The sequence below is a fragment of the Streptomyces griseobrunneus genome (assembly GCF_046713465.1).
GTDB lineage: Bacteria > Actinomycetota > Actinomycetes > Streptomycetales > Streptomycetaceae > Streptomyces > Streptomyces microflavus.
Window position 1 is genome coordinate 4,887,271 of record NZ_CP177080.1, and the last position, 55,922, is coordinate 4,943,192.

The 55,922-nt window shown below is 71.3% G+C and carries 51 protein-coding genes, 1 tRNA gene, 2 pseudogenes and 1 riboswitch (1 of these 55 running past the window's edge); of the genes and pseudogenes, 33 read left to right on the forward strand and 21 right to left on the reverse strand.

What is annotated here, in order from left to right:
* Window positions 1-55 precede the first annotated feature (55 nt).
* From ACK8N7_RS22315 to ACK8N7_RS22360, 10 genes are all read left to right on the forward strand, one after another.
* Entirely contained in the window at window positions 56-1,069 is a 1,014-nt protein-coding gene (locus tag ACK8N7_RS22315; RefSeq protein WP_403212422.1) for a nucleoside triphosphate pyrophosphohydrolase, read from the forward strand.
* The gene (locus ACK8N7_RS22320) at window positions 1,066-2,373 is read left to right on the forward strand and encodes a cytochrome P450 family protein (RefSeq protein ID WP_403212420.1); all 1,308 of its coding nucleotides are present in this window, start codon (window positions 1,066-1,068) and stop codon (window positions 2,371-2,373) included. Before ACK8N7_RS22315 ends, ACK8N7_RS22320 begins: the two co-directional genes overlap by 4 nt.
* Before the next feature lie 194 nt (window positions 2,374-2,567).
* Window positions 2,568-3,599, forward strand: coding sequence for a transglycosylase family protein (locus ACK8N7_RS22325; RefSeq protein WP_403212418.1), 1,032 nt, complete (start codon window positions 2,568-2,570; stop codon window positions 3,597-3,599).
* Window positions 3,600-3,890: 291 nt separating this feature from the next.
* A riboswitch (cyclic di-AMP (ydaO/yuaA leader) is annotated at window positions 3,891-4,079 on the forward strand.
* A 5-nt stretch (window positions 4,080-4,084) separates the two neighbouring features.
* Window positions 4,085-4,798, forward strand: a complete 714-nt coding sequence (locus ACK8N7_RS22330; RefSeq protein ID WP_500443884.1) for a transglycosylase family protein — start codon at window positions 4,085-4,087, stop codon at window positions 4,796-4,798.
* A 314-nt stretch (window positions 4,799-5,112) separates the two neighbouring features.
* Window positions 5,113-6,393 (forward strand): phosphopyruvate hydratase, encoded by a 1,281-nt coding sequence (gene eno, locus ACK8N7_RS22335; RefSeq protein ID WP_015609004.1) that lies wholly within the window; start codon window positions 5,113-5,115, stop codon window positions 6,391-6,393.
* A gap of 93 nt (window positions 6,394-6,486) precedes the next feature.
* Complete coding sequence (locus tag ACK8N7_RS22340; protein WP_403212414.1) at window positions 6,487-6,957, forward strand: FtsB family cell division protein; 471 nt, start codon at window positions 6,487-6,489, stop codon at window positions 6,955-6,957.
* 62 nt (window positions 6,958-7,019) lie between these two features.
* Entirely contained in the window at window positions 7,020-7,634 is a 615-nt protein-coding gene (locus ACK8N7_RS22345) for a DUF501 domain-containing protein (protein WP_500443886.1), read from the forward strand.
* A complete protein-coding gene (locus ACK8N7_RS22350; RefSeq protein ID WP_500443888.1) occupies window positions 7,631-8,572 on the forward strand; it encodes a Ppx/GppA phosphatase family protein in 942 nt (313 codons plus the stop codon). The genes ACK8N7_RS22345 and ACK8N7_RS22350 overlap by 4 nt, the downstream gene beginning before the upstream one ends.
* Window positions 8,573-9,016: 444 nt before the next feature.
* A complete protein-coding gene (locus ACK8N7_RS22355; RefSeq protein WP_403212408.1) occupies window positions 9,017-10,405 on the forward strand; it encodes an NAD(P)/FAD-dependent oxidoreductase in 1,389 nt (462 codons plus the stop codon).
* A gap of 296 nt (window positions 10,406-10,701) precedes the next feature.
* Complete coding sequence (locus tag ACK8N7_RS22360) at window positions 10,702-12,006, forward strand: class I SAM-dependent methyltransferase (RefSeq protein ID WP_403212406.1); 1,305 nt, start codon at window positions 10,702-10,704, stop codon at window positions 12,004-12,006.
* Window positions 12,007-12,143: 137 nt separating this feature from the next.
* On the opposite strand, the gene ACK8N7_RS22365 is transcribed toward ACK8N7_RS22360, so the two are convergent.
* A complete protein-coding gene (locus ACK8N7_RS22365; protein ID WP_403212404.1) occupies window positions 12,144-14,678 on the reverse strand; it encodes an ABC transporter permease in 2,535 nt (844 codons plus the stop codon).
* Window positions 14,679-14,772: 94 nt separating this feature from the next.
* Window positions 14,773-15,543 carry an ABC transporter ATP-binding protein gene (locus tag ACK8N7_RS22370; protein ID WP_015608997.1) on the reverse strand — a complete coding sequence of 257 codons (771 nt, stop codon included), beginning with the start codon at window positions 15,541-15,543 and terminating at the stop codon, window positions 14,773-14,775.
* Between the two features lie 554 nt (window positions 15,544-16,097).
* Here ACK8N7_RS22370 and ACK8N7_RS22375 point away from each other — a divergent pair.
* Both ACK8N7_RS22375 and ACK8N7_RS22380 read left to right on the forward strand, forming a co-directional pair.
* Window positions 16,098-16,183: transfer RNA gene (locus tag ACK8N7_RS22375), tRNA-Leu, on the forward strand.
* 198 nt (window positions 16,184-16,381) lie between these two features.
* The gene (locus ACK8N7_RS22380; RefSeq protein WP_031124267.1) at window positions 16,382-17,266 is read left to right on the forward strand and encodes a Bax inhibitor-1/YccA family protein; all 885 of its coding nucleotides are present in this window, start codon (window positions 16,382-16,384) and stop codon (window positions 17,264-17,266) included.
* An 81-nt stretch (window positions 17,267-17,347) separates the two neighbouring features.
* On the opposite strand, the gene ACK8N7_RS22385 is transcribed toward ACK8N7_RS22380, so the two are convergent.
* Window positions 17,348-17,578, reverse strand: a complete 231-nt coding sequence (locus ACK8N7_RS22385) for a DUF4287 domain-containing protein (protein ID WP_403212402.1) — start codon at window positions 17,576-17,578, stop codon at window positions 17,348-17,350.
* A gap of 170 nt (window positions 17,579-17,748) precedes the next feature.
* On the opposite strand from ACK8N7_RS22385, the gene ACK8N7_RS22390 reads away from it, so the two are divergent.
* Window positions 17,749-18,066, forward strand: a complete 318-nt coding sequence (locus ACK8N7_RS22390) for a hypothetical protein (RefSeq protein WP_403212400.1) — start codon at window positions 17,749-17,751, stop codon at window positions 18,064-18,066.
* 38 nt (window positions 18,067-18,104) lie between these two features.
* Here ACK8N7_RS22390 and ACK8N7_RS22395 read toward each other — a convergent pair whose 3' ends face one another.
* The 3 genes from ACK8N7_RS22395 to ACK8N7_RS22405 all read right to left on the reverse strand — a co-directional run bounded on the left by ACK8N7_RS22395 (window position 18,105) and on the right by ACK8N7_RS22405 (window position 21,695).
* Entirely contained in the window at window positions 18,105-18,968 is an 864-nt protein-coding gene (locus ACK8N7_RS22395) for a hypothetical protein (protein WP_457810831.1), read from the reverse strand.
* 333 nt (window positions 18,969-19,301) lie between these two features.
* Window positions 19,302-20,522: an acetyl-CoA C-acetyltransferase gene (locus ACK8N7_RS22400; RefSeq protein ID WP_500443892.1), complete on the reverse strand. Its 1,221-nt coding sequence runs from the start codon at window positions 20,520-20,522 to the stop codon at window positions 19,302-19,304.
* A gap of 165 nt (window positions 20,523-20,687) precedes the next feature.
* Window positions 20,688-21,695, reverse strand: coding sequence for an SGNH/GDSL hydrolase family protein (locus ACK8N7_RS22405; RefSeq protein ID WP_403212878.1), 1,008 nt, complete (start codon window positions 21,693-21,695; stop codon window positions 20,688-20,690).
* A 232-nt stretch (window positions 21,696-21,927) separates the two neighbouring features.
* On the opposite strand from ACK8N7_RS22405, the gene ACK8N7_RS22410 reads away from it, so the two are divergent.
* Window positions 21,928-23,334: a cystathionine beta-synthase gene (locus tag ACK8N7_RS22410; RefSeq protein ID WP_403212396.1), complete on the forward strand. Its 1,407-nt coding sequence runs from the start codon at window positions 21,928-21,930 to the stop codon at window positions 23,332-23,334.
* A gap of 382 nt (window positions 23,335-23,716) precedes the next feature.
* On the opposite strand, the gene ACK8N7_RS22415 is transcribed toward ACK8N7_RS22410, so the two are convergent.
* On the reverse strand, window positions 23,717-24,154 hold the full coding sequence (locus tag ACK8N7_RS22415; protein ID WP_403212394.1) for a hypothetical protein: 438 nt from the start codon (window positions 24,152-24,154) through the stop codon (window positions 23,717-23,719).
* A 64-nt stretch (window positions 24,155-24,218) separates the two neighbouring features.
* Window positions 24,219-24,686, reverse strand: a complete 468-nt coding sequence (locus ACK8N7_RS22420) for a protein-tyrosine phosphatase family protein (protein ID WP_403212392.1) — start codon at window positions 24,684-24,686, stop codon at window positions 24,219-24,221.
* Between the two features lie 163 nt (window positions 24,687-24,849).
* On the opposite strand from ACK8N7_RS22420, the gene ACK8N7_RS22425 reads away from it, so the two are divergent.
* Together ACK8N7_RS22425 and ACK8N7_RS22430 are read left to right on the forward strand one after the other, a co-directional pair.
* A complete protein-coding gene (locus ACK8N7_RS22425; protein WP_403212390.1) occupies window positions 24,850-25,695 on the forward strand; it encodes a MurR/RpiR family transcriptional regulator in 846 nt (281 codons plus the stop codon).
* Window positions 25,696-25,862: 167 nt separating this feature from the next.
* Window positions 25,863-26,402, forward strand: a pseudogene (locus tag ACK8N7_RS22430) (hypothetical protein).
* Window positions 26,403-26,417: 15 nt separating this feature from the next.
* Here ACK8N7_RS22430 and ACK8N7_RS22435 read toward each other — a convergent pair.
* The 4 genes from ACK8N7_RS22435 to ACK8N7_RS22450 form a co-directional block, all read right to left on the reverse strand.
* A complete protein-coding gene (locus ACK8N7_RS22435) occupies window positions 26,418-26,792 on the reverse strand; it encodes a hypothetical protein (RefSeq protein ID WP_109978052.1) in 375 nt (124 codons plus the stop codon).
* 133 nt (window positions 26,793-26,925) lie between these two features.
* Window positions 26,926-27,393, reverse strand: coding sequence for a roadblock/LC7 domain-containing protein (locus ACK8N7_RS22440; RefSeq protein WP_500443895.1), 468 nt, complete (start codon window positions 27,391-27,393; stop codon window positions 26,926-26,928).
* A gap of 38 nt (window positions 27,394-27,431) precedes the next feature.
* Complete coding sequence (locus tag ACK8N7_RS22445; RefSeq protein ID WP_403212384.1) at window positions 27,432-28,244, reverse strand: transcriptional regulator; 813 nt, start codon at window positions 28,242-28,244, stop codon at window positions 27,432-27,434.
* Window positions 28,241-28,663 carry a hypothetical protein gene (locus tag ACK8N7_RS22450; RefSeq protein ID WP_500443897.1) on the reverse strand — a complete coding sequence of 141 codons (423 nt, stop codon included), beginning with the start codon at window positions 28,661-28,663 and terminating at the stop codon, window positions 28,241-28,243. Before ACK8N7_RS22450 ends, ACK8N7_RS22445 begins: the two co-directional genes overlap by 4 nt.
* A 383-nt stretch (window positions 28,664-29,046) precedes the next feature.
* On the opposite strand from ACK8N7_RS22450, the gene hutU reads away from it, so the two are divergent.
* Genes hutU through hutI form a run of 4 tightly spaced genes read left to right on the forward strand, consistent with a single transcriptional unit; the run spans window position 29,047 to window position 34,599 of the window.
* Window positions 29,047-30,705, forward strand: a complete 1,659-nt coding sequence (gene hutU / locus ACK8N7_RS22455) for a urocanate hydratase (RefSeq protein WP_403212380.1) — start codon at window positions 29,047-29,049, stop codon at window positions 30,703-30,705.
* Window positions 30,705-31,994, forward strand: coding sequence for an allantoate amidohydrolase (locus tag ACK8N7_RS22460; RefSeq protein ID WP_500443900.1), 1,290 nt, complete (start codon window positions 30,705-30,707; stop codon window positions 31,992-31,994). Before hutU ends, ACK8N7_RS22460 begins: the two co-directional genes overlap by 1 nt.
* The gene (locus ACK8N7_RS22465; protein ID WP_403212376.1) at window positions 31,985-33,370 is read left to right on the forward strand and encodes a formimidoylglutamate deiminase; all 1,386 of its coding nucleotides are present in this window, start codon (window positions 31,985-31,987) and stop codon (window positions 33,368-33,370) included. The genes ACK8N7_RS22460 and ACK8N7_RS22465 overlap by 10 nt, the downstream gene beginning before the upstream one ends.
* Window positions 33,371-33,426: 56 nt before the next feature.
* Entirely contained in the window at window positions 33,427-34,599 is a 1,173-nt protein-coding gene (hutI, locus tag ACK8N7_RS22470) for an imidazolonepropionase (protein WP_403212374.1), read from the forward strand.
* Between the two features lie 114 nt (window positions 34,600-34,713).
* On the opposite strand, the gene ACK8N7_RS22475 is transcribed toward hutI, so the two are convergent.
* Window positions 34,714-35,703, reverse strand: coding sequence for an RNA polymerase sigma factor SigF (locus ACK8N7_RS22475; RefSeq protein ID WP_403212372.1), 990 nt, complete (start codon window positions 35,701-35,703; stop codon window positions 34,714-34,716).
* Between the two features lie 285 nt (window positions 35,704-35,988).
* Between ACK8N7_RS22475 and ACK8N7_RS22480 the strand changes: the two genes are divergently transcribed.
* The 6 genes from ACK8N7_RS22480 (at window position 35,989) to ACK8N7_RS22505 (ending at window position 41,520) form a co-directional block, all read left to right on the forward strand.
* The gene (locus tag ACK8N7_RS22480) at window positions 35,989-36,357 is read left to right on the forward strand and encodes an STAS domain-containing protein (protein WP_403212370.1); all 369 of its coding nucleotides are present in this window, start codon (window positions 35,989-35,991) and stop codon (window positions 36,355-36,357) included.
* Window positions 36,358-36,555: 198 nt separating this feature from the next.
* Window positions 36,556-37,047, forward strand: a complete 492-nt coding sequence (locus tag ACK8N7_RS22485; RefSeq protein WP_403212368.1) for an ATP-binding protein — start codon at window positions 36,556-36,558, stop codon at window positions 37,045-37,047.
* A gap of 165 nt (window positions 37,048-37,212) precedes the next feature.
* Window positions 37,213-37,953 carry a peptidase gene (locus ACK8N7_RS22490; protein WP_500443903.1) on the forward strand — a complete coding sequence of 247 codons (741 nt, stop codon included), beginning with the start codon at window positions 37,213-37,215 and terminating at the stop codon, window positions 37,951-37,953.
* A gap of 44 nt (window positions 37,954-37,997) precedes the next feature.
* Window positions 37,998-38,999, forward strand: a complete 1,002-nt coding sequence (locus tag ACK8N7_RS22495) for a hypothetical protein (RefSeq protein WP_500443904.1) — start codon at window positions 37,998-38,000, stop codon at window positions 38,997-38,999.
* Entirely contained in the window at window positions 38,996-40,096 is a 1,101-nt protein-coding gene (locus tag ACK8N7_RS22500) for a hypothetical protein (protein WP_500443905.1), read from the forward strand. The genes ACK8N7_RS22495 and ACK8N7_RS22500 overlap by 4 nt, the downstream gene beginning before the upstream one ends.
* A 14-nt stretch (window positions 40,097-40,110) precedes the next feature.
* A complete protein-coding gene (locus tag ACK8N7_RS22505; RefSeq protein WP_500443907.1) occupies window positions 40,111-41,520 on the forward strand; it encodes a hypothetical protein in 1,410 nt (469 codons plus the stop codon).
* A gap of 90 nt (window positions 41,521-41,610) precedes the next feature.
* On the opposite strand, the gene ACK8N7_RS22510 is transcribed toward ACK8N7_RS22505, so the two are convergent.
* Window positions 41,611-43,095: an oligopeptide:H+ symporter gene (locus tag ACK8N7_RS22510; protein WP_403212358.1), complete on the reverse strand. Its 1,485-nt coding sequence runs from the start codon at window positions 43,093-43,095 to the stop codon at window positions 41,611-41,613.
* Window positions 43,096-43,586: 491 nt separating this feature from the next.
* Here ACK8N7_RS22510 and ACK8N7_RS22515 point away from each other — a divergent pair, with 491 nt between their 5' ends.
* Both ACK8N7_RS22515 and ACK8N7_RS22520 read left to right on the forward strand, forming a co-directional pair.
* Complete coding sequence (locus ACK8N7_RS22515; protein ID WP_327218625.1) at window positions 43,587-44,264, forward strand: response regulator transcription factor; 678 nt, start codon at window positions 43,587-43,589, stop codon at window positions 44,262-44,264.
* Between the two features lie 52 nt (window positions 44,265-44,316).
* On the forward strand, window positions 44,317-45,582 hold the full coding sequence (locus tag ACK8N7_RS22520; RefSeq protein WP_403212356.1) for a sensor histidine kinase: 1,266 nt from the start codon (window positions 44,317-44,319) through the stop codon (window positions 45,580-45,582).
* 84 nt (window positions 45,583-45,666) lie between these two features.
* Here ACK8N7_RS22520 and ACK8N7_RS22525 read toward each other — a convergent pair whose 3' ends face one another.
* Window positions 45,667-46,200: a GtrA family protein gene (locus ACK8N7_RS22525; RefSeq protein WP_500443908.1), complete on the reverse strand. Its 534-nt coding sequence runs from the start codon at window positions 46,198-46,200 to the stop codon at window positions 45,667-45,669.
* Window positions 46,201-46,288: 88 nt separating this feature from the next.
* Between ACK8N7_RS22525 and ACK8N7_RS22530 the strand changes: the two genes are divergently transcribed.
* From ACK8N7_RS22530 to ACK8N7_RS22540, 3 genes are read left to right on the forward strand one after another with little or no spacing between them, the layout of a single operon-like run.
* Window positions 46,289-47,503, forward strand: coding sequence for a 5-(carboxyamino)imidazole ribonucleotide synthase (locus tag ACK8N7_RS22530; protein WP_403212352.1), 1,215 nt, complete (start codon window positions 46,289-46,291; stop codon window positions 47,501-47,503).
* A complete protein-coding gene (gene purE, locus ACK8N7_RS22535; protein ID WP_403212350.1) occupies window positions 47,500-48,033 on the forward strand; it encodes a 5-(carboxyamino)imidazole ribonucleotide mutase in 534 nt (177 codons plus the stop codon). Before ACK8N7_RS22530 ends, purE begins: the two co-directional genes overlap by 4 nt.
* A 6-nt stretch (window positions 48,034-48,039) precedes the next feature.
* The gene (locus tag ACK8N7_RS22540) at window positions 48,040-49,236 is read left to right on the forward strand and encodes a dipeptidase (RefSeq protein ID WP_500443910.1); all 1,197 of its coding nucleotides are present in this window, start codon (window positions 48,040-48,042) and stop codon (window positions 49,234-49,236) included.
* On the opposite strand, the gene ACK8N7_RS22545 is transcribed toward ACK8N7_RS22540, so the two are convergent.
* From ACK8N7_RS22545 to ACK8N7_RS22555, 3 genes are all read right to left on the reverse strand, one after another.
* Window positions 49,233-50,438, reverse strand: a complete 1,206-nt coding sequence (locus tag ACK8N7_RS22545) for a GDSL-type esterase/lipase family protein (RefSeq protein ID WP_403212347.1) — start codon at window positions 50,436-50,438, stop codon at window positions 49,233-49,235. The two genes, ACK8N7_RS22540 and ACK8N7_RS22545, sit on opposite strands and share 4 nt — an antisense overlap.
* 53 nt (window positions 50,439-50,491) lie before the next feature.
* A complete protein-coding gene (locus ACK8N7_RS22550; RefSeq protein ID WP_403212345.1) occupies window positions 50,492-50,857 on the reverse strand; it encodes a VOC family protein in 366 nt (121 codons plus the stop codon).
* An 81-nt stretch (window positions 50,858-50,938) separates the two neighbouring features.
* Complete coding sequence (locus ACK8N7_RS22555) at window positions 50,939-52,282, reverse strand: UDP-glucose dehydrogenase family protein (protein ID WP_094213528.1); 1,344 nt, start codon at window positions 52,280-52,282, stop codon at window positions 50,939-50,941.
* Window positions 52,283-52,489: 207 nt separating this feature from the next.
* Here ACK8N7_RS22555 and ACK8N7_RS22560 point away from each other — a divergent pair, with 207 nt between their 5' ends.
* Complete coding sequence (locus ACK8N7_RS22560; protein ID WP_403212876.1) at window positions 52,490-53,647, forward strand: acyl-CoA dehydrogenase; 1,158 nt, start codon at window positions 52,490-52,492, stop codon at window positions 53,645-53,647.
* Between the two features lie 71 nt (window positions 53,648-53,718).
* Here ACK8N7_RS22560 and ACK8N7_RS22565 read toward each other — a convergent pair whose 3' ends face one another.
* The 3 genes and pseudogenes from ACK8N7_RS22565 to ACK8N7_RS22575 all read right to left on the reverse strand — a co-directional run bounded on the left by ACK8N7_RS22565 (window position 53,719) and on the right by ACK8N7_RS22575 (window position 55,430).
* Entirely contained in the window at window positions 53,719-54,195 is a 477-nt protein-coding gene (locus ACK8N7_RS22565; RefSeq protein ID WP_500443913.1) for a BBE domain-containing protein, read from the reverse strand.
* 113 nt (window positions 54,196-54,308) lie between these two features.
* A pseudogene (locus tag ACK8N7_RS22570) lies at window positions 54,309-54,623 on the reverse strand (FAD-binding oxidoreductase); the annotation flags it as partial.
* Window positions 54,624-54,848: 225 nt separating this feature from the next.
* Window positions 54,849-55,430: a dihydrofolate reductase family protein gene (locus ACK8N7_RS22575; protein WP_500443915.1), complete on the reverse strand. Its 582-nt coding sequence runs from the start codon at window positions 55,428-55,430 to the stop codon at window positions 54,849-54,851.
* 171 nt (window positions 55,431-55,601) lie between these two features.
* Here ACK8N7_RS22575 and ACK8N7_RS22580 point away from each other — a divergent pair, with 171 nt between their 5' ends.
* Window positions 55,602-55,922 carry the 5' portion of a hypothetical protein gene (locus ACK8N7_RS22580; protein ID WP_500443917.1) on the forward strand. 153 nt of this gene lie beyond the right edge of the window, so the window shows 321 of its 474 coding nt (coding positions 1-321); the start codon lies at window positions 55,602-55,604; its stop codon lies beyond the right edge, outside the window.

Genomic DNA, 55,922 nt, shown 5'->3' on the forward strand with positions numbered 1-55,922 from the left:
CCGCCCGGCACCTGCCGGGGGCCTGACCTGGAGGTGAGGCGGGTAGGTTCGCCGGGTGAACGCTGAAGCCCCCGGCACGCCCACTGCCACCCCCGGCCGTATCGTCCTGCTCACCGCCAGCCACCGGGTCGCGCCCGGCCTGCTGTCCTGGCCGGCATGGCAGACGCTGCACGCCGCCGACCAGGTCCTCACCGCCGACCCGGACCACCCGCAACTGCCTTACCTGCGCGAGGCGGGCGTCCGCGTCGAGCACGCGGCGCCCTCCGCCGACGAACTGGTGGCCGCCTGCGCGGGTGACCGCACGGTTGTGGTCCTGGTCGGCGGCGAGGGCGACAGCCGCCTGACCGACGGCCTGGCCCGGCTCGGCGGCTCCGGTCGGGTCTCCATGCCGGACCTGGAGCTGCTCCCCGGCTCGTACGACCTGCCCGGCGCCCGCCTCCTGGACCTGGTCCAGGTGATGGACCGGATCCGCCGCGAGTGCCCCTGGACCTCGCGGAAGACGCACAAGGGCCTCGCCAAGTACGCCATCGAGGAGGCGTACGAACTGGTCGAGGCGATCGAGGACGGCGACCGGACCGAACTGCGCGAGGAACTGGGCGACGTACTCCTCCAGGTCGTCTTCCACGCGCGCATCGCGGAGGAGGACCCCGAGGAGCCGTTCGCCATCGACGACGTGGCGGGCGGCCTGGTCGAGAAGCTGATCCACCGCCACCCGCACGTCTTCGGCGACGAGAGCGCCGAGACCCCGGAGGACGTCCACGCGCACTGGCTGCGCACCAAGGCGATCGAGAAGCAGCGCACATCGGTCACCGAGGGCGTCCCCCTCGGCCAGCCCGGCCTGGCCCTCGCCGCGAAACTGGGAAGCCGCGCCCGCACGGCCGGACTCGACGTCCCCCTCCCCACCGGCGACACCATCGGCTACGAGCTCCTCGCCCTCGCCGTCACCGCCGAGGCGAACGGCACCGACCCGGAGGCCGCCCTCCGCGCGGCGGCCCGTGCGTACAGGGACGCGATCGTGGCGGCGGAGGGCGGGGGGCCCGCCACCCCGCCCGATACCGTCAAGGAGTGACCGACACCCCCGCCTGCCCCCACCACACCCCCGCCACCACCGAAGAGGCGCCCCAACTCTTCACCTGGGAGTTCGCCACCGACCCCTACCCCGCCTACGCCTGGCTCCGCGAGCACAGCCCCGTGCACCGCACCGCGCTGCCCAGCGGGGTCGAGGCCTGGCTCGTGACCCGGTACGGGGATGCCAAGCAGGCGCTCGCCGACGCGCGGCTCTCCAAGAACCCGGCCAACCACGCCGGGTCCGCGGCCGCCAAGGGGAAGACCGGGATCCCGGGGGAGCGCAAGGCGGAGCTGATGACGCATCTGCTCAACATCGATCCGCCGGACCACACCCGGCTGCGCCGGCTCGTCTCCAAGGCGTTCACCCCGCGCCGGGTCGCGGAGTTCGCGCCGCGTGTGCAGGAGCTGACGGACCGGCTCATCGACCGGTTCATCGAGGACGGGGAGGCCGACCTGATCCACGACTTCGCCTTTCCGCTCCCCATCTACGCCATCTGCGACCTGCTCGGCGTCCCGCCCGAGGACCAGGACGACTTCCGGGACTGGGCGGGCATGATGATCCGCCACGGCGGCGGGCCGCGTGGCGGGGTGGCCCGGTCGGTGAAGAAGATGCGCGGCTATCTCGCCGAACTCATCCACCGTAAAAGGGAGAATCCGGGCGACGACCTGATCTCCGGGCTGATCCGGGCCAGCGACCACGGCGAGCACCTCACGGAGAACGAGGCCGCGGCGATGGCGTTCATCCTGCTGTTCGCCGGGTTCGAGACGACGGTGAACCTCATCGGCAACGGTACGTACGCCCTGCTGCGCCACCCCGAACAGCGCGCCCGGCTGGAGGCGTCCCTGGAGGCGGGGGAGAGCGCGCTGCTGGCCACGGGGATCGAGGAACTGCTCCGGTTCGACGGCCCGGTGGAGCTCGCGACCTGGCGGTACGCCACCGAGGCGCTGACCCTCGGCGGGCAGGAGATCGCGGCCGGGGACCCGGTGCTGGTGGTGCTGGCGGCGGCCGACCGGGATCCGGGCCGGTTCGCGGACCCGGACGCGCTCGACCTGTCACGGAGTGACAATCAGCACCTCGGATACGGTCACGGAATCCACTACTGCCTGGGAGCGCCGCTGGCCCGGCTGGAGGGCCAGGCCGCGGTGGCGACGCTGCTGAGACGCCTTCCTGGCCTACGACTTGCCGGAGAATCCGCCGATTTGCGCTGGCGGGGCGGACTCATCATGCGCGGACTGCGCACTCTGCCGGTGGAGTTCGAGCCGGGACGCCGCCTCGAAGAAAGTGACACGCTGTCACCTCTGTGACTTTCACGTGATCTGCGCTGCATCGACTTGTGACATACGTTCGAGTCCCGCTAGGTTCACGGTTCGACGCGTCGGCCACGGTTAAACCTTGGCCCACCAGTCACTTGCTCAACAGCTTCACGCTCAGCAGATTCACGCTCAACAGTTTCACGCTTCTCAGTTCCTGCTTGTCAGTCGCACGGAAGGCAAACCCCATGGGCTCCGCGAACGGCAGACACCGCCGCCCTCGTCAGGCACCCGCCATCGTCGTCGCCGCAGGCGTGACCGGATCGGCCATCGCCATTCCGTTCCTCGGCGCGGCGGGCGCACACGCAGCCGACGCCACCACCTGGGACCGGGTCGCGGAGTGCGAGAGCGGCGGCATGTGGAGTGCCGACCTCGGCAACGGCTACTACGGCGGGCTCCAGTTCTCGCAGGAGACCTGGTCCGCGTACGGCGGCACCGCCTTCGCGGAGCGCGCCGACCTCGCCAGCCGTTCCCAGCAGATATCCGTCGCCGAGAAGGTCCTGGACGACAAGGGGCCGCAGGCGTGGCCGAGCTGCGCGGTGATCTCCGGCCTCGCGGTGGACGGCAGCCTGCCCGGTGTCGACCCCGGTACCGCACCCTCCGCCGAGCCCACCGAGGACGCGACGACCGCCCCGGCGGGCGAAGCGGATGAAAAGGGTGAAGCGGGGAGTTCCGGCAATACGGGCTCATCCGGCAAGACGGATAGGACCGGCAAGGGTGAGAAGGGTGAGAAGGGGGACGGCAGCGACACGCTCGACCCCTCGGCGAAGCCCTCCGCGCCCCCGGCCGCCGGAAAGACCGGAACTCCCGGGTCTCCTGACGGCTCGCAGCCCTCCGCCTCCGCCCCCGACGCCTCGGAGGGCGCCGACGGCACCGGCGGCAAGCACCGGGGCGCTCCCGCGCCCGAGGAGACCGGCGCGGTGGGCCGGAACGGCGACCCCCGTGAGTCCGGCCGGCACGCCTCGCGGGGCGAGGGTGACGTGCGGGACGGCGGTGCGGTCGTCGACGACGGCTACACCGTGCAGCCCGGCGACAACCTCTGGGCGATTGCTGACGCACAGAAACTTCCCCAGGGCTGGACCGGCCTGTACGAGGCCAACAGGGACCTCCTGGGCTCCGACCCGGATCTGATCCTGCCCGGGCAGAGCCTGGATCTGGGGCTGGAGCAGGCCGGCCAGGAAGGCGCCCAGGAGGGTGCCGAGGTGCCTGCCGCCAGCTGATCAAAAGCGGGAAAACACCCCAAAATCGCGGGTAGTTCAGAGGCCTATGTCCACTTATGCGTAAGTGAGACATGGGTCTCTTTGCTTCAACTGGCGTGTTGCGTCCGCCTGCTCGCCGCAGATCCCCTCCGACCTGCGGAAACGATCCATCGGGGTAGGCAAGTAAGCGTCGATTGGGCCAGTATGTCCATCTTTGAATGTCGGGGTTGCCTGTGTTTACGGTCGGAACCGCTCGCACCGCGGGCCCCGTCGACCGTCACGCCGAATCCTGCCGTCGGTCGAAGGGAACAGACGCGTAAAGCGCCGTAGGCAGGAGCGGGGGACCCAGGTAGGCCGCCGGGTCCGTACAGCCCCTTCGAAGGACGAAGAACGGGGACGTACGGGAACGGCTTGGGGTGAAGTCGCGTGCAATTCGCGCGACCGGGCAACTCATCAGCCCGAACCCGACAGCTCACCTCGTAGGCGTCGGTGAGGAGATTCGTTCCATGCTGCTTAACAGCAAGGGCAAGCACCGCCGCCCCTCGAAGACCGTCCGTCTCGCCACCCTGGCGGGTGTCGCCGGTGCCGCCGTCGCCGTCCCGCTGATGGGCGCGACCAACGCTTCCGCCGCCTCCGTCGAGACCTGGGACGCCGTCGCCCAGTGTGAGTCCGGCGGCAACTGGTCCATCAACACCGGCAACGGCTACTACGGCGGGCTGCAGTTCTCGCAGTCGAGCTGGGCCGCCGCCGGCGGTACGCAGTACGCCTCCCGCGCCGACCTGGCCTCCAAGGACCAGCAGATCGCCGCCGCCGAGAAGCTCCTCGACCTCCAGGGCCCGGGCGCCTGGGCCTGCGCCGGTGCCGGCGGCCTCACCAATGACGGCGTGGACCCGGGTGTGAACACCGGCTCCGGCCAGTCCGAGAGCAAGCCCGAGCAGGCGCAGCCCGAGCGCAAGGCCGAGCAGCCCACCACGCGCAGCGAGCAGCGCACCGCCCCGGCCGCCCCCAAGGCCGAGTCCAAGAAGACCGTCACCACCCCGACCGGTGAGAAGGTCCAGAAGGGCGACGGCGAGTACAAGGTCAAGGCCGGCGACACCCTGAGCAAGATCGCTCAGAAGGAAGACGTCAAGGGCGGCTGGAGCAAGCTCTTCAAGCTCAACGACGACATCGTCAAGGACGCGGACCTGATCTTCCCGGGCCAGCAGCTCCACCTGAAGTAACAGCCGGCTCTCCTCCCCGGAGGGAGGGGGTCCGGCGGCACCCTCCCTCGCACGGCTCCCCGGCCCGGCGCGCTCTCCCCCCGTGCGCGCCGGGCCGGGGTCTTTCGTTCACCTCTTGTCGTCATCGGGTCCGCGCCGCTTGTTACTGCCCAGTAGATTTCTAGAGATTTGTCCCGTCATGCAGGCCCTTGGGTCCTTTTTCGTCCCAGGAGACGGGCGGTCGGCCGACTGACGCGGCCGGGCCGGTTAGGCTCGTGTCGCAAGGCCACAGTGACCCTGCACAACCAGCGTCATATCCCAGAAGGAGATGCCTCGTGCCGTCCATCGACGTCGTCGTAGCCAGGGAAATCCTCGACTCCCGGGGCAACCCCACGGTCGAGGTCGAGGTTGGCCTCGACGACGGCAGCACGGGCCGTGCTGCAGTACCGTCCGGCGCCTCCACCGGTGCGTTCGAGGCCGTCGAGCTTCGCGACGGTGACCCCAACCGCTACCACGGCAAGGGCGTCGAAAAGGCCGTCCTCGCCGTCATCGAGCAGATCGGCCCGGAGCTCGTCGGGTACGACGCCACCGAGCAGCGCCTCATCGACCAGGCGATGTTCGACCTCGACGCCACCGAGAACAAGGCCTCGCTCGGCGCGAACGCCATCCTCGGTGTCTCGCTCGCCGTCGCCCACGCCGCCTCCGAGGCGTCCGACCTGCCGCTCTTCCGCTACCTCGGCGGCCCGAACGCGCACCTGCTGCCCGTTCCGATGATGAACATCCTGAACGGCGGCTCGCACGCCGACTCCAACGTGGACATCCAGGAGTTCATGATCGCCCCGATCGGCGCGGAGTCCTTCTCCGAGGCCCTGCGCTGGGGCGCGGAGGTCTACCACACGCTGAAGAAGGTCCTCAAGACCAAGGGCCTGTCCACCGGTCTCGGCGACGAGGGCGGCTTCGCCCCGAACCTGGACTCCAACCGCGCCGCCCTGGACCTCATCGTCGAGGCCATCAAGGAGGCCGGTTACGTCCCCGGCCGCGACATCGCGCTCGCGCTCGACGTTGCCGCGTCCGAGTTCTACAAGGACGGCGTCTACGAGTTCGAGGGCAAGTCCCGCTCGGCCGCCGAGATGACCGAGTACTACGAGGAGCTCGTCTCCGCGTACCCGCTGGTCTCCATCGAGGACCCGCTGTACGAGGACGACTGGGCCGGCTGGAAGGTCATCACCGACCGCATCGGCGCCAAGGTGCAGATCGTCGGCGACGACCTCTTCGTCACCAACCCGGAGCGGCTGGCCCGCGGCATCGAGGAGGGCTCCGCCAACGCCCTGCTCGTCAAGGTCAACCAGATCGGTTCGCTGACCGAGACCCTGGACGCCGTCGAGCTGGCCCAGCGCAACGGCTTCAAGTGCATGATGTCGCACCGCTCCGGCGAGACCGAGGACGTCACCATCGCCGACCTCGCCGTCGCCGTGAACTGCGGCCAGATCAAGACCGGCGCCCCGGCCCGCTCGGACCGCGTCGCCAAGTACAACCAGCTGCTGCGCATCGAGGAGATCCTCGACGACGCCGCGGTGTACGCGGGCCGCTCCGCCTTCCCGCGCTTCAAGGGCTGACCCGTAGCCCCAAGACGGTAGCCTCCGCCCGTCCCCGCACCCGGTCCCGTACCGTGTGCGGGGACGGACGTGCGTAACGGGGAGGCGGGAGACATGGCCGGGAAGGACCGCGACCGGTTCTCCACCGCGACCAGGCTGCGACTGCTCGGCGAGCAGACCGCCGCCCGCGTGTACCGCTCCCAGAACCGCCGCCAGGCCCGCCGCTCCCGGCTCACCGGCCGGGCCGCCTTCCTGGCGCTGGTGGTCTGCTCCCTGGTGGTGGCGCTCGCCTACCCGATGCGGCAGTACGTCTCCCAGCGCGACGAGATCGCCGAGCAGGAGCGGCTCTCGCTCCAGGCGGAGCAGCGCACCGAGGAGCTGCGGGACGAGAAGGCGCGGCTCCAGGACGACGCGTACATCATGCGTCTGGCCCGCCAGCACCTCCATTACGTACTCCCCGGCGAGACCGGCTACACGGTGGCCGACCCCGACGCGGAGCAGGACCGCCGCGGGGATCCGGGTGCCGGCCACCGTCCCTGGCACGCGAACGTCTGGGACGGCGTGGACAGCGCCGACCGCGACTGACGTCCCTACTTCCCCTCCGAGACTTCCCCCCCGACGAGCTTCCGAGCAGAACCAAGGCAGGCATGGAAACGCCCCCTCCGCAGACCGAGTCCACCAAGCCCACCGACGCGGACATCGCCGCGTTCGAGCAGCAGCTCGGCCGCCCGCCGCGCGGGCTGCGCGCCATCGCGCACCGCTGCCCGTGCGGCAACCCGGACGTGGTGGAGACCCAGCCCCGTCTGGAGGACGGCACGCCGTTCCCGACGACGTACTACCTGACCTGCCCCCGGGCGGCCTCGGCGATCGGCACGCTGGAGGCGAACGGGGTCATGAAGGAGATGACGGCCCGTCTGGAGACCGACCCGGAGCTGGCCGCCGCCTACCGGGCCGCGCACGAGGACTACATCACCCGCCGCGACGCCATCGAGGTCCTGGAGGGCTTCCCGAGCGCCGGCGGCATGCCGGACCGGGTGAAGTGCCTGCACGTCCTGGTCGGCCACTCGCTCGCCGCCGGGCCCGGGGTGAACCCGCTGGGCGACGAGGCCATCGCGATGCTGCCGGAGTGGTGGGCCAAGGGCGCGTGCGTCACGCCGTGCACACCGCCGGGCGAGGACGACGGCTGGACGGTGGACGAGGGCGACGGCGGCCACTTCGCCTTCCGCCCGGCCGACGGCCCCGCCGACGGGAAGAGCGCATGACCCGGGTCGCCGCGGTCGACTGCGGTACGAACTCGATCCGGCTCCTCGTCGCCGACGCGGACCCCGCCACCGGCTCCTTCACCGAGCTGGACCGGCGGATGACGATCGTCCGCCTCGGCCAGGGCGTCGACCGGACCGGCCGGCTCGCCCCCGAGGCGCTGGAGCGGACGTTCGCGGCCTGCCGCGAGTACGCCGCGGTGATCGAGGAGCTGGGCGCCGAACGCGTCCGCTTCGTCGCCACCTCCGCCTCCCGCGACGCCGAGAACAGCGAGGAGTTCGTCTCCGGTGTCCGGGACATCCTGGGCGTCGAGCCCGAGGTGATCACCGGTGACCAGGAGGCGCAGCTCTCCTTCGACGGGGCCACCAAGGAGCTGACCGGCAGCGACCACCTGGCGAAGCCGTATCTGGTCGTCGACATCGGCGGCGGCTCCACCGAGTTCGTCCTCGGCTCGGACCGGGTCGAGGCGGCCCGGTCCGTGGACATCGGCTGCGTACGGATGACCGAGCGCCACCTGGTGGCGGACGGGGCCGTCGTGGACCCGCCCACCCACGAGCGGGTCGCCGCGATCCGCGCGGACATCGACGCCGCGCTCGACCTCGCCGCCGGGAGCGTGCAGCTCACCGGGGCCGGCACGCTCGTCGGCCTGGCGGGCACGGTCACCACGATCGCCGGGATCGCGCTGGAGCTGGAGGAGTACGACTCCGGGGCCATCCACCACTCCCGGGTCTCCCGCGGCCAGGTCCGCGCGATCACCGAGCACCTCCTCCAGTCGACCCACGAGGAACGCGCCGCGATCCCCGTGATGCACCCGGGCCGGGTCGACGTGATCGCGGCGGGCGCCCTCGTGCTGCTCGCCGTGATGGAGCGGACGGGCGCGCACGAGGTCGTCGTGAGCGAGCACGACATCCTGGACGGCATCGCCTGGAGCGCCGCGTAGGGAGCGGCGGGCGGCCCCGCGCCGCCCGCTCAACCGCAGTGTCACCTGCACCTTTGAGCCGCCACACGGCCCTGGTGGGCCGCTCGGGGGACCCTTGCGGGGACACGCCGCCACGAAGTTCGTGAACTTCTTCACAAGGAATTCGGCCCTGTTGGGCGAAGTTCGGGCCCGCAAGGGCCGTCCGGGCCATATGCGGGGCATCACGGAAGGCGTACGGGGGCGTTCCGGGGGCGTTGCGTACGTATGAAGCGGGGTGCCGATGCGGCGCTCCTGGAGGGCCAAGGGCCAGCTCACAGGCGGTCGGGAACGTTTCCCGGGGTGTTGCGGTTCCCCTGCGGGGTCATGACCTGGGTCACGTGGGCGGCGAAGTGTAGCAGAGGGTGGGTGAATCCTTGTGAAGGGGCTCACGAGCACCCCCCTGGGGCGAGGTGGATACTCGATGGCATGAGCACCACGGAGCGTCCCAGGATCCTCGTTGTAGGCGGTGGGTACGTAGGCCTGTACGCAGCTCGTCGCATTCTGAAGAAGATGCGATACGGAGAGGCGACCGTCACGGTCGTCGACCCGCGGTCGTACATGACGTACCAGCCCTTCCTCCCCGAAGCTGCCGCAGGCAGCATCTCGCCTCGGCATGTCGTCGTCCCGCTGCGACGCGTGCTGCCCAAGGCTGAGGTTCTCACCGGTCGTGTCACGACCATCGACCAGGACCGCAAGGTCGCCACGGTCGCGCCGCTCGTCGGCGAGGCCTACGAGCTGCCCTTCGACTACCTGGTCATCGCGATGGGCGCGGTCTCCCGTACCTTCCCGATCCCCGGCCTCGCCGAGCAGGGCATCGGCATGAAGGGCATCGAGGAGGCCATCGGCCTGCGCAACCACGTCCTGGAGCAGCTGGACAAGGCTGACTCCACGACCGATGAGGACGTCCGCCGCAAGGCGCTCACGTTCGTCTTCGTGGGCGGCGGCTTCGCCGGTGCGGAGACCATCGGCGAGGTCGAGGACATGGCCCGCGACGCGGCGAAGTACTACACCAACGTGAAGCGCGAGGACATGCGCTTCATCCTGGTCGACGCCGCCGACAAGATCCTTCCCGAGGTCGGCCCGAAGCTGGGCGCCTACGGCAAGGAGCACCTGGAGAGCCGCGGCGTGGAGGTCTACCTCTCCACCTCCATGGACTCCTGCGTCGACGGTCACGTGGTGCTCAAGAACGGCCTGGAGGTCGACTCCAGCACCATCGTGTGGACCGCCGGTGTGAAGCCGAACCCGGCGCTCGCCCGCTTCGGCCTGCCGCTCGGCCCCCGCGGCCACGTGGACACCTCCGAGAAGCTCCAGGTGCAGGGCACCGACTACATCTGGGCCGCGGGCGACAACGCCCAGGTCCCGGACATGGTCGGCCGCCGCGCAGGCAACCCGAACGCCTGGTGCCCGCCCAACGCCCAGCACGCGCTGCGTCAGGCGAAGGTCCTCGGCGACAACGTGATCTCCGGCATGCGGGGCTTCCCGCAGAAGGAGTACAGCCACGCCAACAAGGGTGCGGTCGCCGGTCTCGGCCTGCACAAGGGCGTCGCGATGATCGTCATGGGCAAGGTGAAGATCAAGCTCAAGGGCCGTCTCGCCTGGTACATGCACCGTGGCTACCACGGCATGGCGATGCCGACCTGGAACCGTAAGATCCGGATCTTCGCCGACTGGACGCTCGCGGTCTTCCTCAAGCGCGAGGTCGTCTCGCTCGGCGCCATGGAGACGCCGCGCGAGGAGTTCTACGAGGCCGCCAAGCCGGCCCCGGCTCCGGCCGTCGCCGCCAAGTCGGAGGGCGAGAAGGCCAAGGCCTCCTGACCCCCGCATGAAGGACGCTCCAGCCGAGCGGCCTGTACGACGCCCGAAGGGGCCGTCCGCCATCCGTGGTGCGGACGGCCCCTTCGGCGTATCCGCCGCAGGGCGGATCACGGCCCCCCGGGCACGCCTTTTGCCCTTTCGTTGCCCGGTAGCGGGATGACGGAGCGTGCGGAGAGAGTTGACGGAGAAGTACCTCGTCGTGGCACCGAGACGTGCGACGACGGGATCATGAGCACGTACATATGCATTGGGCTTGTTGTGTTTGTCGGGGAAACACCACCACGGAGGTGTGCGCCATGGCACGCGCCGCATCGCGGCTCACCGCTCTCGCGGAAGAATTGCTCTCGGAACCCCTACGGGTCCGCATCCGGGCCTGGGACGGCAGCGAATCGGGTCCGCCCGGCGCCCCCGTCCTCGTGATCCGCCACCGCCGCGCCCTGCGCAGACTCCTGTGGAAGCCCGGCGAACTGGGCCTGGCCCGCGCCTGGGTGTCCGGTGAGATCGACGTCGAAGGCGATCTGTACGAGGCGCTCGACCGGATCGCCGGGCTCCTGTGGGACCGGGGCGCCGACGCCAAGGACACCGTCCACCCGGTCCGTGACCCCGCCGTCCGCGCCTTCGCCCGCGGCCTCCTCCAGCTGGCCGGCCCCTGGCCGCCGCCCGCCCCGCCCGTCGAGGAGGTCCGCCGCCGCAGTGGTCCGCTGCACACCAAGCGGCGCGACAAGGAGGCCATCAGCCACCACTACGACGTGGGCAACGACTTCTACGCCCTGGTCCTCGGCCCGTCCATGGTCTACTCCTGCGCCTACTGGGAGGACGGCTCCACCCTGGAGGACGCCCAGCGCGACAAGCTCGACCTGGTCTGCCGCAAGCTCGCCCTGAAGGAGGGCGACCGCCTTCTGGACGTCGGCTGCGGCTGGGGCTCGATGGCCATCCACGCTGCCCGTGAGTACGGGGCGCAGGTCACCGGCATCACCCTCTCCCAGGAGCAGGCCACCCACGCCCGCAAGCGCATCGCCGAGGAGGGGCTGACCGACCGGATCGAGATCAGGGTCCAGGACTACCGGGACGTCCGCGACGGACCGTACGACGCGATCTCCTCGATCGGGATGGCCGAGCACGTCGGCTCGGTCCGCTACCGCGAGTACGCCGACGACCTCTTCGCCCTCCTGAAGCCCGGCGGACGCCTGCTGAACCACCAGATCGCCCGCCGCCCGGAGAAGAACGAGGACGCCTACCGCATCGACGCGTTCATCGACTCCTACGTCTTCCCCGACGGTGAACTCGCCCCCCTCGGCCGCACCCTGGCCACGCTGGAGGAGGCCGGGTTCGAGGCCCGGGACGTCGAGGCGATCCGTGAGCACTACGCGCTGACCCTGCGCCGCTGGGTGGCCAACCTGGAGCGCCACTGGGAGCAGGCGGTACGCGCCACCTCCCCGGGCCGGGCCAGGGTCTGGCGGCTGTACATGGCCGCCTCCGCGCTCTCCTTCGAGCACAACAAGATCGGCGTCAACCAGATCCTCGCGGTGCGCCCGCTGGAGGGCGGAGGCTCCCGGCTGCCGCTGCGAACCCGTGCCTGGACGGAGCAGGCGGGCGGCTGACCCGTACGCGCGAGCCGTATCCGTACGGGACGGGAGCCGTATCCGTAAGGCAACGGGCGAGGGGCCGGTGCTCCGCTCTGCAGCGGTGCACCGGCCCCTCGTCGTCCCTTGCCCCGTCCCGGTCTCCCGGGCCCCGGTTACTCGGTCTTGATCGCCGTCAGCATGTTGAGCTTCGCGGCGCTGCGGGCGGGCCACAGCGAGGCGAGGACGCCCACCAGTCCGGCCAGGGCCAGGAAGAGCGCGAGGCGGTCCCACGGGATGACCAGGGCGTAGCCGGGGATGTCGGCGGACAGGGTCCGGCCGATCGCCCAGCCGAGGAAGACGCCGAGGCCGACCCCGATCACCGCGCCGAATACCGAGATGACGACGGCCTCCAGGCGGATCATCCGCTTGACGCGGCCCCGGTCGAGACCGATCGCCCGCAGCATGCCGATCTCCTGCTGGCGCTCGAACACCGACATCGCGAGGGTGTTGACGACCCCGAGGACGGCGATCAGCAGGGCCATGGCGAGCAGCCCGTACATGATGTTCAGCGCGGTGTTGATGAAGCCGCCGAACATGTCACGGATGTCCTGCCGGTCCATGACGCTCATCGCCGGGTTGTCGCCGAGCGCGTCCACGATGGCCTGCTCGTTGGCCTTGCTCGCGCCGCCGTCCGCCTTGATCCAGATCTCGCGGATCTCGGGGCGGGTGGTGGAGCTGTGCTGGTCGGCGAGGGCCTTCGGCACCACGAAGGGCGAGAGGAACTCGTTCTCCTCGTAGAGGGCGCCGATGGTCAGCTCGCCCTTCTTGTCGTCGTCGAACTTCACCGGGAGGGTGTCGCCGGTCTTCCAGCCGTTGGACTTCGCGGTCTTGGAGCCGACGGCCACCTGGCCGTCGTTCAGCGTGCCCAGCGAACCGGAGACCGTCTTCAGGGAGAAGACCTTCTCCACATCGCCCGGGGTGACGCCGGAGGCGGAGTGGTACTCCCCGTCGACCTCGAACCAGGCCGCCTGCTGCGGGGAGAGCGCGGAGACGCCGTCCGCCTTCGACAGGGCGGTGAGCGCCGACTCGTCCAGCGAGTCGCCACTGGCCATCGAGACCATGTAGTCGGCCTTGATGTTGTCCGTGGTCATCTTGTCGATGGCCTGGCCGAGAGTGACGCCGAGCACCGAGATGCCGGTGACCAGGGTCAGCCCGATCGCCAGGGCGGAGGCGGTGGCTCCGGTACGCCGGGGGTTGCGGACCGCGTTCTGCGAGGCCAGCTTCCCGGAGACGCCGAACAGCTTGCTCAGCGACGGCCGCACCAGGGCGATGACCGGGCGGGAGAGCAGCGGGATCAGGATGATGATGCCGATCAGGGCGAAGAAGGCGCCGGCCGCGACCAGGTACCGGCCGTTCACCCCGCCGGTCGCCGCGCCGCCGACGATGCCCACCGCACCCAGCAGGGCGATGAAGCCGCCGATGGAGTTCCGTACGACGAGGGACTTGACGGAGGCGGTGGCGTGCACGCTGCTCATCGCCGCGACCGGGGCGATCTTCGCGGCCCGGCGGGAGGGCAGCCAGGCGGCCAGCACGGTGATCAGGATGCCGACGGCGAAGGCGGAGCCGACAGCGGTGGGCGAGACGATCAGCGGTCCGGCCGGGATCTTGCCGCCCAGGAGGCTCATCCCGGAGCGCAGGCCGGTGGCGAGGCCGAGGCCGACGGCGAAGCCGATGACGGAGGCGAGCGTTCCGACGACGCCGGCCTCGATCAGCACGGAGCGCTTGACCTGGCGGCGGGAGGCGCCGATTGCCCGCATCAGGGCCAGCTCGCGGGTGCGCTGGGCGACCAGCATCGTGAAGGTGTTGGCGATGAGGAAGATGCCGACGAACAGGGCGATGCCCGCGAAGACCAGCAGGATGGTGTTGAGGCCGGTGAGACCGCTCTCGATCTGCTTCGCCTGCTCGTCCGCGAGGGCCTTGCCGGTCTGCGCGGTGGCCTCCTCCGGCAGCAGCGGAACGATCTCGTCCAGCAGCTTGCCATCGGAGGCGCCCGCGGCGGCGGTCACGGTGGCGTCCTGGAAGACACCGGGCTTCAGGTAGAGCTTCTGGGCGGTCGCGGTGTCGAAGAGCACCAGGCTGCCGCCCGCGTTGACCGCGCCGTCCTCGGTGGTGAAGACACCGGAGAGGGTGTACTCCTTCACCGGGCCGTTGGTGGCGACCCGCACCGGGTCGCCGACGCGGTACTTGCCCTTGGACGCGGTGTCCTTGTCGAGCGCGATCTGCCCGTTCTTCACCGGGCCGCCGCCCTGGGTGAAGTCGTACGCGGTGTCCTTGCCGTCCTTGCCGGGGGCGAAGTTGGCGCCGGTGTTGGACCAGCCGTTGCCGATCAGCTTGCCGTCGGGGTCGGCGACCCCGGCGAAGCCGTTGACCCGGCCGGTGGCGGAGGCCACGCCGTCCAGGCCGCGGATCTTCTCCAGGGTGGCCTCGTCGAGGCCGGGGGTCTTCTCGTCACGCCCGCCGGCGTGGGTCTGCACGGCGACGGCGACGTCGTCGTAGCTCTTGGCGGACTGGTTGCGGAAGGCGTTGCCGAGGGTGTCGGTGAAGACGAGGGTGCCGGAGACGAACGCTACGCCGAGCATGACGGCGAGCACGGTCATCAGCAGCCTGGCCTTGTGCGCGAGCACATTGCGCAGGGCGGTACGGAACATGTCTGTGTGTCCTGGGATGGGTTCCGGAGGGGGGACGGGGACGCGCGGGGTGCGGCGGCCGGGGTGCGGCAGGCGTACGGGGCCGCCGCGGGCGTCAGCTGGTGCGGCCCTTCGCGTCGAACGCCTTCATCCGGTCGAGGACCCCGTCGGCGGTCGGGTGCATCATCTGGTCGACGACCGCACCGTCCGCGAGGAAGATCACCCGGTCCGCGTAGGAGGCGGCCACCGGGTCGTGCGTCACCATCACCACGGTCTGGCCCAGCTCGCGCACCGAGTTCCGCAGGAAGCCGAGGACCTCGGCGCCGGAGCGGGAGTCCAGGTTCCCGGTCGGCTCGTCACCGAAGATGATCTCGGGCTGCGAGGCCAGGGCGCGGGCCACGGCGACCCGCTGCTGCTGGCCGCCGGAGAGCTCGGTGGGGCGGTGCTTCAGCCGGTCCGCGAGCCCCACCATGGAGATGACCTTCTGGAGCCACGCGGCGTCGGGCTTACGGCCCGCGATGTCCATCGGCAGGGTGATGTTCTCCAGCGCGGTGAGCGTCGGCAGCAGGTTGAAGGCCTGGAAGATGAAGCCGATCTTGTCCCGTCGCAACTGCGTGAGCTGCTTGTCCTTCAGCGTGGACAGCTCGGTGTCGCCGATGCGCACCGAACCGCTGCTGAAGCTGTCGAGACCGGCCACGCAGTGCATCAGCGTCGACTTGCCGGAGCCCGAGGGGCCCATGATCGCGGTGAACTCGCCCTGCGGGAAGTCCACGGTCACCCGGTCCAGGGCGACGACCTGGGTCTCACCCTCGCCGTAGACCTTCGACAGCTCCGTGGCGCGGGCGGCCACCGCGGTGGCGCGGTGAACGGTGGGAGTGGTGGTCACAGGGACGCTCCTGGTTCGGGTGATGCGGATGCATACGGGGGTGACACGGCCCGCGCTGACGGCGGTGCCTTGGGGACTACTCCATCGTCACGTCCCGATGGCGCTGAGTCGTCACTCCCTGGCCCCGTTCCCGTGGCCCTCTTGAGTCGCATCACAGGGGCGGAGACGTCCTCCTCGGGTATGACACCGACCCTGACGCTTCATCCGAGGGGCAGCCCGGTGACACAGAGTGATCACCGTTCTCCGGCCCGCGAAGGTGCCCGCGGAGGCGGAATGCCGGCCTCCCCCGACGCCCCGGACCCCGAGGGTGGCGCACCCCCTGGCGAAGCCTGGCGCGCACCTGGCGCATTGGGCCGTACGGGTGCGGCGACTTTCCGTCAATCCCACAGGGCATCCGGTCTGCCGGTATCCGGTGCGGGCGCGTGGTGAGGCCGCGCGTATGTGCTGACGGTCCCTCAAGCGGTCTATAAAATAGGACAACATCGCGCCACTGTTCCGCTGATCGGGGGACGCCCCCGGATAGGGTCAGTTGCCAACGCGGAGCCGCGCGGCACGCCCGGATGGTGGAACGTAGACACGGCGAGCTTAAACCTCGCTGCCCCTCGGGGGCGTGCCGGTTCGAGTCCGGCTCCGGGCACCACGCAGCACACGGAGCGTGACCCGGACAGCCCTCCCTGTAGCCCCCGCGTCGGCAGGCCCCCGGGCCCGGCCACCGGCAGGGTTCAACCGGCCCGTACCGGCGGCGGTGAGAAAGATCCTCCCCTGGCACTAGGGTGGTTCTTTTGCCTACCCATTACTCTTGTCGCAAGGCCGCGCAGTGTGGCCATGGAGGAGTGAGATGAGGAGCAGCAACCCGGTCTTCTCGCGACGGGGGTTCAGCCGCGACAACGGCCACGCGGGCTTCAACGCGGCGCCGCAGGCCGGGGCCGCCGCGACGGGGGCCAACCCGTTCGCGCAGGGCACCGCCGCAAACCCGTACGCCACCAACCCTTACGCCCAGCAGGGCACCCAGCCCGGCGCCCCGGCGCCCGCGCGCACCGACGCGATGACCATCGACGACGTGGTGACGCGTACGGCGATGACGCTCGGCACCGTGATCGTGGCCGCCGCCATCGCCTGGTGGGTCCTGCCGGTCGACCAGGCGAACCTGGGCACCGCCTACGGCGTCGCCATCGGTGCCGCGATCATCGGCTTCGTGCTGTCGCTGGTGAACTCGTTCAAGCGCCGGCCCTCGCCACCGCTGATCCTTACCTACGCGGCGTTCGAGGGTGTCTTCCTCGGCATCGTCAGCAACATCGTCAGTGTCTACGTCGCCCCCGGCGCCGCGATGCAGGCGGTGCTCGGCACGATGGCGGTCTTCGCCGGTGTGCTGATCGCCTACCGCACCGGTCTGATCCGGGTCACGCGCCGTTTCTACGGCTTCGTGATGGCCGCCGCCATCGGCTTCATGCTGCTGATGATGGTGAACCTGCTGTTCGCCGTCTTCGGCGGCGGTGACGGCCTCGGCTTCCGCAGCGGCGCCCTCGGTGTCGTCTTCGGCATCGTGGCCATCGTGATCGGCGCGTGCATCCTCGCCCTCAACTTCAAGCAGGTCGAGGACGGCATCGCGTACGGCGCCCCGCGCGAGGAGGCGTGGCTGGCCGCCTTCGGCCTCACCGTGACCCTGGTGTGGATCTACATCGAGATGCTGCGCCTGGTCGCCATCCTCAGTGGTGACGACTGACCGGCGCCGAATCGGTGAGTACGTCGGGACGGCCCGCAGGCTTCACGCCTGCGGGCCGTCCCGTTTTGTGGCCCTGCGCGGTCACAACAGCTTGCGTGCGGCCCGCCTGAGGTCGTACTCGTGGATGATCGCCTTGGCGTGGCCGTAGGCGAGTTCGTGCTCGCCGCGAAGCCAGCTCACCTTCTCCTCGAAGCGGACGAGGGAGGGTCCTTCATCGACGGTCCGGATCCAGTCGGCGATCTCACGACCGGTGCATTGAGGGATTCGGGAGAGCAGGTTGCGGTGGGTTTCTTCGGAGAAGACATGGGACATCGGCGCCTCCGACGCAGTGCGCGTTGCTGTTCCTTCCCGACACCGTGCCTGAGCGTTCGCCCGTTGGCAACCATGCGGGGAGGGGCGCTCGGGGGCGCGGGGCGAGCGAGGGGCGGGCGCGGGGAAGGGGGCGTGGCAGTCGGGCGGGACGGGCGCGTAGGGTCGGGCCCGTGCTCGATACGACGCCTCTGATCCTGGCCGTGGACCGATTCGCCGGCCGGCTGCGCTCCGCCCCGCAGAGCCGCCTCCAGCGCGGTGCGGCCGCCGAAGCCCTGGCCGCCGCCCGCGAACTTGCCGTACGGGCCCAGCGCTTCGAGAACCCCGGGGCGGAGCCCCGGGTGCTGCCGGACGCCGGGATGTTCGCCGTGGGCGACCAACTCGCCGTCGCCGGGAGGGATCTGGCCGTCGCACTGGTAACGGCCCCGTCCGGAGAGCTGGACGAGGCCGTGCGGTACGTCGAGGAAGCGTCGGCGCGGGCTTTCGCGTAGCCGGGCCCGCGCCCGGGGGTGTCTGCGGTGCAGGAGGCTCAGAACGAGGCGATGACGCGGTCCGCCAGGATGTAGACGTTGTCCTCGCCGCAGGAGAAGGTCAGCGCGTAGGCGCCGGAGACGCCCGAACCGCCCAGCAGCACCGGCTGCCGGCCCGCCCGCAGCGCGTCCGCGAGCCGCTCGGCCGTCTCGCGGTGGCCGGGGGTCATACAGAGCGTGGTGCCGTCGGCGAAGACGTACACATCGAGCGTGCCCAGCGGTCCCGGCCGCACGTCGGTCAGCTCGGTGGCCAGCTCGGCCAGCTCTTCCAGACGGCTCACGGTGCGCTCGTGGTCGGTGACCACCGGTGTCTGTACGGGGACGAAGTCCGGGTGCGAGGGGTGGCGGCGGCGCGCCGCGGCCAGCTCGGGGGAGTCCTCGGGGTGGTCCGCGATCTCCGGAAGGTCCATGAACTCACCGGCGAAGTCGGCGGCCTCGTGCTCCGCGAGCGTCCGCTCGCTCAGCTCCGCCAGCTCCTCCATCGCCTCCGCCGCTTCGAGGTCCAGCGACTCCAGACCGGCGAAGTCGGCCTGGCGCGGCAGGTAGAACGGGGCGTCCTCGCCGAGCATGGGCAGCCCGCCCAGCAGGGAAGGGGCGTCCGCCGCGTCGCGGGCCTCCTGGGCGGCCCAGAAGGCGCGCGCCTCGGCCAGCTCGCGCTCGCGCTCCTCGGCCAGAGCCTCGGCCACGGCCGCGCGTATCTCCTCGGCGGGGGTGGCGGTACTACGGCTCTGCGGTGGCACCGACGCACCGAGAGCGCGGCCCTCGGCCAGCTCCGTGCGCAGGGCCGCGACCTGCTTGCGCAGCCCGTGAGCGGCATGCAGCGCGGCGGCGCCGACGGCCGTGGCAGCGGCGGTGGTCAGCAACAGGGCAAATGACATGGCGCTCACTGACAACTCCCGGTTTCAATCGATACCCCCGACTTCCTACATCAGCTTGGCCTGTACCCGTACCGCCTGTCAGTGCATTACGTCACGAAATGGACAGGTCTTTCGGTCCTAGGTTTACCCCCATATCTGCTGTGAGCTGGGAAAACACCTCTCCCCCGGGACGCAGATCACATCCTGGGGGAGATTCGGTCACGGTCGGGGCTCGGCCGGATTCGGACACCCGGTGGCGAGGGAAGTCCTGGAGCCCCCGCAGGTGCTGGCTCAGCCGCTAGTGCTTGTGGTCGCGCTGGGCTTCGCCTCCGCTGCGGCTCAGCTCAGCCGCTCGATCACCATCGCCATGCCCTGGCCGCCGCCCACGCACATCGTCTCCAGGCCCCACTGCTTGTCGTGGAACTGGAGGCTGTTGATCAGGGTGCCGGTGATGCGGGCGCCCGTCATGCCGAAGGGGTGGCCGACCGCGATCGCACCGCCGTTGACGTTGACCTTGTCCAGCGGCAGGCCGAGGTCCCGGTACGAGGGGATGACCTGGGCGGCGAACGCCTCGTTGAGCTCGGCGAGGTCGATGTCGTCGATGGTCAGGCCGGCCCGCTTCAGCGCCTGCTTGCTGGCCTCGACCGGGCCGTAACCCATGATCTCGGGGGAGAGGCCGGAGACGCCGGTGGAGACGATCCGGGCCAGCGGGGTCAGGCCCAGCTCGCGCGCCTTGGTGTCGGACATGATCACCAGGGCGGCGGCGCCGTCGTTGAGCGGGCAGCAGTTGCCCGCGGTGACCAGGCCGTCGGGGCGGAAGACCGGCTTCAGGCCCTCCACGCCCTCCAGCGTGACGCCCGCGCGCGGGCCGTCGTCCTTGGAGACGACCGTGCCGTCGGGGGTGGTGACCGGGGTGATCTCCCGCTCCCAGAAGCCGTTCTTCAGGGCTTCCTCGGCGAGGTTCTGCGACCGTACGCCGAACTCGTCCATCTCCTGGCGGGTGACGCCCTTGGACCGGGCCAGGTTCTCCGCCGTCTGCCCCATCGAGATGTACGCGTCCGGGACGATGCCGTCCTCGCGCGGGTCGCGCCAGCCCGCACCGGACTCCTCGGCGCGGGCGGCGGTGCGGGCCTCGGCCTCGGCGAAGAGCGGGTTGTGCGTGTCCGGGAGGCTGTCGGAGTTGCCCTTGGTGAAGCGGGACACCATCTCGACGCCCGCCGAGATGAAGACGTCGCCCTCGCCCGCCTTGATCGCGTGCAGCGCCATCCGGCTGGTCTGCAGCGAGGAGGAGCAGTAGCGGGTGACCGTACAGCCGGGAAGGTGGTCCATCCCCATCTGCACGGCGATGATGCGGCCCAGGTTGTTGCCCTGCTCGCCCCCGGGCAGGCCGCAGCCCAGCATCAGGTCGTCGATGTCCTTCGGGTCCAGCTCCGGGACCTTGGCCAGCGCGGTCTGGATGATCGTGGCGGTCAGGTCGTCCGCGCGCAGGTCCTTGAGGGACCCCTTGAAGGCGCGGCCGATCGGCGAACGGGCGGCAGAGACGATCACGGCTTCGGGCATCACGCGGCTCCATGAGGGCTGGAAGGCTGGGTGGACGGAGGGAACTCCTCTGGAAGCTACCCGGGCGTATCGCCGGGGTCACCCGGCAGGCCGTGTGATGCGGGACTCTTTTCTAAGCGCTTGCTCAGCCCCGTGGCCTGCCGGGTGCTCCCGGCCCGGAAGCCCCTACGGATGACCGTGCGCCGCGTCCGGGTGCGGGTGGGGCGCCGGCTCCGTCTCCGTCGACGCGGGCAGACGCCGCCGCCTGCGGTGCTTGAGGAGGGCCCAGGGCGCGCGGGCCCCCGTGACCTCCGTACCGGCCTCGCGGGCCGCCTGGGAGGCCGCCTTGGCCACCGGGAGGATGTCCTCGCGGCGCGAGCCGTCCAGCCGGTCCGACTCCGGCCACAGGCCCAGCACCGCGCAGAGCGTGGGCAGCATCGCCATGGCCGCCGTCGCGTACCCCTCGGCCGAGGGGTGGTAGTTGTCCGGCCCGAACAGTTCGCGCGGGTTCGCCGCGAACTCCGGGCCCAGCAGGTCGCCCAGCGACACCGTGCGCCCGCCCTGCTCCACCGAGCCGATCGTCTGCGCCGCCGCCAACTGCCGGCTCACCCGCCGGGCCAGCCAGCGCAGCGGCTGGTAGACGGGCTCGATCGTGCCCAGGTCCGGGCAGGTCCCCACGACCACCTCCGCCCCCGCCGTCCGCAGCCTGCGCACCGCCGTCGTCAGACAGCGCACCGACTGGGTGGCGGGCATCCGGTGGGTGACGTCGTTCGCCCCGATCATGATCACGCAGACGTCCGGGGTACGGGCCGGGTCCGCGAGCAGCAGCGACACCTGCCGCTCCAGATCGTCCGACCGGGCCCCCGGCAGCGCCACGTTCCGCAGGTCCACCGGCCGCTCGGCCACCGCCGCAAGACCCGAGGCGAGCAGCGCCCCCGGGGTCTGCCCGGCCCGCCGCACCCCCTGGCCCGCTGCCGTCGAATCCCCGAGCATCCCGAGCCGCAGCGGATCGTTCGGACCGGCGAACGCCACCCCGTACCGCCCGTCCGCGCTCGGCGGAACCGGTGCCGTACCGCCGCCCACCTGCCTCTTCGCGAGCTGGACCTCCGCCAGGAACACGCCGACGGCCGCCGCACCGATCAGTCCGATGCTGCCACCGCCGTAAGCCGCGCCCGCCGCGATCCGCCGTGCCACCCTTGCTCTCGACACAGTCCGGTCCACCTCCTTCTCGCCGTACAGCCCTACATGTACCTACCTGCCCCAGGAAGGGCGCCGCCCAATCGCACCGCGCGTTTCCGGGCCCGTACGCTCCGTATCCGACCTCGCTTTCCGGCCTCCCCTTCCCGGGGCGGAGCCCGTACGTACGCATCGTCCGGCTCGTACGCATACTCTGGGCCGGACCATCTCGGAGATCCCGGAGTACACGGTGCAATTCCACGATTCGCTGATCACTCTTGTCGGCAACACCCCGCTGGTGAGGCTGCGCAACGTCACGGCAGGTATCCAGGCGACGGTCCTGGCCAAGGTCGAGTACTTCAACCCCGGCGGGTCGGTGAAGGACCGCATCGCCCTGCGCATGATCGAGGCTGCCGAGCAGAGCGGCGAGCTCGAGCCCGGCGGCACCATCATCGAGCCGACCAGCGGCAACACGGGCGTCGGCCTCGCGATCGTCGCCCAGCAGAAGGGCTACAAGTGCATCTTCGTCTGCCCGGACAAGGTGTCCACGGACAAGATCAACGTGCTGCGCGCGTACGGCGCCGAGGTCGTCGTCTGCCCCAGCGCGGTTGACCCGGAGCACCCGGACTCGTACTACAACGTCTCCGACCGGCTGGTCGCCGAGACGCCGGGCTCCTGGAAGCCGGACCAGTACTCCAACCCGAACAACCCGCGCTCGCACTACGAGACCACCGGTCCCGAGCTGTGGGAGCAGACGGAGGGGAAGATCACCCACTTCGTCGCGGGCGTCGGCACCGGCGGCACGATCACCGGCACCGGGCGCTACCTCAAGGAGATCAGCAACGGAGCCGTCCAGGTCATCGGCACCGACCCGGAGGGCTCGGTCTACTCCGGCGGCTCCGGCCGGCCGTACCTGGTCGAGGGCGTCGGTGAGGACTTCTGGCCCTCCGCCTACGACGCGAGCGTCACCGACGAGATCGTCGCGGTCTCCGACAAGGACACCTTCCAGATGACCCGCCGCCTCGCCAAGGAGGAGGGCCTGCTCGTCGGCGGCTCCTGCGGCATGGCGGTCGTCGGGGCCCTGGAGGTCGCCAAGCGGCTCGGCCCGGACGACGTCGTGGTGGTGCTGCTGCCCGACAGCGGCCGCGGCTACCTCAGCAAGATCTTCAACGACGAGTGGATGGCCGACTACGGCTTCCTGGAGGACACGAGCTCCTCGCCGCAGGTCAGCGCGGTGCTGAACTTCAAGGAGGGCCCGCTGCCCTCCCTCGTCCACATGCACCCGGACGAGACGGTCGGCGAGGCGATCGACGTCCTGCGGGAGTACGGCGTCTCCCAGATGCCGATCGTGAAGCCGGGCGCCGGACACCCCGACGTGATGGCCGCCGAGGTCATCGGCTCCGTCGTGGAGCGTCAGCTGCTGGACGCCCTGTTCACCCAGCGCGCCTCGCTCAACGACCCGCTGGAGAAGCACATGTCGGCCCCGCTGCCGCAGGTCGGCTCGGGCGAGCCGGTCGAGGACCTGATGGCCGCGCTCAGTGGTGCCGATGGTGCGGACGCGGCGATCGTGCTGGTCGAGGGCAAGCCGAAGGGCGTCGTGAGCAGGCAGGACGTGCTGGCGTTCCTCGCGAAGGACGCCGGTTCCACGAAGGTCTGACCGGCCGGCTTCGGGGCTTCGCGAAAACGGTACGAGCGCGTCACGTCCGCGCAGCACCCGCTTAACACGGCTCCGGCACATTGGTGGGTGTCGGCAGGGAAACCCGCCGGCACCCAGAACGGCGACACCGGACTACGGAGCGGCTCCCGGACCTCCACCGTCGCCCGGACGCGGGTATCCGGCCCTGACCCGGACCGCGTCCTTCGCGGGGACCGCCGTCGTCCCGCCCCCCGGGCCACCGGGGGTGCGGCGGCCCCCGCGACATACTTGCAGCGACTGCGCGGCCGGACCCCCTGCGGGCCCGGCCGCGCAGTCGTTCCCGCTGTGCACCAGGGCGCTGCTGCGTACGCCCCGCCCCGGGAAAACTGTCCGGTTACGTTCCTCAGTCCTGCCAGTCGGAGGCCTCGCGCCGCTCCCGCTGCCGGAACAGGCCCCCGTTGCGCGCCGCGTGGACCGCGTTCACCCCGACGATCCCCATCCAGGCCACCACCAGCCCCTCGATGCCCGCGTTGCCAGCCCCGATCGCGGAGAGCGGGATGGCCAGGACGAGCGAGACGATCCCGAACCCGAACCGCTCCCCGAAGCCGGACGCCGCGCCCGCCGCGGACGGCGAACGCGCGGACCGGGGATCCCGGGCGGCCGTCACCTGCTGCTCGGCCAGGTGGCGCCGGACCCGGCGGTCCATGGTGGTGTCGAGGCGCTGCTCGACCTTCTCCAGGAACGATTCGATGAGCGCGGACTCGTACTCCGGCCCCAGCTCACCGCGTGCGTGGAGCGTGGCGGCGAGATCCCTCTTGAGTTCGTGGTCTCGGGCTTCCATGCCTTTACGTTACGAGCGCGGGCAGGCCGGAACACGGGGGCTAACCCCCGTATTTCCCGGCACGTCACGGCTGGCCGGCCCGCCCCCCGCCGGACGCGCCGGCGGCGGAGGTCTGACGGATGAAGCGCCGCTGCCAGGGCACCTCGACCGCACGCGGGTGGTAGTTCCGCCGCACCCACGTGACCGCTTCCTTGGGGTTCATCCCCTCGAAGACGCAGATCGCGGACAACGCCGTCCCCGTCCGGCCGATGCCACCTCCGCAGCAGATCTCCACCCGCTCGCTCGCGGACCGCTCGTGGGCGAGGCGGAGCTCGCTCATCGCCTCCGCCGGGTCGGTGGGCAGCCAGAAGTCCCGCCAGGGCACCCACACCGATTCCCACGGCGGGTCGGCCGGCCGGTGGTCCGTCAGGTGCACGGCGAATGTCGGTGTCTGCCCCTCCGGCAGGTCATTCCTGAGGCCGCGCCCCCGGATCCGCCGCCCGGAGGGCAGCTGAATGACCTTGGGGGTATCGGCGTTCCATGGTTCGGTCATGGTGGATCCCTGTTGCGATCGGGCCGGCAGAAATGACGTGCCTGATGGTTTCCCGATTGCGGGCCGCCCGTCCACCCGCTGCATATGGACATGCAGGATCCTTCCTGGCTGAATGGATCTGTCGGCGCCGATCGTGGCGCGACGGATCCAGCAAGGGGACAGCATGAGTGGGAGCAGCCCCGCCGCGCGGTTGCAGCAGCTCTTCGAGGGGCACCGGCTCACGCCCACCCAGCGGCGCATCGCGCACTGCATGGTCCGCCGGGCGGCCGACGCGCCGTTCCTCTCCAGCGTCGAGCTGGCCGAACTCGCCGGGGTCAGCCAGCCCTCCGTCACCCGCTTCGCCGTCGCGCTCGGCTTCGACGGCTACCCGGCGCTCCGCCGCCACCTGCGCGAGGTCGCGCCCGCCGACGCGGAGCAGGAGGACGCGGGGGAGACGTACAACGAGTACCAGCAGGCCGTGCGCGCCGAGATCGAGAACCTCCAGCACCTCTCGGACCTGCTCGCCGACCCCGGACCCGTCGAGCGGGCGGGCCGGCTGCTCGCCGGGTCCCGGCCGCTGCCCGTGCTGGGGCTGCGCGCAGCCTCCTCGCAGGCGCGCGGGTTCGGCTACTTCGCCGCCAAGGTCCACCCCGACGTCCGGGTGCTCGACGAGGGCGGCTCCACGCTCCTGGACCGGATCGACTCCGCCCGCCGGGCCGGGGCCACCGCCCTGATGTGCTTCGCGCTGCCGCGCCATCCCAAGGAGTGCGTGGAGGCGCTGGCGTACGCCGGGGAGCAGGGGTTCACCGTCGTGACGGTCGCCGACTCCGCGTTCGCGCCGGTCGCCAAGCACAGCGATCTGCTGCTCCCGGCGGCCATCGGCTCCGGGCTCTCCTTCGACACCGTCTGCGCGCCGATGCTGCTGGGGCGGGTGCTGCTGGAGGCGATGTGCGACGAACTCCCTGACGCCCAGGCGCGGCTGGAGGAGTTCGACGTACGGGCGGCTGCTCGGGGTCTGTTCGTGGAGTGAGGGGCCCGCGCCCGCCGTTTTCCCGGATTCTCACGCATCGCTCATCTGCGGCCGCTGATCTCCGCGCCCAGAACCACCGCTCCAGCACGGAGCGGGACATCGCAGAGCGGGACATCGCGGAGAGACGGGGTACGGACGTGGGGCGCGGAGGGCAGTCGCTGGCGAGAGTGGCCGTGATCGTACGGGCCGGAGCGGCACCGCTGTGGTGGGCCGGGCTGGTGGCCGCCGCCGCGGGAGCGTTCGTACCGGGGCTGACCGGACGCAGGATCGGGCTGCTGGCCGGGGCGGCGCTCTTCATCGTCACCGCGGCCGTCGTGGCCCTGGCGCGCGGCGGGCGGTAGGCGGAGCTGGCCCGGGGCGCCTCCCGTGCGGGACGCGGCGACTTCCTCCAGGACCGGACCGTGACCGTACGGGTGTGGCGGCGCGGGCACCGGTGGTGGCTGCTGGGGGCGTTCGTGGCGGCGGTGGCCTCGTCGTTCGCCCTGCCTGGCGCCGGCGGGCTGGTGCTCGCGGGTGCGGGGGCCGGTCTCTGGGCGAAGGCCGTACGGATCGGGCAGCGGGAGCGCCGGGACGACGCCCTGTACTGGGTGCGCACCGACTGGGCCGGGCGCGGCAGCCCGGTCGCGAAGCGGGTGCAGGGGCACCGCACGACGGGACCGGTGGCGGGGGACGCCGCGCCGGGCGGGGCGCGGCGTCGCCGCCGGTGAGGGTCCGGAAGGCGCTCAGACCTCCAGCTCGGCCTCGATCCTCTTCAGCTGGTGGCGGGCCATCGCCAGGTTGGCGCGGCTCGCGTCCAGCACCAGGTAGAGGAAGAGGCCGTTGCTGCCCCGGGTCTTGAGCAGCCGGATCAGGTGGTACTGGGTGCCCAGGGTGATGAGGATGTCCTCGATCTCCTCCTTGAGGCCCAGGTGCTCCATGGTGCGGAGCTTGGCGCGGATCACGTCGGTGTTGCCCGCGGCGGCGACCTCCAGGTTGAAGTCCTTGCCGCCGCCGAGCGTGCCCAGGGCCATCCCGCTCGTGTAGTCGACGAGGGCGACACCCGTGGTGCCCTCGATCGAGCTCATCGCTTCCTTCAATGACGCTTCGGTGTTCGCCATGGGGGCGTGTTTCCTTTCCGTGGCCGGCCGGGGTGACCGGGTCCTTTTCTGTATGGGTGACGTGGGTTTCCGCGTGATGGCGTGAGTCCCGGTGGTCTTGGTCGTACGGGTGGGGGGAAGCGGGGAAGCGGTTTCACGTGGGGCGCTGGGGGAGCGTGCGGTTGGGGGCGCCGCGCTGTGGGGCGGTGCGGGGCATGGGGGGCGTGCGCTCGGCGCGTTCCAGGGCGGCGTCGACGAGTTCGCCGATCCGGGCACCCGCGCGGCGGCCCTCCAGGTGGAGCCGGCCGACGTTGATGCGGTCCTCGGCCAGCAGGGTCAGGACGGCGGAGGAGCCGGCGGCGTAGGTGGCGATGTAGCCGCTCTCGCCGCGGACCAGGAGCTCCCGGAAGCCGCCGCGGCCGGTGGCCTCCGTCATGCGGATCGAGACGCCGAGCGCGGCGGCGGTGAGGGCGGCGACGCCCTCGGCCTCGATGCCCGGGGTGTCGTGGGCCAGGACCAGTCCGTCGGTGGAGGCGGCCAGCGCCCCGGCGAGCAGGGGGACCCGGGCCCGTAACCGCTGGAGCTCGTCGAGGACACCGCGTGTCTCGGCCTCGGGAACCATCAGCTGTCTCCTCCCGGCACGCTGTCTGAGCGCGCGTATCACAGGGCCTCCAATGCGTCTCGGAGCCGGCGCAGCAGGGCGATATCGGGGTCGGCCGTCACCTCGGGGAGCGTGATCCGGCCGTGTGCCGAGGCGGTGGCGGGCAGCGGCTGGGCGCGGACCGCCGCCACCAGGCCGGCCGCGGCGAGCCGCCGCAGGTCGACCAGGATGTGGAACGCCGAACGGCCCAGTGCCTGGGCGATGTCGGAGGCCGTACGCACGCCGTCGGCCAGCTCCAGGACGGCGCGCTGGCGGGCGGGTACAGGACTGTCGCCCGGGTGCGCCGACGACCGGACCACGGGGGCGCTGTCGCAGGCCGGGTCGGGCCAGATCCGGTCCAGCAGCTCCCGTCTGCGCAGCGTCTCGCGCTGTACGGCGGCCGCCGGGACCGGCCGCACCGGGCCGATCCAGTGGGACACCCCGTAACGGAAGCGGGCGGGCGTCCCGGTCGGGGCGAGGGCGAAGAACGCGGCGTCGTACAGCGCGCCCAGGTGGCACAACTCCAGTGCCCCGCCCGGCACATGGCCGCTGTCCACGAGGTAGCGGCCGACCCGTTGCCCGGCCCCGGCCTGCGCCACCGCGTCCCACCAGCCCTCGTGGCGCAGCGTGCCGCCGGTGGTGAGGAGCACGTCGATGCCGGGGGTGGCGGGGCTCTCGGCGTGCACCACCTGGCCGTCGGCGAGGTAGAGCGTGCCGCGGTCGCGCATCAGGGCGCCGGTGGCCCGCTCGGCCGCGAGCCGCTGGAGCATCGGGGAGAGGACCGGGAGCCGGTCCGTCTCGGGGGCGCCGGGGTCGGCGGCTATCGCGCTCATGCCAGCACCAGCCGCTCGGCCAGCTCACCCAGACGTAACCGGGCCAGCGCGAGGTTGCCCTCGGAGCGGCTCAGCCAGAGGTGGAGGAAGACGCTGCTGTCGAAAGCCGTCTCGACGAAGCGGAGCATGTGGTATCCGTCTTGGGTGGTGACGATGACGTCCTCGACGGCGGTGCTCGGCGCCCCCGCCGTCGTTTCTGCCGGTGCGGCCGCGGTCCCCGCCGCCAGGTGGGCGAAGGCGGGCTGTTCGGCGGTCATCCGGGCGACCTCCGCCGTCTCGGCCGCCGTGGCCTCGTGGTCGCCGTTGGGGGATTCGCCGATGGTCCCGAGCGCGAGGCCGCTCGTCCAGTCGACCACCGAGGCGCCACGGGCGCCGGGCAGCCTCATGACTTCGAGCAGGCACTCGTCGATTCCGGGCACGCGGATTCCCCTCCCGACGCGGCGTACGGCTGTGACCCTGAGGCTACGCAACGTGCTCACGGCAGGTGGAGGTTCTGGCATTTTCCTTTGGTACATGCGCGGCGGGGTGTAAAGGAGCGGCCGGATCGCGTCGGCCGTCGTGTTCGGGAGGGTGTGTTCCCCGGCCATGCCGGAGCGGAGCCGCGGGGTGGTCACGGGGGTGGCCGGCGCCGGGCCGGTGACCGTGGGCGGGACGTTCGGCGCGCGGGGTTTCGGCGGAAAACCGACCGCCGACGGGCTTGCGTCCGGCGTTCGGGGGTGCGGCGCGAACCGCCCCTGTTGACTACGACTATTCAGCACCTCAGGATGTGAATAGATATTCACCGTCGCGAGGAGGCACCGCCATGTCAGGACCCCGCCCCGTACGAGCGCCGCGCGGCAGCGCCCTCAGCACCCTGGGATGGCAGCAGGAAGCCGCCCTGCGCATGCTCCAGAACAACCTGGACCCCGAGGTCGCCGAGCACCCCGACAAGCTCGTCGTCTACGGCGGCACGGGCAAGGCGGCCCGCGACTGGCGCTCCTTCGACGCGATGGTCCGGACGCTGCAGACGCTCAAGCAGGACGAGACGATGCTCGTCCAGTCGGGGCGGCCGGTCGGTGTCATGCAGACCCACGAGTGGGCGCCGCGCGTCCTGATCGCCAACTCCAACCTGGTCGGCGACTGGGCCAACTGGGAGGAGTTCCGCCGCCTGGAGGCGCTCGGCCTCACCATGTACGGCCAGATGACCGCCGGGTCCTGGATCTACATCGGCACCCAGGGCATCCTCCAGGGCACCTACGAGACCTTCGCCGCCGTCGCCGCGAAGAAGTTCGGCGGGACGCTGGCCGGGACGATCACCCTGACGGCCGGGCTCGGCGGCATGGGCGGCGCCCAGCCGCTCGCCGTCACCATGAACGACGGCGTCGCCATCTGTATCGACTGCGACCCGCGCGCCATCGAGCGCCGGATCGAGCACCGCTTCCTGGACGTCAGGGCCGACAACCTGGAGCACGCCCTCCAGCTCGCCGTCGAGGCCCGTGACGCCCGCCGCCCCCTCTCCATCGGCCTCCTCGGCAACGCGGCGGAGCTGCTGCCCCGGATGCTCGCCGAGGGCGCGCCGGTCGACATCGTCACCGACCAGACCAGCGCCCACGACCCGCTGGCCTACCTCCCGCTCGGCGTGGACTTCGACGACATGGCGGACCTCGCCGCCGAGAAGCCCGCCGACTTCACCCAGCGCGCCCGGGAGTCGATGGCCCGCCACGTCGAGGCCATGGTCGGCTTCATGGACGCCGGGGCCGAGGTCTTCGACTACGGCAACTCCATCCGCGGTGAGGCCCAGCTCGCCGGGTACGACCGCGCCTTCGACTTCCCCGGCTTCGTCCCCGCCTACATCCGCCCCCTCTTCTGCGAGGGCAAGGGCCCCTTCCGCTGGGCCGCCCTGTCCGGCGAGGCGTCCGACATCCACAAGACCGACAAGGCGATGCTGGAGCTCTTCCCGGAGAACGAGTCGCTGCACCGCTGGATCAAGATGGCCGGCGAGCGCGTCCACTTCCAGGGCCTGCCCGCCCGCATCTGCTGGCTCGGCTACGGCGAGCGCGACAAGGCCGGCGAGCGCTTCAACGACATGGTCGCGAGCGGTGAACTGGCCGCCCCGCTGGCCATCGGCCGCGACCACCTGGACTGCGGCTCGGTCGCCTCCCCGTACCGCGAGACCGAGGCCATGCTCGACGGCTCCGACGCCATCGCCGACTGGCCGCTCCTGAACGCCATGGTCAACGTCGCCTCCGGCGCCTCCTGGGTCTCCATCCACCACGGGGGCGGCGTCGGCATGGGCCGCTCCATCCACGCGGGCCAGGTCACCGTCGCGGACGGCACGAAGCTCGCGGGCGAGAAGATCCGCCGCGTCCTGACGAACGACCCCGGCATGGGCGTCATCCGTCACGTCGACGCGGGCTACGACATCGCGGATTCGGTCGCCACCGACAAGGGCGTACGCGTGCCGATGGCGGAGGGCAACTGATGCCCACGGGCACCACGCCGAACGGCACGACGGAGAGCACGCCCGGGGCCACGTGGCGCACGGGTGACTCCTTCCTCTCCATGTGGCGCGAGCTGGCCCCCGTCGGGCGCCACCCCGAAAGCGGCGGCTACCGGCGTTACGCCTGGTCGGCGGCGGACCTCGACTGCCGGGCCTGGTTCCGTACGCAGGCCGAGGCGCGCGGCCTCACCTACGAGAGGGACCGCAACGGCAACCAGTGGGCCTGGCTCGGCGACCCCCTGGCCGGCGACGCCGTCGTCACCGGGTCGCACCTGGACTCCGTCCCGGACGGCGGCGCCTTCGACGGGCCGCTGGGCGTGGTCTCCTCCTTCGCCGCTCTCGATGAACTCCACAGCAGGGGCGCGGCGTTCACCCGCCCCCTGGCGATCACCAACTTCGGTGACGAGGAGGGCGCCCGCTTCGGTCTTGCCTGCGTCGGGTCCCGGCTCGCCGCCGGGCAGCTCACCGCGGCCGACGCCCACCGACTCCGGGACGCGGACGGGACCACCCTGCCCGCCGCCATGGAGAAGGCCGGACACGACCCCGAGGCCATCGGCCCCGACCCCGAACGGCTCGCCCGTATCGGCGCGTTCGTCGAACTCCACGTCGAGCAGGGCCGCGCCCTCGACCTGACCGGCGACCCCGTCGGCATCGCCTCCGCCATCTGGCCGCACGGCCGCTGGCGGTTCGACTTCCGGGGCGAGGCCAACCACGCGGGCACCACCCGCCTGGCCGACCGCCGCGACCCGATGCTCACATACGCCGAGACCGTGCTCGCCGCCCGCCGCGAGGCCGAACTCACCGGCGCGCTCGCCACCTTCGGCAAGATCGCGGTCGAGCCCAACGGGGTCAACGCCATTCCCTCCCTCGTCCGTGGCTGGCTGGACTCCCGCGCCGCCGACCAGGCGACCCTGGACGCCGTCGTCACCGGGATCGCGCGCGCCGCCCAGGAGTACGCCGGGCGGGCCGGGATCGACCTCGACGTCGTACGGGAGTCGTTCACGCCCGTGGTCGAGTTCGAGCACGCCCTGCGCGACGAGCTCGCCAAGATCCTGGAGGGGACCGGCGACACGGGGCGCCCGGCCCCCGTCCTGGGCACCGGCGCGGGCCACGATGCGGGTATTTTGTCCGCTTCGGTGCCCACCGCCATGCTCTTCGTACGGAACCCCACCGGCATCTCGCACTCCCCGGCCGAGCACGCCGCGGAGGACGACTGCACGGCCGGGGTGCGGGCACTCGCCGACGTACTGGAAGGTCTCGCGTGCAGCTGACAACCCGGACCGCGGTGACGACAAGGGCGGTGGGCGGGCCCGTCACCGCTACGTACTGGATGGACCACGCCTGGCTCGGGACCCATGTCGAGCCCGATGTCACGGTGGAGGTCGCCGACGGCCGCATCGCCGGAGTCAGGACCGGGGTGGAGACACCCCCGCCCGGCGCCACCGTGCTGCGCGGCCTGACCCTCCCCGGCCTCGCCAACACCCACTCCCACGCCTTCCACCGGGCCCTGCGCGCCACCGTCCAGGTGGGCTCGGGCACCTTCTGGACCTGGCGCGAGCTGATGTACCGCGCGGCCTCCCGGCTCACCCCGGACAGCTACTTCGACCTGGCCCGCGCCACGTACGCGGAGATGGCCCTGGCCGGCATCACCTCCGTCGGCGAGTTCCACTATCTGCACCACGCGCCCGGCGGCACGCCCTACGACAACCCGAACGCCATGGGCGAGGCGCTGATCGCGGCGGCGGCCGAGGCCGGTATCCGGATCACCCTGCTGGACACCGCCTACCTGGCCGCCGGCTTCGGCGAGAAGCCCGACCGGCACCAGCTGCGCTTCTCCGACACCACCGCCGACGCCTGGGCCGAGCGCGCCTCCCTCCTCAAGGGCGACGACCACACCCTGATCGGCGCGGCCGTCCACTCCGTCCGCGCGGTCCCGGCCGGCCAGCTGGCCACCGTCGCCGCATGGGCCGAGGAGCGCGGCGCCCCGCTCCACGTCCACCTCTCCGAACAGACGGCGGAGAACGAGGCCTGCAAGGCCGCCCACGGCCGCACCCCCACCCGGCTCCTCGCCGACCACGGGGTCCTCGGCCCGCGCACCACCGGCATCCACAACACGCATCTGACGGAGGAGGACATCGCGCTGCTCGGCTCCTCCGCCACCGGCACCTGCATGTGCCCCACCACCGAACGCGACCTCGCCGACGGCATCGGCCCCGCCGCCGCCCTCCAGAAGGCGGGCTCGCCGCTCTCGCTGGGCAGCGACAGCCACGCCGTCATCGACCTCTTCGAAGAGGCGCGGGCGATGGAGCTCAACGAGCGGCTGCGCACCCACATCCGGGGCCACTGGACGGCCGCCGCCCTGCTGAGGGCCGCCTCCGCCGACGGGCACGCCGCACTCGGCCGCCCCGACGCGGGCGTCCTGGAACCGGGCGCGCCCGCCGACCTGACGACCGTCGCCCTGGACTCCGTCAGAACAGCGGGGCCGGTGCCCCGACTGGCAGCGGAGACCGCCGTATTCGCCGCCTCCGCCGCTGATGTGCGGCACACGGTCGTGGCAGGCCGTCACATCGTGCGGGACGGCCGCCACGCACTGATCGAGGACGTGCCCGGAGCGCTCGCCGCAGCCGTGGCCGCCCTGCACCACTGACCCCGGCCCCGACAGCGGACCCGGACCCCCCGGAACGCAAGGAGAACACTCTCCAGATGACGACCACCGCCGTCACCCACATCGCCAGCCTGGTCACCAATGACCCCTCCCTCGGCAACGGGACCCCCCTGGGCCTGATCCTGGACGCGGCCGTCGTCATCGAGGGCGACCGCATCGTCTGGACCGGTGAATCAAGCAAAGCACCCGCCACTGACAACGTCCTCGACGCGGCCGGCCGGGCCATGATCCCGGGCTTCGTCGACTCCCACTCGCACCTCGTCTTCGCGGGCGACCGCACCCAGGAGTTCAACGCCCGTATGTCGGGGCAGCCCTACACGGCGGGCGGCATCCGCACCACGGTCGCCGCCACCCGCCAGGCCTCCGACGAGGAGCTCTCCGACAACGTCGCCCGCTACCTCGCCGAGGCCCTGCGCCAGGGCACCACCACCCTGGAGACCAAGTCGGGCTACGGCCTCACCGTCGAGGACGAGGCCCGCGCCCTGCGCATCGCCTCCCGCCACACCGACGAGGTCACCTACCTCGGCGCCCACATCGTCTCCCCGGACTACGCCGACGACCCGGCCGGATACGTCGACCTGGTCACCGGCCCGATGCTGGAGGCCTGCGCCCCGCACGCCCGCTGGATCGACGTCTTCTGCGAGCGGGGCGCCTTCGACGGCGACCAGGCCCGCGCCATCCTCACGGCGGGCCGCGCCAAGGGGCTGCACCCCCGTATCCACGCCAACCAGCTGACGTACGGCCCCGGCGTCCAGCTCGCCGTGGAGCTCGACGCCGCCTCCGCCGACCACTGCACCCACCTCACCGACGCCGATGTCGACGCGCTCGGCCAGGGCAGCACGGTCGCCACGCTGCTCCCCGGCGCCGAGTTCTCCACCCGCGCCACCTGGCCCGACGCCCGCCGCCTGCTGGACGCGGGGGCCACCGTCGCGCTCTCCACGGACTGCAACCCCGGCTCGTCGTTCACCTCGTCCATGCCGTTCTGCGTCGCCCTGGCCGTACGGGACATGGGGATGACCCCCGACGAGGCCCTCTGGTCCGCCACCGCGGGCGGCGCAGCGGCCCTGCGCCGCACGGACATCGGCCGGATCACTCCCGGCGCCCGCGCCGACCTGGTCCTCCTCGACGCCCCGAGCCATGTCCACCTCGCCTACCGCCCGGGCGTCCCGCTGGTGAGCGCGGTCTGGCGGGGCGGCGAGCGGGTGGAGTAGCCGCCGGGAGCCGCACATGCGGAAGGACCCGCCCCGGTATCCGGGGCGGGTCCTTCCGCATGTGCTCGGCACCGGCCTGCGCGGCCCCGTGGCGGGGCGGTGGACCGGGTCCGGCTATTCCTCCAGGGTCAGCCCCTTGCGGAGCTTGACCAGCGTCCGGGAGAGCAGCCGGGACACGTGCATCTGCGAGATGCCCAGCTCCTCGCCGATCTCCGACTGCGTCATGTTGCTGACGAAGCGGAGCGAGAGGATCATGCGGTCCCGCGAGGGCAGCGAGGCGATCAGCGGCTTCAGCGACTCGACGTACTCGATGCCTTCGAGCCCGTGGTCCTCGTAGCCGAGGCGGTCCGCGAGGGCGCCCTCGCTGTCGTCCTCCTCGGGCTTGGCGTCCAGCGAACTCGCGGTGTACGCGTTGCTCGCGGACATGCCCTCGATGACCTCGTCCGCCGTGATGCCGAGGCGCTCGGACAGCTCCGCCACGGTGGGCGCGCGGTCCAGCTGCTGGGAGAGCTCGTCCCCCGCCTTGGCCAGTTCGAGCCGGAGCTCCTGGAGCCGGCGCGGTACGCGCACGGACCAGCTGGTGTCGCGGAAGAACCTCTTGATCTCGCCCACGATGGTCGGCATCGCGAACGTCGGGAACTCGACACCGCGGCTCAGCTCGAACCGGTCGATCGCCTTGATCAGGCCGATGGTGCCGACCTGGACGATGTCCTCCATCGGCTCACTGCGCGAGCGGAACCGGGAGGCGGCGAACTTGACGAGCGCGAGGTTGAGCTCGACGAGGGTGTTGCGGACGTACGCGTACTCGTGCGTGCCCTCTTCGAGGGATTCGAGGCGCTCGAAGAGCGTCTTCGACAGGGCCCTGGCGTCCAGAGCCCCGATTTCGGCGTAGGGCGGGATCTCGGGGAGGCCCTCGAGGCCCTCAAGCCCCTCGCCGGAAGAGTCGGGGGTGCCGGAAGAATCCGGGGTGGTGCCGGTAACGCTGGCGGAGCTGGCGCGCGGGCCCGGAACGGCGCTCGCGGCGGGGGAGTCGGAATTGGTCGGTCCCTGAGGACATGCCGACGACGCGTTGGGGGTACGCGCTTCGTCGAGCCGGGGTGACATGGTTCTCCTCCATCGTTCTCGGCATATGGCTGCCGACGCCCATACGTGTTCCTGCGGTGAAGCGGCGCCTCCAAAGCCGGTCGTGTTTCGGGTGTCCCTCTACCCTTACCCGGTTCCTGCCAGCAGTTACAAGCGCCAATTGACGCTATATGTCTGGTTTGTTCAGGTCTTCGACTACCGCGTGGCGAATGAAACGCGTACTGTTTCAGGCACGTCGGCGGCAGCTCTGCATCGCCGTACAGGCATTGACGCGCACAGTGACGGACGGCGAAGAGGTACATGGGCATGGACCGCGGGACGGTCGGCAGTGCGAACCGGGGTCGCCTTCAGGTGGAGACCCGGACCGAGGGGCGCAGCGAGGTCGTGACGCCGGTGGGTGAGCTTGATCACCACACCGCCGATCTGCTGCGGGAACCTCTGGAGAGCGCGGTCGAGCAGGGGCGGTCACGCCTGGTGGTCGACTGCTCACGTCTGGACTTCTGCGACTCCACCGGGCTCAACGTGCTGCTCGGTGCCCGCCTCAAGGCGGAGGCGGTCGGAGGAGGGGTCCATCTGGCCGGAATGCTGCCGGTCGTGGCGAGGGTCTTCGAGATCACCGGTGCGGAGGCGGTCTTCACCGTCCACGCCACGCTCGAAGAGGCCCTGGAAACCTAGATCCGGTGCGCCGCGCGAGCGCGTTGTCCCTGATGGGACCGTGTTACGCGATCGACTGCCCGAAGTGGGTGTCGTAGCGGTGCGGCCGGGCAGGAGACACTCCGTCGGCATCCCGTAAAGATCCGGCACACTCGGTAACTGATCATTTCTGTTCAATCGCGACATGGCGACATGGCGAATCGGTGAGGTGAAGCGCTGATGAGCACCACCCGGCAGCATCCGCCGGGCGACCTCGGCCGCGAGCCGGAAGGAGCGGGCGCAGCCTCGCCCGTTCCGGCCGAGCGGCAGTGGCGCACGCTCTCACTCGGGCAGGCCAGCGGGATCGTTCCGATGGCCCGTGATTTCGCCCGGCAGGCCCTGCACGACTGGGGATGGCTCCCGGCGTCCAGCGCGGACCGCCGGGCCGCGGCCGAGGACGTCCTGCTGGTCGTCTCCGAGCTCGTGACCAACGCCTGTCTGCACGCGGAAGGCCCCGAGGAGCTCCGGATCGGCTGCACGCCCAAGGCGCTGCGCGTCGAGGTCGTCGACCGGGGGGCCGGCCAGCCCGCCCCCCGTACGCCGCACCGCGCCGGCCGCCCCGGCGGGCACGGCATGTTCATCGTGCAGCGCCTCTGCCTGGACTGGGGCGTACAGCGTACGCCGGAGACGCCGGGCAAGACCGTCTGGGCGGAGCTCGCCGCCCCCGCATAACCGCTTCCCACCACACATCGAAGAGCGCGCCGATCCGGTGCGCTCTTTGTCTTCCCTCCATCAGGCCCCGGGCGTACCTTGAGCGCCAAATCTGATGTGTCGTCAGTAACTTGCGCCCGTACGGATCGTGGCGCGCGGCGACGTCCGGCATGAGGGGAACACAAGGTGTCGAACCAGAAGCGGACAGCTCTCGCGCTGACGGCCGTGCTGGCGGGCTCGATGGTGCTGATGGCCGCGCCCGCCGCCCACGCCGAGGTCGTGGACGTCAACTACCAGTGCGAGACGCCCATCGGGCCCAAGGGGGCCGTCTCGCCCATCGATATCAAGAGCGTCAAGAGCGGCAACGGCTACAAGCTCACCATGTCCTTCCAGAAGGGCGTCTCCTCCAGCCCGGTCGAGCTGGGCAAGGGGGCCATGAACCCGAGCGCCGTGATCGAGGTGGGCGGCGCGGAGACGGGGAAGCTCCAGGTCTCGGGACCGGCGAACGCCGAGGCGATTCCGGCCAACACCCCTATCAAGATAAGTGACTTGTCGGGGACGTACGCCCCGAAGAAGAGCGGCAAGGTCACCTTCACCGCCGGGGTGCTCACCATCAAGGCGCTCGGTACGACCACGACCTGTACGCCCAAGAACAGCCCCGGCCCCTCCCTGGAACTCGACGTCGAGGGCGCCGGCGGCTCGGGCGGTTCGGGGGGCTCCACAGGCGGTTCGGCCGGCGGCGGTTCCACGGGAGGTTCCACCGGCGGCTCGACGGGCACCGGCGGAGCGTCCGGCGGCGGCGAACTGCCGAAGACAGGGCCGCTCGACTCGGCGGTGGCGCTCGGCACCCTCGGCGGGACCGTGCTGCTGACCGGAGCGGCCGGAATGCTCTGGCTGACCCGGCGGGGCCGGCGGCCCGCGGCCTGAACGCCGTAAAGGACCGCGTGAAGGACCGCGTGAGGGAGCAGCCCATGCCGCAGTCGACCCCGTACGTACGCCGGAGGCCGCTCGCCCCGCCGGGGCCGCTCGTCCCGCCCCGGCTGTTCGCCCTTGCGGTGCTGTTCGGTGCCCTGCTGCTGTCGCTGCTCGTCGCACCCCCGGCGGCGGCTGACGACGGCCCCGGGGCCCCGGCGGGCTGGACCGCCCGGCCCGCGGGGGGCGGGAGCACCGGGCAGGACGCCCGGCCTTACTCCTACCTGGAGGGCACCCCCGGGACGGTGCTCCAGGACCGGCTCTCGGTGACCAATCCCGCCCGCACCCCGCTCACCGTACGGCTGCGGGGCGACGGCCGGGCCGGGCCGTGGTTCCGGTTCGCCGCGGACACGGTCACCGTGCCGGCCCGGACCCGCGCCGACGTGCCGTTCGCCCTCACCGTGCCGCGTGACGCGGTGCCGGGCGGCGTCGCGGGGGAGATCCTGACCGTCGGCGGGGGCGAGGAGAGGCGTGTACCTGTACGGGTCCGGGTCGGCGGCCCCACACTGGCGGCGCTCACCGTGGAGGACGTCGAGGTGTCCGGGCGGGCCATCCGGTACGCCCTGGTCAACCGGGGCAACGCACCCCTGCGGCCCCGGCTGGCCGTGCACGCGGAGGGAGTGTTCGGCATGCTGCTGGACCGGCAGGCCCGGCCGCTGACCCTGGAGCTGGCCCCCGGCCGCCGGGTGGAGCTCACCGAACCCTGGCCGGACGCCCCGGCCCTGGACTCGGTGACCGTACGGCTGCGGGTCACCGCCGATGGCGGGGCACGGGACGAGGCGACGGCCTCGGCGGCGTACGTTCCGGTGGCGCCGGTCACCGGAGCCGGGCTGTTGGCCCTCGGCGTCCTGGCGGTGCTCGGCGCGCGGGCGTACCGGCGGCGCATCCGGCGGGGGAGGACGGGGACGGGCGCGGCAGCGGCCACCACTCCCGCCCCCGGGCCGGACGGCCAACCGGACAGGGAGTCCAGGCCCTTGGAGACGGCGGGAGCGGAATCGTGACGCAGCACCCCGGAGGCCGACCCGCTCGGCGCACGGCGCCGGCAACTCTCCTGCTCCTCCTCTCCGTTCTGCTGGCCCTGTCCTCCCTGGCCGCCCCGGGCGCCGCCACACCCGCGTCGGCGGCCGAGGGGGACCCCTCCGTCATGCTCTCCAAGAAGGAGGCGGGCAAGGGCGGTGAGATCACCGTCAAGGGCACCGGCTGGCGCTCCGAGGCGCTGCTGATGCTGCTGATCTGCGGCCGGTCCACCCCGGAGCGGGGCGTGATCGGCGGTACCAACTCCTGCGCCAACGCCGACGGCAGGGCCGTCACCACCGACAAGAAGGGCGCCTTCAGCAAGAAGCTGCCGGTGGCCGAGCCGCCGGAGCCCTGCCCCTGCGTGGTGCACGTGGCCACGGTGACCGGTGAACAGGACCTGGCGGACGCAGTGTTCATGGTGGCGGGCCACGCCACCGCCCCGCTGCCGCCCCGGAGCGAAGAGGGGCGGCTGGCGGTGCTGGCCACCACCCGGCTGGAGGGCGGGAGTTCACTGCTCACCTGGTTCGGCGCGCCGCCCGCCCGGCAGCTGGTCTTCACCGTCGGCAACCTCGGTACGGAGCCGGTGGAGGACCCCGTCTTCGAGATCGGCACCGCGCACGGCGTCTACGCCCCGCAGTGGGAGGAACGCCAGTGGCGCGGCACGGTCGCGCCCGGGGACAAGGCGCGGATCGAGCTGCCGGTCGAACTGTCCGCCGGAGCGCACGGCGACTACCAGGTCTCCCTGCGGTACGGGACGAAGGTGCTGGCCGAACAGCCGTGGGGGGTGGGCCGCCCGTGGGGCGTGACGCTCTTCTGGGTGCTGCTCTGCCTGGTCGTCCCGGCCGCCGTCTTCCGTATCGGCATGGCCGTCGTGGACAAGGTCCGCCCGCGCCCCGCCGGAACGGTGGCACGCCACGCGCACCGCACGCGGGCGCCCGCCATGAACGCGCCCGCGCACCCGGGCACGGACACCGCCCCGGCCACGCTGCCGTGGTTCACCCAGGACTCCGCACCGTCGAAGAACCGGCGTTCCGCACCGTCGGAGAACCGACCCCCACCCACGACGAAGGGACACGTGTGAGAACGCAACGGAGGATGAGTGCGGCCGGAATCGCCCTGATGCTCGGCGGCGCGGGCATCGTGCTGGCCGCGAGCCCGGCCCAGGCCGCCGAGGTCAGTTACGCGACGGAGTGCGTTCCGCCGCCCATTTCGGGACTGCCCCCGGTCCAGGGCACCACGAAGGTGCAGCTGACCGCGCCGGCCGAGGCGAAGGTCGGCGACGAGATCGAGGTCGTCTGGAAGACGGTCGAGGCCGCGTCCAAGAACCCGGACGTGCTGGACCTGGGCAAGGACACGGTGAAGCCGACCGGCACGATCACGCTGGGCGGCGCGGCGAGCGGCGAGCTGAAGCTGGAGGGCCCCCGGCAGAACCCGCCCATCCCCAAGAACAGCCCCATGCTGCTGCCCGACATGACGGCCAAGCTGAAGCTGGAGGCGGCGGGGGAGATCACGCTGACCCCGGGCGCGTACAACATCAACGTCTCCAAGCCGATCTCCACGGACACCAAGTGCGCCCCGAAGGAGGCGGTGCAGCCGGGCGCCACGATCAAGGTGACGGCGGAGGGCTCCAGCACCGGCGGCACCACATCCGGAGGGACTGACTCCGGCGGTACGACGACCGGTGGCACCGACTCAGGAGGCACGACCGACGGGGGCGCGACCACCGGAGGCGCGACCACCGGAGGCACGACCGACGGAGGTGCCACTACCACGGGTGGCACGACCACCGGCGGCACCACATCCGGAGGCAGTGACTCCGGCGGCAGCACAGGCGGCAGCGGTGGTGAGACCGACTTCCCCGGCAAGGAGGTGTCCGTCGCCTACGCCTGCAAGACCCCCATCGGCGACAAGAACGCCACCTCCCCGGTCAGGATCAGCGCCAAGAAGAACGGCGGCGCGTACGACCTCACCGTCACGTTCAGCGCGTCCGTGATGGACAGCCCGATCGACATCCCGGCCGAGCAGGTCAAGCCGTCCATGGACGTCAAGCTCGGCGGGGCGGACAAGGGCACGGTCAAGGTCGAGGGCCCGCTGAACAAGGAGGTCATCAAGACCGGCGCCCCGATCGAGATCCCGGACCTCACCGGCACGTACAAGCCGGGCGCGAGCGGGAAGTCCACGCTCAGCCCGGGTGTCCTGACGGTGATGGCCGCCGGTACGACGACGACCTGCACCCCGCCCGCCGGTGTCGCGGTCTCCCTGGAGCTGGACACCTCCGCGCAGCCGGGCGGTGCGTCCGGTGGCTCGGGCTCCGGTGGCAGCGCGGGCTCGGGCGGAGCGGCCGCGTCCGGCGGCGGTACGGACTCGGGCGGCGGCCTGGCGGCCACCGGCGCCGGGAGCGACGGCGCCCTGCGCGCGCTCGGCCTGGTCGCGGGCACGGCGATCCTGCTGGGCGGCGCGGTGTTCACCTTCACCCCGTGGCGGAGGCTGCGCTCCACGCGCTGAGCCGTGGCCACCGTACGGCGAAGGGCCGCCGCACCGGAGAGTTCCGGTGCGGCGGCCCTTCGCCGTACGTCTACTGCCGGGCGGGCGGTGTCAGCGGACCTCGCCCATGAGCTTCTTGACCTTGCCGCGGTACATGAAGATCGCGATACCGGCGGCCACGGCGAGCGTCGCCTCCGCGGCGACCACCCCGGTGCCGTTGAGCTCCACACCGGCAAGGGAGAGCAGACCGGTCGTGCAGTCACCGGCGGTGACGGCGAGGAACCAGACACCCATCATCTGGCTCGCGTACTTCGCCGGAGCCATCTTCGTCGTGACCGACAGGCCGACCGGGGAGAGCGTCAGCTCGGCGACGGTCTGGATGAAGTAGATCGCGACCAGCCACATCGCGGCGGCCTTGTGGCCGTCACCCGCGATGGTCAGCGGCATCAGGAAGACGAAGAACGAGGCGCCGACCAGCACGAGACCGGAGCTGAACTTGACGATCGTGCTCGGCTCCTTGCCGCGCCGGTTCAGCGCCAGCCAGAAGGTGGCGAAGACCGGAGCGAGCGCCATGATCAGGACCGGGTTGACCGACTGGTACCAGGAGACCGGGAAGTCCCAGCCGAAGACGCTGTTCTCGGCCGAGGACTCGGCGAAGATCGCCAGCGTCGAGCCGCCCTGGTCGTAGATCATCCAGAAGATGGCGGCGGCCACGAAGAACCAGATGTAGCCGGACATCTTCGACTGCTCGGCCTCGCTGAGCTCCTTGTCGCGCTTGATGCGCGTCAGGACCATCACCGGAATGACGAGACCCGCGATGGTGATCGGGACCAGCAGCCAGTTCAGCGTGTAGACGCCGGTGACGACCGTACCGATGTAGAAGACGGCCGCGATGCCCAGCCAGATCATCGACTTGCGCAGGGTGGCGGCGCGCTCGTCCTTGGACAGGGGCTTCGGGACGATGAGGCTGCGCTCGTTCAGGTGGCGGGTGCCGACCAGGAACTGGACCACGCCGAGGCCCATGCCGACCGCCGCGAGGGCGAAGCCGAGGTGCCAGTTGACGTTCTCACCGATGGTGCCGATCACCAGGGGCGCGGCGAAGGCGCCCATGTTGATGCCCATGTAGAAGATGGTGAAGCCACCGTCGCGGCGCGGGTCCTCCGGGCCGTCGTAGAGGTGGCCGACCATCGTCGAGATGTTGGACTTCAGCAGGCCCGAGCCGATGGCCACGAGGCCCAGGCCGGCGAAGAACGTGCCCTCGGAGGGCAGTGCCAGGGTCAGGTGGCCGAGCATGATGACCCCGCCGGCGATGGCGACGGTCTTGCGCGGGCCCCAGACCCGGTCGCCGAACCAGCCGCCGGGCATGGCGAGCAGGTACACCAGCGACAGGTAGACCGAGTAGATCGCGGTAGCCGTGGCGGGTTTCATGTCGAGCCCGCCGGGCGCGATCAGGTAGAGCGGGAGCAGTGCCCTCATGCCGTAGTAGCTGAAGCGCTCCCACATCTCCGTCATGAAGAGTGTGGCCAGGCCGCGGGGGTGGCCGAAGAAGGTCTTCTCGCCGGAACTGGCCGAGTCCTTCGTCAGGCTGGACGCCATGGTCGATCCTTGCTGGTCGGGACGCGCTCGCCTCGTGAGCGGTGCGCGCCCGGTGGGGGGTAGCCGGCACCGGCGCGGCCGCACCCCATCCCCACGCCTGAGGGGGACTCGCCCCGGGGCCGGGCTCCGGGCGGAGCGTTCGGCGGCGGGGCGGGGAAGTACCGCGTCGGGATCCACACCCGGTGCGCGTTCGCACGCTCCGGGCCCGGCTCACAGGTCATTCACTCAAAGCGGGCCGGGATGAACCGGCCCAACACACAGAAGAGACCCTTGGCGCTCATGGCGGCCCAAAGGTCCTTCTGTAGTGCAACAGGCGTCGAGGCACCATACGACACGACACAGCGGCATATGAAAGGACTTGAGACATGGATCACAGGTGATAGTGGAACCACGCTCCCATATTCAAAGGTCCATGTCTGGATTTCGACGCTGACCCGCAGGCGCTGGCGAGGGCCTCACTCCGTACGCCCCGGCCGGACTACCATCAGTCCATGACCCGTGTACTGCTCGCCGAGGACGACGCGTCCATCTCGGAGCCACTGGCCCGCGCACTGCGTCGGGAGGGCTACGAGGTCGAGGTCCGCCAGGACGGCCCGACAGCACTCGACGCCGGACTCCAGGGCGGCATCGACCTCGTGGTCCTCGATCTGGGGCTGCCCGGGATGGACGGCCTGGAAGTCGCCCGCCGCCTCCGTGCCGACGGCCACACCGTGCCGATCCTGGTGCTGACGGCCCGCGCCGACGAGGTGGACACGGTGGTGGGCCTGGACGCCGGGGCCGACGACTACGTCACCAAGCCCTTCCGCCTCGCCGAACTCCTCGCCCGGGTCCGCGCCCTGCTCCGCCGCGGCGCCTCCGAGCCCGCCGCGCAGCCCGCCACCCACGGCGTCCGGATCGATGTCGAGTCGCACCGGGCCTGGATGGGCGAGGAGGAGCTCCAGCTCACCGCCAAGGAGTTCGACCTGCTGCGGGTCCTCGTCCGGGACGCGGGCCGGGTCGTCACCCGCGACCAGCTGATGCGCGAGGTCTGGGACACCACCTGGTGGTCCTCCACCAAGACGCTGGACATGCACATCTCCTGGCTCCGCAAGAAGCTCGGCGACGACGCGGCCAATCCGCGCTACATCGCCACGGTCCGGGGCGTCGGCTTCCGGTTCGAGAAGAGCTGACGTACGAAGCCCTTATGCGCCCTGAAGCCGGACAGCGGAAGAACCGGCGGCCATGCGCCGCCGCCTGATCAACTCCACGCTCGCCGTGGTGCTCGTGGTGATCGCCGTCTTCGGTGTCTCCCTGGTCATCGTGGAGACGCGCACCATCAGCGCCAGCGCCCAGGAGAGCGTCGAATCCGAGGCGCTGCGGCTGATCAGCGTGGTCGACAGCCGGCTGCTGGGCGACGAGGTGATCAACTCCGGGGTGCTGTCCGAGCAGATCGACCCCAACCGGTTCGCGCTGATCGAGATCCCCGGCCGGGCCCCCATCGCCGTCGGCGAACGCCCCACCGGCAGCGTCCTGCGCGCCACGGAGACCGGTGAGCAGGGCGAGAAGGTCACCGTCGAGGAGTCCCGCTCGGCCGTCACCCGCGAGGTCGGGCGCACGCTCCTGATCATCGGGGCGGTGGCGCTGCTCGCGATCATCTCGGCGGTGCTCCTCGCCGTACGCCAGGCCAACCGGCTGGCCTCCCCCCTCACCGACCTCGCCGAGACCGCCGAACGCCTCGGCTCCGGTGACCCCCGACCGCGCCACAAGCGGTACGGGGTGCCCGAGCTGGACCGGGTCGCCGACGTCCTGGACTCCTCCGCCGAGAGGATCGCCCGGATGCTGACCGCCGAGCGGCGCCTCGCCGCGGACGCCTCGCACCAGCTGCGTACGCCGCTCACCGCGCTCTCCATGCGGATCGAGGAGATCTCGGTGACCGACGACCCGGAGACGGTGAAGGAGGAGGCGAACATCGCCCTCACCCAGGTCGAGCGCCTCACCGACGTCGTCGAGCGGCTGCTCACCAACTCCCGGGACCCGCGGACCGGCTCCGCCGTCGTCTTCGACCTGGACGAGGTCATCAAGCAGCAGATCGAGGAGTGGCGCCCCGCCTACCGCTCCACGGGCCGCGCGCTGGTCTGCTCGGGCAAGCACGGTCTGCGGGCGGTCGGCACCCCGGGCGCGGTCGCCCAGGTCCTGGCGGCGCTGATCGAGAACTCCCTGATGCACGGTGGCGGCACGGTCGCCCTGCGTACCCGCGTCACCGGCAACCAGGTCGTCATCGAGGTCACCGACGAGGGCCCCGGCGTCCCGGCCGAGCTGGGGGCGCGGATCTTCGAGCGGACGATCAGCGGCCGCAACTCCACCGGGATCGGCCTTGCCGTCGCCCGGGACCTCGCGGAGGCGGACGGCGGCCGACTGGAACTGCTCCAGCAGCACCCTGCGGTCTTCGCACTCTTCCTCAGCCGCATCCCGCTCGACCGCAAGGACCCGGAACGCCCGGTGCGGTGACCGGGGAACCCGGCGGGATCAGTTCCGTACTGACCGGGGAACCCGGCGGGATCAGTTCCGTACTGACCGGGAAACCCGGCGGGATCAGTTCCGTACGCGGTCGGGCTCTATGGTCTCCGTCGGCCGCCGCTGCTCCAGAAACCGTTCCGCGGGGAGTGCGGCCTCCTCGGAAGGGAGGGCCTTGTCGGGGAGGGTCTTGAAGACCCAGGTCCGGTAGGACCAGAAGCGGAAGAGGGTGGCGATCCCGATGCCGACGATCTTGAAGACATTGCTCTGGACCGGGGTGTTCCAGTCGAAGCCGTACGTCGCCAGGTAGAGCACCCCGGTCTCGATCACCGCGCCCACCGCGCTGAACAGCAGGAACAGGGTCAGCTCCCGGGTCCGGCCGGTCTTGTCGCGGTCCCGGTAGGTCCAGTAGCGGTAGCCCACGTAGTTGAAGAGGACCGCGACGAACGTCGCCAGCAGGCTCGCCCGGACCACGGGGAGCTCCGTGGTGTGCCGGATCAGGTTGAAGGCCCCCATGTTGACCAGCAGGCCCATCGCGCCGACCGCGCCGAACTTGGCGACCTCCCGGGCCAGCAGATCAAGCCGGGTCCGCAGTGCGCCCCGTTCGCTCATGGTGATCGCTCAGTCCGTCCGTCCGATGGCGTCGACGGTTCCGTCAACTCCGCCATGCTAACCAGCCCTCCCGTGTGACGCCCCGGTGATGCCCGGGACGCCGTCCGGGGGAGGCCCCCGGACGGCGTCCCGGGCGCCCCGGCGCGCCCGATACCCTGGAGGCGTGACGTTCCCGGTAGTCGGCATGGTCGGCGGCGGTCAGCTCGCCCGTATGACCCACGAGGCGGGTATCCCCCTCGGCCTGAAATTCAAGCTTCTCAGTGACACGCCCCAGGACTCGGCGGCCCAGGTGGTCAGCGAGGTCGTCATCGGCGACTATCGCGACCTGGAGACGCTGCGCGCCTTCGCGCGCGGCTGCGACGTGATCACCTTCGACCACGAGCACGTGCCGACCGAGCACCTGCGGGCCCTGGAGGCGGACGGCATCCCCGTGCGCCCCGGCCCCGATGCCCTGGTGCACGCGCAGGACAAGGGGGTGATGCGCGCCAAGCTGCTGGAGATCGGCGCCCCCTGCCCCCGTAACCGCATCGTGAGCGACCCGGCCGACGCCGCCGCGTTCGCCGAGGAGGCCGGGGGCTTCCCCGTCATCCTCAAGACCGTGCGCGGCGGGTACGACGGCAAGGGCGTGTGGGTGGTCCGCTCCGAGGCGGACGCGGCCGACCCGTTCCGCGCCGGCGTTCCGGTCCTCGCGGAGGAGAAGGTCGACTTCGTACGGGAGCTGGCGGCCAACATCGTCCGCTCGCCGCACGGCCAGGCCGTCGCCTACCCGGTCGTGGAGTCCATCCAGGTCGACGGGGTCTGCGACACGGTGATCGCCCCGGCCCCGGAGCTGGACGAGCGGCTGGCCGGCGAGGCCCAGCAGCTCGCGCTCCGTATCGCCGCCGAGCTCGGTGTCGTCGGCCACCTGGCGGTCGAGCTGTTCGAGACGCGTGACGGACGCATCCTGGTCAACGAGCTGGCGATGCGCCCGCACAACTCGGGCCACTGGACCCAGGACGGCGCGATCACCTCCCAGTTCGCCAACCATGTGCGGGCGGTCCTCGACCTCCCCCTCGGCGACCCGCGCCCGCGCGCCCCCTGGACGGTCATGTGCAACGTCCTGGGCGGCGACTACCCGGACATGTACCAGGCGTATCTGCACTGCATGGCCCGCGACCCGCAGCTCAAGATCCACATGTACGGCAAGGACGTGAAGCCCGGCCGCAAGGTCGGTCACGTCAACACCTACGGCGACGACCTGGCGGACGTGCGGGAGCGCGCCCGGCACGCGGCCGACTACCTGCGAGGAACGATCACCGAATGACTTCCCCCTCCGCACCCGTGATCGGCATCGTGATGGGCTCCGACTCCGACTGGCCCGTCATGGAGGCGGCCGCCAAGGCGCTCGACGAGTTCGAGATCCCGTACGAGGTCGACGTCGTCTCCGCCCACCGCATGCCGCGCGAGATGATCGCGTACGGCGAGGACGCGGCGGGCCGCGGCCTGAAGGCGATCATCGCGGGCGCGGGCGGGGCCGCCCACCTGCCCGGGATGCTGGCCTCGGTCACCCCGCTGCCGGTCATCGGCGTGCCGGTGCCGCTGAAGTACCTGGACGGCATGGACAGCCTGCTCTCCATCGTCCAGATGCCCGCCGGGGTCCCCGTCGCCACCGTCTCGGTCGGCGGCGCGCGCAACGCGGGCCTGCTCGCCGCCCGGATCCTGGCCGCGAGCGACCCCGCCCTCCAGGAGCGGATGGGCGAGTTCCTCTCGGAGCTGAACGCCCAGGCCACCGAGAAGGGCAAGCGCCTGCGGTCCAAGGTCCAGGGCTCCGACTCCTTCGGCTTCGGAAAGTAGGGCCCCGTGGACCACCTCGCCCGCGCGCACGAGCTTCTGGCCGCCCACCCGATCGTCGACGGCCACAACGACCTCCCCTGGGCCCTGCGCGAGCAGGTCGGCTACGACCTGGACGCCCGGGACATCGCCGCCGACCAGCGCGGCCTGCTCCACACCGACCTGGCCCGGCTGCGGGCCGGCGGGGTCGGCGGCCAGTTCTGGTCCGTCTACGTGCGCACCGACCTGACCGGCGACGCGGCGGTCAGCGCCACGCTGGAACAGATCGACATCGTCGCCGAGCTGATCGCCCGCTACCCCACCCACCTGCGGCGCGCGCTCACCGCCGACGACCTGGAGAAGGCCCGCGCCGAGGGGCGCATCGCCTCCCTGATGGGCGCCGAGGGCGGCCACTCCATCAACAACTCGCTGGGCACCCTGCGTGCCCTGCACGAGCTGGGCGTCCGCTACCTGACGCTCACCCACAACGACAACATCGACTGGGCCGACAGCGCGACGGACCTGCGCCGCCTCGGCGGCCTCTCCGCCTTCGGCCACGAGGTCGTCCGGGAGATGAACCGCATCGGCATGCTGGTCGACCTCTCGCACGTGGCGGACGGCGTCATGCGCGACGCGATCGCCACCAGCACCGCGCCGGTGATCTTCTCGCACTCCTCGGCCCGCGCCGTCTGCGACCACCCGCGCAACATCCCCGACGACGTACTGGCGGCGCTCCCGGCCAACGGCGGGGTCGCGATGGCGACGTTCGTCCCGAAGTTCGTGCTGCCCGCCGCCGTCGCGTGGACGCTGGCCGCCGACCGCAACATGCGCGAGCACGGCCTGCACCACCTGGACACCACCCCGCAGGCGATGCGCATCCACGAGGACTTCGAGGCGGCCAACCCCCGCCCCCAGGCCACCGTCGCGACCATCGCCGACCACCTCGACCACATGCGCGCGGTGGCGGGCGTCGACCACATCGGCATCGGCGGCGACTACGACGGCACGGCGTTCACCCCGAACGGCCTGGAGGACGTCTCCGGCTACCCGAACCTGATCGCCGAGCTGCTGCGGCGCAACTGGTCGGAGGGCGACCTCGCCAAGCTGACCTGGCAGAACGCGGTACGGGTGCTGCGTGACGCGGAAGCCGTCGCCCGCGACGAGCAGAGAGGACGCGGCCCGTCCCACGCGACGATCACGGAGCTGGACGGGCGGCGGATCCGCTAGATCCGCTCCTGCGGGCCGGGAGTGTCCGGGGCGGCGGCGAACGGTCCCCCCGGACCGAAGGCGAGCGCCCCGAAGCGCTCGCCCATGCGGCGGTGGGCGGCGCCGTCCGGGTGGAGCCGGTCGGGCAGCGGCAGCTCGGCGGAGTCGGCCTCGCCGTACAGCGCGAGGCCGTCCAGGTAGTACAACTCCGGATCCCCGGCCGCCCGCTGCTCCACGATCCGGGCGAGCTCCTCCCGTACGACCCGCAGGGTCAGCTTCCCCAGAGCCGCCTCCGACGGGTCCCCCAGGGCCGTGAACTCCACCTGCCCGTCCTCGATGTCCGGGGCGGCCGGTCCTGGGGTGTCCTCCTGGGCGGGGCAGAGGATGGGCGAGACCACCAGCAGGGGCGTGGCGGGGTGCCCCTCGCGGATGGTGTCGAGGAACCCGTGCACGGCCGGGCCGAAGGCGCGCAGCCGCATCAGGTCGCGGTTGACGAGATTGATGCCGATCTTGACGCTGATCAGGTCGGCGGGGGTGTCCCGCAGGGCGCGCGCGGTGAACGGATCGAGCAGGGCGCTGCCGCCCAGCCCCAGGTTGACCAGCTCCACGCCTCCCGCGGCGGCGGCCAGGGCGGGCCAGGCGGTGGCGGAGCTGTCGGCGGCGGACCCCTGGCTGATCGAACTGCCGTGGTGCAGCCACACCCGCCGCCCACCGGGCTCCGCCGCGGCGACGGGGGCATCGGTGCGCAGGGCCATCAGCTCGGTGGTCTCGGTGTACGGCAGCCAGATCTCGACGGCCTTCTCCCGCCCGGGCAGCCCGTCGAACCGGACGGTGCCGACGGGGCCGGGAACCGTCTCCTGGGACCCGTCGCTCAGGTCCACCGTCACCAGATCACCCCCGCTCGCCGTGGCCCGCCCGGCCGGCTCCCCGTCGACGTGCAGGTCGTACGCGCCGTCCGGGCGGGGCGGGACACCCCGGTAGCCGACGACCGTGCGCAGGACGTCCAGCTCGACGGCGGTGGCACGGCTGCGGAACACCACCCGTACGCCGGAGGGCTGGGTCTCCGCCTGGGCCACCTGCTCGTCACCGCCGAACTGCGCCCGGGCGCGGGCGGGCAGCCGGTGCGGGAGGAGACCGCCGCGCGCCGTGCGCTCCAGGTCGAGCGCGCCGCGCACGAGGCCGTCGGTGAGGGGGGTGGTGATCAAGCCGGGGGAGTCGTCCATGGTTCCAGCCTGTCCACCGGACGCTCGATCACCACGCTTTCGGGCCCGTCGGTCTAGCAGGCGCAGAGACAGAACGGGTGCCCGGCGGGATCGGCATAGACCCGGAAGGCCCGAGTCCGGTCCTCCGTGTCCAGCGGCCGGGCCCCCAGCGCCAGCACCTCCCGCTCCGCCGCGTCCAGATCCTCCACGGTCAGGTCCAGATGGAACTGCTGGGAGCCGTCGGACCGGGGCCACCGCGGCGGTGCGAAACCGGGGGCGGCCTGGAACGCGAGGGGCGTGCCCGGGGCGCCGGTGAGGTCGACCCAGCGGCTGTCCTCGTCGCTCTCGACGGTGCCGCCGAGCACGGCGGCGTAGAAGCCGGCGAGTGCGACGGGGTCGGGGCAGTCGAGCACGACGGCGCCGAGTGTGGCGATGGGCATGACGCGTACCTCCCAGTGGTTACCGCCCTGTTGCGGTATGGCGTAACGACTACCCCGTACCGCCGCGGGAGTGCGGGCGACTCAGGCCTTCGGCCGCCCCATCGCCCGGTACGTCCACCCGGCCTCGCGCCACACAGCGCTGTCCAGGGCGTTGCGCCCGTCCAGGATGATCCGGCGGGACACCGCCCCGCCCAGCTCCGCCGGGTCCAGCTCGCGGAACTCGCGCCACTCCGTCAGGTGCAGCACCACATCCGCGCCGCGCACGGCCTCCAGTGCGGAATCGGCGTAACCGAGCGTCGGGAACAGCCGCCGGGCGTTGTCCATCCCCTTCGGGTCGAAGACGGTCACCTGGCCGCCCTGGAGGTGGATCTGCCCGGCGACATTGAGCGCGGGGGAGTCGCGTACGTCGTCGGAGTCCGGCTTGAACGCGGCCCCCAGGACACCCACCCGCTTGCCCAGGAACGAGTCGCCGCCCACGGCCTCCCGGGCCAGCTCGACCATGTGGCCGCGGCGGCGCATGTTGATGGAGTCGACCTCGCGGAGGAAGGTGAGGGCCTGGTCCGCGCCCAGCTCACCGGCGCGCGCCATGAAGGCCCGGATGTCCTTGGGCAGGCAGCCGCCGCCGAAGCCGATCCCGGCCCGCAGGAACTTCTTCCCGATGCGGTCGTCGTGCCCGATGGCCTCGGCGAGCTTCACGACGTCCCCGTCGGCGGCCTCGCAGACCTCGGCCATGGCGTTGATGAAGGAGATCTTGGTGGCGAGGAAGGAGTTGGCGGAGGTCTTCACCAGCTCGGCGGTGGGGAAGTCGGTGACGACGAACGGTGACCCCTCCGCGAGCGGCCCGGCGTACACCTCGCGCAGCAGCTTCTCGGCCCGCTCGCTCTCCACGCCGACGACGATCCGGTCGGGGTGCAGGGTGTCGCTGACGGCGAAGCCCTCGCGGAGGAACTCCGGGTTCCAGGCCAGCTCGGCGTCCGCGCCCACCGGGGCCAGCTCCGCGAGGCGGGCGGCGAGGCGGGCGGCGGAGCCGACGGGGACGGTCGACTTGCCGACGACCAGGGCGGGCCGGGTAAGGTGCGGGGCCAGCGACTCGAAGGCGCTGTCGACGAAGCTCATGTCACAGGCGTACTCGCCGTGCTTCTGCGGAGTGTTCACACAGACGAAGTGCACGTCGCCGAAGTCCCCGACCTCTTCCCAGGAGGTGGTGAAGCGCAGCCGCCCGGTGGAGCCCTCGATGCCGTCGACATGCTTGCGCAGCAGGTCTTCGAGGCCCGGCTCGTACATCGGCACGCGCCCGGTGGAGAGCAGCTCGATCTTCTCCGGTACGACGTCGAGACCGAGGACCTCGAACCCCAGCTCGGCCATGGCCGCGGCATGGGTGGCGCCGAGATAGCCGGTGCCGATCACAGTGATCCTGAGGGCCATGGGTGCTCCTGGGACGTGCGGATGGACGTGCGAACCGAGCATAGTCGCGGAGAGGAACCCCGCTTTTCCCCACCCGATCTGCCGCTTGTATCCGCTTTTGCCCGACCCCTGTCACCAAGCTCACGTGCGACTCTCGTATGCCCTCGGACGGCTTCCGCACTAAAATTGAGTTACTTAACGGTAGTTAGCATCTGGGGAGTGAGCGTCTTGGCGGGTTCGACCGATTTCGACCTGTACCGTCCGGCCGAGGAGCACGACATGCTCCGCGAGACCATCCGCGCGCTCGCCGAGACGAAGATCGCCCCCTTCGCCGCCGCGGTCGACGAGGAGAGCCGCTTCCCGCAGGAGGCGTTGGACGCCCTGGTCGCCTCGGACCTGCACGCCGTCCACGTCCCGGAGGAGTACGGCGGCGCCGGCGCCGACGCGCTCGCCACGGTCATCGTGATCGAGGAGGTGGCCCGCGCCTGCGCCTCCTCCTCCCTGATCCCGGCCGTCAACAAGCTCGGCTCGCTCCCGGTGATCCTCTCCGGCTCCGAGGAGCTGAAGCGCAAGTACCTGGGCCCGCTCGCCAAGGGCGACGCGATGTTCTCGTACGCGCTCTCCGAGCCGGACGCCGGCTCCGACGCGGCGGGCATGAAGACCAAGGCCGTGCGCGACGGCGACTTCTGGGTCCTCAACGGCGTGAAGCGCTGGATCACCAACGCGGGCGTCTCCGAGTACTACACGGTCATGGCGGTCACCGACCCCACCAAGCGCTCCAAGGGCATCTCCGCCTTCGTCGTCGAGAAGTCCGACGAGGGCGTCTCCTTCGGCGCCCCGGAGAAGAAGCTCGGCATCAAGGGCTCCCCGACCCGTGAGGTCTACCTCGACAACGTCCGCATCCCCGCGGACCGCATGATCGGTGAGGAGGGCACGGGCTTCGCCACCGCGATGAAGACCCTGGACCACACCCGCATCACGATCGCGGCCCAGGCCCTCGGCATCGCCCAGGGCGCACTGGACTACGCCAAGGGGTACGTCCAGGAGCGCAAGCAGTTCGGCAAGCCGATCGCCGACTTCCAGGGCATCCAGTTCATGCTCGCCGACATGGCGATGAAGCTGGAGGCGGCCCGCCAGCTCACCTACTCGGCCGCCGCCAAGTCCCAGCGCGTCGACGCCGACCTCACCTTCTTCGGCGCCGCGGCCAAGTGCTTCGCCTCCGATGTGGCCATGGAGGTCACCACGGACGCGGTCCAGCTCCTCGGCGGCTACGGCTACACGCGGGACTACCCGGTGGAGCGCATGATGCGCGACGCCAAGATCACCCAGATCTACGAGGGCACGAACCAGGTCCAGCGCATCGTCATGGCGCGCAACCTGCCGTAACGGCTCCGCATACGGCGGCGGCCCCCGGCATCACGCGGGGGGCCGCCGTCCGTGCGCCGGGCGCCGGGGCGTCAGCCGGCCGGCAGCTCGACCGACTGGGGGTGGCGGAAGAAGTTCCGCGGGTCCCACGCGGCCTTCACCCGCTGCAGCCGGCGGGCGTCCGGGGCCGCCGCGTCCATCTGCGCGATCACGTTGAACATGCCCGTCTCCGCGTGCTGGAGGAAGAGCCAGTGCCCGAGGGAGAGATAGGGGGAGTCCAGGCTTCCGTGTTCCTTGGACCAGTCGGCGTACGCGGACATGAACGACGCGAACCCCTCCTGGGTGATGTCCCCCCAGGACCAGGCCGCGAAGGTGCACAGGACGGTGAACGGCGCCTTCGGCAGCAGGTCGCCCGGACCGCCCTCGGCCCCCCGGCTGCGCATCCAGAAGCGGGTGACGACACCGAAGCTGCCCCCGCCGCCTCCCGCCACGGCCCAGGCCAGGTCGTGGTGGGGGTCGTCCGGGTCGCGGGTGGCGACGACCGCCCGCACCTCACCCCGCTCGTCCACGGTGACGACCTCGACGGCGTGGATGTGATCGCTGACGACGCCGTGCGGGCGGGAGAGGATGCCGTGACCGCCCCCGGAGAAGTGCCCCCCCCGGCCCCCGTGGCGTAACAGCCGCCGCCGGGCAGGGTGACGCCCCAGCCGATGTGCAGGAGCTCGTAGATCTGGAGCAGGGTCGCGCCCGGCTCGACGACGAACGCCTCGCGCTCGTCGTCGAAGCCCACGTGGTCCATCAGCCGCAGATCGACGATGATCTCGCTCTCGTCGTTGAAGACGAGGTTCGCGAAGCAGTGCCCGCCGCTGCGCAGCGCGATCCGCTTGCCGTCGCGGACCGCCTCCTCCACGATCTCGACGACCTGCTCGGTGGTGGACGGGATCCGGATGGCCTCGGGGGAGGCCACATGGCGGTTGTTGCCGTGGCCTCTGATCATGTCCGGGTAGCGAGCGTCCTCGGGTGTCACGGTGGGAATGACAGCACTTCGCCCTGCCGGAATCCCTCGTCCATTCACGTGTTCCACACTCCCGCTGATCGTGAGCCGTGCCCTCTTGCGAGCTCGTTCCGTCTGCTGCACCACCCAGCCTCCGGGCCGCACAGCGGATGACGGGAACCGTGGCCGATCCTTTGTCAGGCGTGTGGAGCGATTTCAGCCACTACATCAGCGGGTCTCGCGGATCACGTCGAACACGTTCTTCTGGATGCCGTTGGCATAGGCCTCGTGTTCGACCAGCTTCAGCTTCTGGGCGTCCTTGTCCGTCGCGCTGAACAGGCGCTTGCCCGCGCCGAGCAGGAGCGGGAAGACGAGCAGGTGGTAGCGGTCGATCAGGCCGGCGTCCGACAGGCCGTGGTTCAGGGCGGCGCTGCCGTGGATGATGATCGGGCCGCCCTCGGTCTCCTTCAGCGCGGCGACCTCGTCGAGCGAGCGCAGGATGCTGGTGTCGCCCCAGTCGGAGACCAGGTCGTCCTCCTTGAGCGTGGTGGAGACGACGTACTTCGGCATCACCTTGTACTCGGCGAACTCCTCCATCGCCGGCCACAACGGGCTGAACGCCTCGTAGCTGGTCCGGCCCAGCATCAGGGCGGCGGACTCCCCCTGCTCCCGGCCCTTGATCTCGTACGCCTCGGGGAGGAACTCCACGTCCTTGAAGGTCCACCCCGAGTTCCGGTAGCCAGGCTCACCGCCCGGGGCCTCCATGACGCCGTCCAGCGAAACGAAGGCGGTGCTGATCAGGGTGCGCATCGGGGTCTCCTGGGTATCTCGTGCGGTCCGGTACGAGCACTTCGTGCCGGGGGTCCACTCTTACGGACGTACTGACCGCGCACCCCGCCGAAACTCATCGGTCCGGCCGTGCCCATCCGTCCGGCTCCCGTCCGGCTCGGCCTCGGACCACGGCCGGTACCCTCCCTCCCCATGACCGAACTCGACAGGCTCACCGCCCTCTTCCAGGCCCTGGGGGCGGGTGGTGACGCACCCGACTGGGCCGAGTCCGAGGCCGAGGAGGGGCTCCCGCAGCTCGCCCGCTACCGGCTCCTGCGGACGGTCTGGCAGGACGTCGACGCCTGGGCCGCGGAAGCACCCCGGTGGGTGGCCGCCTACCGCAGCGACGGCGTGGCCGCCGGGCCCGTCGACCGCGCCCTCGCGGCCGGGCTCACCCCCGAGGACCTCGGCGAGCTGGCCCGCGAGGTGGCCCGGGAGACCGCGTTCGCGGTGCTGTACGCCCTGGCCGACCCG

Excerpts from the sequence above, each read along its gene's own strand:
- ACK8N7_RS22340 (WP_403212414.1), top strand. The coding sequence starts at position 6,487 with ATGGCCGGGAAGGACCGCGACCGGTTCTCCACCGCGACCAGGCTGCGA.
- ACK8N7_RS22525 (WP_500443908.1), bottom strand. The coding sequence starts at position 46,200 with ATGAGCGAACGGGGCGCACTGCGGACCCGGCTTGATCTGCTGGCCCGG.
- ACK8N7_RS22325 (WP_403212418.1), top strand. The coding sequence starts at position 2,568 with ATGGGCTCCGCGAACGGCAGACACCGCCGCCCTCGTCAGGCACCCGCC.
- ACK8N7_RS22520 (WP_403212356.1), top strand. The coding sequence starts at position 44,317 with ATGCGCCGCCGCCTGATCAACTCCACGCTCGCCGTGGTGCTCGTGGTG.
- hutU (WP_403212380.1), top strand. The coding sequence starts at position 29,047 with ATGTCAGGACCCCGCCCCGTACGAGCGCCGCGCGGCAGCGCCCTCAGC.
- ACK8N7_RS22550 (WP_403212345.1), bottom strand. The coding sequence starts at position 50,857 with ATGCCCATCGCCACACTCGGCGCCGTCGTGCTCGACTGCCCCGACCCC.
- hutI (WP_403212374.1), top strand. The coding sequence starts at position 33,427 with ATGACGACCACCGCCGTCACCCACATCGCCAGCCTGGTCACCAATGAC.
- ACK8N7_RS22330 (WP_500443884.1), top strand. The coding sequence starts at position 4,085 with ATGCTGCTTAACAGCAAGGGCAAGCACCGCCGCCCCTCGAAGACCGTC.
- ACK8N7_RS22475 (WP_403212372.1), bottom strand. The coding sequence starts at position 35,703 with ATGTCACCCCGGCTCGACGAAGCGCGTACCCCCAACGCGTCGTCGGCA.
- ACK8N7_RS22360 (WP_403212406.1), top strand. The coding sequence starts at position 10,702 with ATGGCACGCGCCGCATCGCGGCTCACCGCTCTCGCGGAAGAATTGCTC.
- ACK8N7_RS22545 (WP_403212347.1), bottom strand. The coding sequence starts at position 50,438 with ATGGACGACTCCCCCGGCTTGATCACCACCCCCCTCACCGACGGCCTC.
- ACK8N7_RS22460 (WP_500443900.1), top strand. The coding sequence starts at position 30,705 with ATGCCCACGGGCACCACGCCGAACGGCACGACGGAGAGCACGCCCGGG.
- ACK8N7_RS22400 (WP_500443892.1), bottom strand. The coding sequence starts at position 20,522 with ATGCCCGAAGCCGTGATCGTCTCTGCCGCCCGTTCGCCGATCGGCCGC.
- ACK8N7_RS22365 (WP_403212404.1), bottom strand. The coding sequence starts at position 14,678 with ATGTTCCGTACCGCCCTGCGCAATGTGCTCGCGCACAAGGCCAGGCTG.
- ACK8N7_RS22435 (WP_109978052.1), bottom strand. The coding sequence starts at position 26,792 with ATGGCGAACACCGAAGCGTCATTGAAGGAAGCGATGAGCTCGATCGAG.
- ACK8N7_RS22515 (WP_327218625.1), top strand. The coding sequence starts at position 43,587 with ATGACCCGTGTACTGCTCGCCGAGGACGACGCGTCCATCTCGGAGCCA.
- ACK8N7_RS22575 (WP_500443915.1), bottom strand. The coding sequence starts at position 55,430 with ATGCGCACCCTGATCAGCACCGCCTTCGTTTCGCTGGACGGCGTCATG.
- ACK8N7_RS22420 (WP_403212392.1), bottom strand. The coding sequence starts at position 24,686 with ATGACCGAACCATGGAACGCCGATACCCCCAAGGTCATTCAGCTGCCC.
- ACK8N7_RS22425 (WP_403212390.1), top strand. The coding sequence starts at position 24,850 with ATGAGTGGGAGCAGCCCCGCCGCGCGGTTGCAGCAGCTCTTCGAGGGG.
- ACK8N7_RS22510 (WP_403212358.1), bottom strand. The coding sequence starts at position 43,095 with ATGGCGTCCAGCCTGACGAAGGACTCGGCCAGTTCCGGCGAGAAGACC.
- ACK8N7_RS22555 (WP_094213528.1), bottom strand. The coding sequence starts at position 52,282 with ATGGCCCTCAGGATCACTGTGATCGGCACCGGCTATCTCGGCGCCACC.
- ACK8N7_RS22440 (WP_500443895.1), bottom strand. The coding sequence starts at position 27,393 with ATGGTTCCCGAGGCCGAGACACGCGGTGTCCTCGACGAGCTCCAGCGG.
- ACK8N7_RS22505 (WP_500443907.1), top strand. The coding sequence starts at position 40,111 with ATGAGTGCGGCCGGAATCGCCCTGATGCTCGGCGGCGCGGGCATCGTG.
- ACK8N7_RS22345 (WP_500443886.1), top strand. The coding sequence starts at position 7,020 with ATGGAAACGCCCCCTCCGCAGACCGAGTCCACCAAGCCCACCGACGCG.
- ACK8N7_RS22350 (WP_500443888.1), top strand. The coding sequence starts at position 7,631 with ATGACCCGGGTCGCCGCGGTCGACTGCGGTACGAACTCGATCCGGCTC.
- ACK8N7_RS22355 (WP_403212408.1), top strand. The coding sequence starts at position 9,017 with ATGAGCACCACGGAGCGTCCCAGGATCCTCGTTGTAGGCGGTGGGTAC.
- ACK8N7_RS22485 (WP_403212368.1), top strand. The coding sequence starts at position 36,556 with ATGAGCACCACCCGGCAGCATCCGCCGGGCGACCTCGGCCGCGAGCCG.
- ACK8N7_RS22380 (WP_031124267.1), top strand. The coding sequence starts at position 16,382 with ATGAGGAGCAGCAACCCGGTCTTCTCGCGACGGGGGTTCAGCCGCGAC.
- purE (WP_403212350.1), top strand. The coding sequence starts at position 47,500 with ATGACTTCCCCCTCCGCACCCGTGATCGGCATCGTGATGGGCTCCGAC.
- ACK8N7_RS22480 (WP_403212370.1), top strand. The coding sequence starts at position 35,989 with ATGGACCGCGGGACGGTCGGCAGTGCGAACCGGGGTCGCCTTCAGGTG.
- ACK8N7_RS22415 (WP_403212394.1), bottom strand. The coding sequence starts at position 24,154 with ATGGAAGCCCGAGACCACGAACTCAAGAGGGATCTCGCCGCCACGCTC.
- ACK8N7_RS22530 (WP_403212352.1), top strand. The coding sequence starts at position 46,289 with ATGCCCGGGACGCCGTCCGGGGGAGGCCCCCGGACGGCGTCCCGGGCG.
- ACK8N7_RS22495 (WP_500443904.1), top strand. The coding sequence starts at position 37,998 with ATGCCGCAGTCGACCCCGTACGTACGCCGGAGGCCGCTCGCCCCGCCG.
- ACK8N7_RS22385 (WP_403212402.1), bottom strand. The coding sequence starts at position 17,578 with ATGTCCCATGTCTTCTCCGAAGAAACCCACCGCAACCTGCTCTCCCGA.
- ACK8N7_RS22445 (WP_403212384.1), bottom strand. The coding sequence starts at position 28,244 with ATGAGCGCGATAGCCGCCGACCCCGGCGCCCCCGAGACGGACCGGCTC.